We start from the raw sequence: 55,930 nt of genomic DNA on the forward strand, positions 1-55,930 counted from the left end.
TTCTCCTGCCCATCCTTTCTCTCAACCAACTCGTGGGGTAAACGCGTGAAATCGAGCCGTCTACAGAGGGGCTTCACCCTCATCGAAATCATGGTGGTGGTGGTCATCCTCGGCATCCTCGCCGCGCTGGTGGTGCCCCAGGTGATGAACCGCCCGGACCAGGCCAAGATCACCGTCGCCAAGGGCGACATCAAGGCCGTCGGCGCTGCCCTGGACATGTACAAGCTGGACAACTTCGCCTACCCCAGCACCCAGCAGGGCCTGGAGGCGCTGGTGAAGAAGCCCAGCGGCAACCCGCAGCCGAAGAACTGGAACAAGGACGGCTACCTCAAGCGCCTGCCGGTCGACCCGTGGGGCAACCCCTACCAGTACCTGGCGCCGGGCACCAAGGGCCCGTACGACCTGTATTCCTTCGGCGCCGACGGCAAGGAAGGCGGTACCGACGCCGATGCCGACATCGGTAACTGGGACAACTGATGGGCGCGCGCGGGGCCCGGGGCTTCACCCTGATCGAGCTGCTGGTGGTCCTGGTGATCATCGGCTGCCTGGTCGGACTGGCAGTCTTCAGCACCGGCATTGCCGGGCCCTCGCGTGAACTGAACAACGAAGCCGAGCGCCTGGCCGGCCTGATCGGCGTGCTGGTGGACGAGGCCGTGCTGGACAACCGCGAGTACGGCCTGCGCCTGGAAAACGACCGCTACCAGGTGCTGCGCTTCGACGAAGCCAAGGCCCGCTGGGAGCCGGTGGGCAAGCAGCCCCACGTGCTGCCCGCCTGGGCGGAGATGAAGCTCGAACTGGAAGGCGATGCCCTGGTGCTGCCGGGCAGCGTTAACGATGGGGATGAGAAGAAGGGCAGCCCGAACGCCCGGGCGCCGCAATTGCTGATTCTCTCCAGCGGCGAACTCAGCCCGTTCCGCCTGGAGATGGGCGAGCGCAGCAAGAACGGTATTCGCCTGCAACTGAGCAGCGACGGCTTCCGCCTGCCGCGAATCGAACCGGTCGTGCGGGGGCGCGCCGGATGAAAGCGCTGCGCGGCTTCACCCTGCTGGAAGTGTTGGTGGCCCTGGCGATCTTCGCCGTGGTCGCCGCCTCGGTGCTCACCGCCAGTGGCCGCAGCCTGCGCAACGCCGCCCGCCTGGAAGACAAGACCCTGGCCATGTGGGTGGCCGACAACCGCCTCACCGAGATGCAGTTGAGCCGCACGCCCCCTGCTGAAGGCCGCGACCAGGGCGAAGTGCAGATGGCCGGCCGGCGCTGGGAATGGCAGAGCCAGGTGGAGGCCACCTCCGACCCCGCCCTGCGCCGGGTCACCCTGTGGGTGGCGCAGCGGCCCGAGCGCAGCGAGCGCGGCAAGCTGGAAGAGCGCGCCGCGGCTCGCCTGGTCGGCTTCATCGAGACCGCACCATGACCCGCCAGCGTGGCTTCACCCTGCTGGAACTGCTGATCGCCATCGCCATCTTCGCGCTGCTGGCCCTGGGCACCTACCGCATGCTCGACAGCGTGCTGGCCACCGACCGTGCCACCCGCGTGCAGGAGCAGCAACTGCGCGAGCTGGTGCGCGCCATGGCCGCACTGGAGCGTGACCTGCAGCAGGTGGTGGTGCGCCCGGTGCGTGACCCCAACGGTGAATGGCGCAGCGCCCTGCTGGGCGAGCGCGCCGACAACGACAGCGTCGAATTCACCCGCAGCGGCTGGCGCAACCCCATGGGCGCGCTGCGCTCGGGCCTGCAGCGGGTGCGCTGGCAGCTCTCCGGGGAAAAGCTCGAACGCCGCTACTGGACGGTGCTCGACCAGGCCCAGGACAGCCAGCCCCGGGTCCAGGAGGCGCTGGATGGCGTCACACGGCTGCGCCTGCGCTACCTGGACAAGGACGACAACTGGCTGGAGACCTGGCCGCCGGACGGCGAAAGCGACAGCAAGCGCCTGGAGAAAGTACCGAAGGCCGTCGAAGTGACCCTGGAGCACCGCCGCTACGGTGAGCTGCGCCGTGTCCTGCGGCTGGTGGACGAGCCGCCGGAGCGCAAGCCGGTACCCAACAGCACCGATCCCGACTCGGACACACCGCTTCCCGAGGAGGGCGCCCAGTGAGAGCGCAACGGGGCGTGGCCCTGATCACCGTGCTGCTGGTGGTGGCCGTGGTGACGGTCGTCTGTGCCGGGCTCATCGCCCGCCAGGAACTGGCCATTCGCTCCAGTGCCAACCAGTTGCACACCCGCCAGGCGTTGCAGTACGCCCTCGGGGGCGAGGCGCTGGCCCGGGCGATCCTGGTGCGTGATCTGCGCGCCGGCGACCCGCGCACCCCGGTGGACCACCTGGGTGAAGCCTGGGCGCGGCCCCTGACCAGCTTCCCGCTGGACGATGGCGGTGAACTGGTGGTGCGCATCGAGGACGCCACCCCACGCTTCAACCTCAATGGCGTGGTGCGCCAGGGGCGGGTGAACGAGCAGGGGCTCAAGCAGTTCCGTCGCCTGCTGCTGCGCCTGGGCATCGAGGCGCCCTACGGCGAACGCCTGGTGGATTGGCTGGACAAGGACCAGGAGCCTACTGGTGCCAATGGCGCCGAGGACAACCAGTACCTGCTGAACCAGCCGCCTTATCGCGCGGCCAACCGCGTGATGGCGGACGTATCCGAGCTGCGCCTGCTGGCCGGCATGACGGAGGCCGACTACCGTCGCCTGCTGCCCTTCGTCACCGCCCTGCCCAGCGACGCCACCCTCAATGTCAACACCGCCGGCGCCCTGGTGCTCTCCAGCCTGGGCGACACCCTCAGCCCCTCGGTGGCCGAATCCCTGGTGGCGGCCCGCGGCCGTGAAGGGTTCAAGACGGTGGACGCCTTCCTCGGCCAGCCGGCTCTGGCGGGCCTCGGCCTCGAAGCCCAGGGCTTGGCGGTGGGCAGTGAATATTTCCGCGTGACCAGCGAAGTCCGTCTGGGCGACCGCCGGCAGGTGCTGGTGAGCACCCTGCAGCGCAGCAATGACGGTCGGGTACGGGTGCTGGCGCGCGACCTGGGACAGGGCGGATTGCCGCTCACCCTCAACAAGGAGCAGGACAAACAATGATTCAGACGAGCGTGTTCCTCCCGCCCCAGGCCCTGCAGTGGGTCATGGGTGACCTGGAGGTACGACTGGTCAGTGGGGGCGAGGTGCGGCGACTGCCGTTCGCCGACGCCGTGGCAGCCGCAGGCAACAACTGGCGGCTGGTGCTGCCCGTGGAGGCGGTGACCGCCTGTGCCGTGCGCCTGCCGACGCAAAAGACGCGCTGGTTGCGCCAGGCCCTGCCGTTCGCGGTGGAGGAACTGCTGGCCGAGGACGTGGACGGCCTGCACCTGGCCGTGGGGGAGCCCCTGGAGGACGGTCGCCATCGGGTCCTGGCCGTGCGCCGGGCCTGGTTGGCGTCGTGGATCGACCTGGCGACGGCGAGCGGCGCCTCGCCGGCCAGCCTGCAGGTGGACGCGGACCTGCTGCCGCTGGAAGGCACCCGGCTGTTCTGGCTGGACGGCCGCTGGCTGTTGGGCGGGGAGGGCGTCTCCCGCCTGAGCGTGCAGGACGAGGACTGGTCGATGCTGCGCGAGGCCTGTCCGCACCCGTGGATCGGCCAGGCGAGCGCCGACCGCCGCAGCCTGGAGGGCATTGAACGCTGGGAGGGCGTGCAGGACAGCCACGTCGACCTGGCCCGCTGGCGGGGCACCGAACTGGCCCAGGGCGACTTCGAGATCCGCCAGCCCAACCGGCAGTGGGCGCTGTGGCGCCCGGCACTGGGGCTCGTGGGGTTGTGGGCCGTCCTGCAGTGCGGCTTCTACCTGGCCCAGGGCTGGCACCTGCGGCACCAGGGGGATGCCTATGCCCAGGCCAACGAGGCGCTGTACCGCGAGCTGTTTCCCCAGGACACCCGGCTGGTGAACCTCCGGGCGCAGTTCGACCAGCACCTGGCCGACGGCAACCGGCCCGGGCAGGGCAAGCTGCTGGAAACCCTCGGGCAGGCCTCCGGGGCCTTGCTGGAGGACGGCGCCGTGGTGCGCATCCAGCAACTGGATTTCAGCGAAACCCGTGGTGACCTGGCCCTGCAGGTGCAGGCCCCCGGGTTCGACGCACTGGAGCGGCTGCGCGAGCGCCTGATCGGCGCCGGGCTGGCCGTGCAGATGGGCTCTGCCAGCCGGGAAGGTGACAGCGTGAGCGCGCGACTGGTGATCGGAGGATGAGCATGGTCACTCTCAGGGATCGTTTGCAGACCCACTGGCAGGCTTCCAGCGCCGCGACCCGCTGGCAAGCCCTGCCACCCCGCGACCGGCTGGCACTGGCGGCGCTGGGTGGTTTCCTGGCGCTGGCGCTGCTGTACCTGGCCCTCTGGCGTCCTGCCCACAACGGGATGCTTGAGGCGCGCCGGTATTTCGAGCAGCAGCGCGCGCTGAACCTCTACATGCAGGCCCAGGCGCCCCAGGCGCGGGCCGGCGTCGAGCGGCCCCAGGCCAGTGTCGAGCCCGAGCGCCTGCAGGGGCTGGTCACCGCCAGTGCCGCAGAGCAGGGCCTTTCGGTGGAGCGCATGGACAGCGATGCACCCGGCCAGGTGCAGGTCAGCCTGCAGCCCACCGCCTTCCCCCAGCTGCTGCGCTGGTTCGTGGCGCTGGAGGCCCAGGGCGTGCGCATCGAGGAAGCCGGACTCGATCGTGCGGAAGAAGGACGCGTTGCCGCCCGGCTGACCCTGCGGGTCGGCGGCTGAGTCATCGGTCGAGCGGGAAAAGGGACGCGGCGAAGACGTCCCTTCAGTCCCTCGAAAAATCCCCTCGATGAAAAAAACTTCAAGCAGGGTGTTGACTTAGGTGAGCCCTCTGCGTAAATTGCGCGCCTCGCAAGGCGATGGGTGATTAGCTCAGCCGGGAGAGCATCTGCCTTACAAGCAGAGGGTCGGCGGTTCGATCCCGTCATCACCCACCACTCCTTGTGATACTTCGGACGAAAGTCCGGCCGACGCGCAGCGGTAGTTCAGTCGGTTAGAATACCGGCCTGTCACGCCGGGGGTCGCGGGTTCGAGTCCCGTCCGCTGCGCCATTTATCTTCCATCAAGGGTCCTGCCCGGGATGAGGCGAAGGCCGAAAGGCAAGCGCCAGACGCTCCAAAGCAAAGCTCCACCGGACGCAAGTCCAAACCGACGCGCAGCGGTAGTTCAGTCGGTTAGAATACCGGCCTGTCACGCCGGGGGTCGCGGGTTCGAGTCCCGTCCGCTGCGCCATATACGAAAGCCCTCAGGTAGCGATACCTGGGGGCTTTTTCTTTGCCTGCCTTTGCATAGGCCTGCCGAGGTCCTGGCCGGTTGGCCTGGGCTCCCTTCCTTCCTTCCAGAGCCGCTGCACAGCCCTAGGGCCATGGTGCACGCTGCATGGGGGGGATTCCTGGATTTCGCTTCAGCCGATTCGTTACTTCCCAGAGGGGCCTGGACAAGGCCGCCCAGGGAGGGAACTGAGATGGATGATTACCAGGAAGAACTGCTCGACCTGCATGCCCGCGAGCGCGACATGCCCGAGCCCGCCGACGACGCCACCGAACTGTGATCAGCCGACCTGGCGCTGGGCGCGGCGGAATTCGCCGGGAGTGCTGCCGCTCCAGCGCTTGAACGCGCGCTGGAAGGCCTCGGCCGAGGCGAAGCCCAGCAGGTAGGCGATCTCACCGAAGGCCAGCTCGGTGTCGCGGATGTAGGCCATGGCCAGGTCGCGGCGGGTGTCGTTGAGGATGCTGCGGAACTGCGTGCCTTCCTCGGCGAGCTTGCGGCGCAGGGTCCAGGTCGGCAGTTGCAGGCGCGCCGCGACCTCTTCCAGGTCGGGCTCGCGGCCGTGGAGCAGGGGGCCGAGCAGCTGTGCGATGCGCTCGCGCAGGCTGCGGGTGCGGGTCATGTGCTCCAGCTCGCGCTCGCACAGTTCCAGCAACTGGCGCCAGGTGCTGGGGCAGTGGGCCGGGTTGCGCAGGGCCAGGGTGGCCCGTGACAGGCGCAGCTGGTTGGTGGCGGCGCCGAACTCCACCGGGCAGCCGAACAGCTCGCCGTAGCGCTCGGCGTACGTCGGGGCGGGGAACTCGATCTCGACCCGTTCCGGCTGCAGCGCCTGGTCGGCGAGATGGCCGAGCTGGCAGGCCCAGCTGGCCAGCACCGAGTCCACCACGAAGCGGTTGTAGACGTTGTACGGGCTGATGGAATAGAAGCGCAGCCAGGCCCCGCTGGCGTCCTCGTGGAAGCTCGACTGGCCCCGGTAGTTCTGGGCGTAGAGCGGCTCGAAGCGGGTCAGAGCGCGGGCCGCCTCGCGCACGTTCGGCGCCTGTTCGGCGGTGACGCCGGCCAGGCCCAACTGGCTGAAGCGCCCCAGGCGGCCCATGGCCAGGCCCAGGGCGGGTTCGTCCAGCAGCTGGCTGGCGGCGTGGCCCAGGCGCATGTAGCGGGGGATGGACAGCCGGCCCCGTGGTTCGGCCAGGCGCGCGGCGTCCAGGCCGTACTGGTCCAGCAGCGGCACCGGGTCATGGCCGTGGGCGCGCAGGGTTTCCGCCAGGTTCTGCACGAAGCCGACGGACAGGTCCCCCAGCTTGACCCGGGGCGCCTTCATAGCCAGATGTTCACCAGCTTGGCGCCGCGCCCGGCATCGGCCACCGCCGTGTCCGTGGCGCTGCCTGCCAGGCTGCGGCCATCGCTGCCCAGGTCCCACAGCTGGCCACGCAGGAACACCGCCAGCGCTGCGCGGGCTTGGGAGGCGTGCAGCTGTTCACGCCAGAGATCCAGGGCGTGCGCGCCGCCGGCCAGTGGACGCTCCCAGCTGCCGTTGCCGGGGGCGAAGGCCGGGTAGGCCAGCAGCTCCGCACCCTGTTCCGCGAGGGCCTGCCGGCCTTCGGGGCTGCGGCCATCCTCGCCGAGAAGGACGCCCAGGCGGCCGGCGGGAGTATCCAGAGCGCTCAGCCCGGTGATCGTGCCGGCCTGTGTGTAGGCGCGCTCGTGGTGGTCCGGATGCAGCTTGGGCTGCGGCTGGCCGATGGGCAGGCCGTGGGCGTCGAAGACCAGGCTGACGTTGTACAGCGGGCCGTCGCTGGCCAGCAGGGTGCCGCCTTCGACCCGGGGGGCGGGCAGCAGGATGGAGCCGGCCACCAGGGTCACGCCGAAATCCCTGGCCAGGCCGCCGAACAGCGCCTGGTAGTCGTCGGCCATGCGCCGGGCCTTCATGCGGAAGACCGCGTCGGTGAAGCGATCGTCGCCGTGGCCGCTGGCCAGGGCGCGGGCCAGGCGCAGGGGGTTGGCGGCGGCCAGCCAGAGCATCGCCTCGTCGAGGTGGTGGGCCTCGTAGACCTGGGGTTTCTCGCCGGCAGCCACCAGCCAGGTGCCGACGTGTTCGGGCAGCACGACGATGGTGCGCGCATTGAGCAGGCCCTGGTCACGGGCCTTGCCCAGGTAGGCGGCCAGCTTCAGGCGCAGGCGCTCCACGCTCTGGTAGTCGGCGGCGAAGAGTTCGGGCTGGATGCCCAGCAGGTTGCCGCGCTCGCCGGGCTGGCCCTGGTTGGCCGCCACTTCGCTGCGCAGGTCCGACAGGTAGTGGCCGACCGGGCGCTGGTCGGTCCACAGCGAGTAGGCCACCAGCAGGCCGGCCAGCAGGGCACAGGCGAAGGTGTAGAGCAGTTTGCGCATGTCGGCTCGGTCATCGTGAAGGTGCCGGCCAGGGTAGGGGAGCGGGCCCGGCTTGCCAAGGGCGGCTGTGCGTTTGGATCAGTAAGTTGTCACTTTCGATCATTGAGCGGCCTCGTATCGCTGACTATCGTCTGGCCCATAACCGACCATGGCCCGCGAGGCCGTGGCACCCGTGAGAGAAAAAGCCTGCTGGAGATACCACCCCATGGCCGCTTACCCGCACCTGCTCGCGCCCCTCGACCTGGGCTTCACCACCCTGCGCAACCGCACCCTGATGGGGTCGATGCACACCGGCCTGGAGGAGAAGCCCAACGGCTTCGAGCGCATGGCCGCCTATTTCGCCGAGCGCGCCCGTGGCGGCGTCGGCCTGATGGTGACCGGCGGCATCGGCCCGAACGAGGAGGGCGGTGTCTACTCCGGTGCGGCCAAGCTGACCACCGAAGAAGAGGCCGAGAAGCACCGCATCGTCACCCGCGCCGTGCACGAGGCGGGCGGCAAGATCTGCATGCAGATCCTCCACGCCGGCCGCTACGCCTACAGCCCCAAGTCGGTCGCGCCGTCCGCCATCCAGGCGCCGATCAACCCCTTCAAGCCCCACGAGCTGGATGAGGCGGGCATCGAGAAGCAGATCCAGGACTTCGTGAACTGTTCCGTGCTGGCGCAGAAGGCCGAGTACGACGGCGTCGAGGTCATGGGCTCCGAAGGCTATTTCATCAACCAGTTCCTCGCCGCCCACACCAACCAGCGCACCGACCGCTGGGGTGGCAGCTACGAGAACCGCATGCGCCTGCCGGTGGAGATCGTCCGCCGCGTGCGCGAGGCCGTGGGCCCGAACTTCATCATCATCTACCGCCTGTCCATGCTGGACCTGGTGGAAGGCGGCAGCACCTGGGACGAGATCGTCACCCTGGCCAAGGCCATCGAGGCCGCCGGTGCCACCCTCATCAACACCGGCATCGGCTGGCACGAGGCGCGCATCCCCACCATCGCCACCAAGGTGCCGCGCGCGGCCTTCACCAAGGTCACCGCCAAGCTCCGGGGCGAGGTGAAGATCCCGCTGATCACCACCAACCGCATCAACACCCCGGAAGTGGCCGAGCAGGTGCTGGCCGAAGGCGACGCCGACATGGTGTCCATGGCCCGTCCGTTCCTCGCCGACCCGGACTTCGTCAACAAGGCCGCCGAAGGCCGCAGCGACGAGATCAACACCTGCATCGGCTGCAACCAGGCCTGCCTGGACCACACCTTCGGCGGCAAGCTGACCAGCTGCCTGGTGAACCCGCGTGCCTGCCACGAAACCGAACTGAACTACATCCCCACCACCCAGGTGAAGAAGATCGCCGTGGTCGGCGCCGGCCCGGCGGGCCTGGCCAGTGCCACCGTCGCCGCCGAGCGCGGCCACAGCGTGACCCTGTTCGACGCGGCCGCCGAGATCGGTGGCCAGTTCAACGTGGCCAAGCGCGTGCCGGGCAAGGAGGAGTTCTACGAGACCCTGCGTTACTTCAAGCGCAAGCTGGAAACCACCGGCGTCGACCTGCGCCTGAACACCCGCGTCAGTGTCGAGGACCTGGTCAAGGGCGGCTTCGACGAGATCATCCTGGCCACCGGCATCGCCCCGCGCACCCCGGCTATTCCGGGCATCGACCATCCGAAGGTGATCGGCTACCTGGACGCCATCCTCGAGCGCAAGCCGGTGGGGCAGACCGTGGCGGTGATCGGCGCCGGCGGCATCGGCTTCGACGTCTCCGAGTTCATCACCCACCAGGGCACCTCCACCAGCCTGGACCGCGAGGCGTTCTGGAAGGAGTGGGGCATCGACGGCGCGCTGGAAGCCCGTGGCGGCATCGCCGGCGTCAAGCCGCAGCCCCACGCGGCGGCCCGCCAGGTGTTCCTGCTGCAGCGCAAGAAATCCAAGGTGGGCGACGGCCTCGGCAAGACCACCGGCTGGATCCACCGCACCGGCCTGAAGAACAAGCAGGTGCAGATGCTCAACTCGGTGGAGTACCTCAAGGTCGACGACGCCGGCCTGCACATCCGCGTGGCCGAGGGCGAACCCCAGGTGCTGCCGGTGGACACCGTCATCGTCTGCGCCGGCCAGGACCCGCTGCGCGAGCTGCACGAGGGCCTGGTGGCTGCCGGGCAGTCCGTGCACCTGGTGGGCGGTGCTGACGTGGCCGCCGAGCTGGATGCCAAGCGTGCGATCAACCAGGGTTCGCGCCTCGCCGCCGAACTCTGATCGACAGACGCCCCGCCTCGTGCGGGGCGCTCTCTTTATAGGCTGATAAAAACAAGGAGAAGCCGATGTCCCTCGACGCCCGACTCAACCCTGCTGCGGCCGCCAGCCTGCAGCGCTGGCACCAGTTCATCGCCAGCCAGGACCTCAGCCGCCTGCCCGAGCTGCTGCACCCCGAGGCGGTGTTCCGCTCGCCCATGGCCCACACGCCCTACCCGGGCGCGCAGGCGGTCAACCTCATCCTCAATACCGTGCTGCAGGTGTTCCAGGACTTCGCCTACCACCGCGAACTGGCCAGTGACGATGGCCTCAACGTGGTGCTGGAGTTCAGTGCGCGGGTGGGCGGGCGCGACCTCAAGGGCATCGACATGATCCGCTTCGACGAGCAGGGGCTGATCCGCGAATTCGAGGTGATGGTGCGCCCGATGAGCGGCCTCGCGGCCCTCGGCGAGGAGATGGGGCGGCGCCTGGCACCCTATCTCGCCGCCATGAAAGGCTGAAACTCTCCAACCCCATCACAAAACGGCCGTGCACTTCGTCCGCCTCCCGCCAGGGGCCGGGCGAGTGCCAACCCAGTCACATTGCCCGCCTCGGCTTTTACCCTAGACTCCGACAATCAGCCGGTGCGCCTGTCATAAAGGCCCCGTTTTACCGACAAGGAAGTCGCCCGTCCCCTCCGGGACTCACCGCGTTGGCCAGAGGTAAACCCGATGAGCATGCAGAACAAGCCGCAGATGGTTGAGGCCGTGCTGTTCTTCAATGAACGGGGCATCTGCAAGGAAATGCTCTTCCCCGAATTCGAAGCGATGCTCGACGGCGTGGTGAACATGCCCGAGTTCGCCGACCAGCAGATGCGCCTGGTCTACGTCCTGATCAACCCGCGCCTGATGGTCCGCTCGCTGGTCTTCTTCTACCTCGACTTCGACGAGAAGGGGCAGGCCGACACCGGCTGGAACATGCCCCTGCGCCACCTGGCCGAACGCGCCGGGCGCGGCCCCGACCTGGGCGCCGGCCCCATCCGCCTCGCCTGCCGCAGCCAGTGCCCGGTTTCCTGGCACCAGATGCACATGTGGGACCCGAACCTCGCCCCCGGCCAGAACGACCTGGCCCTGGTGCGCGACACCGTGCGCCGCAATGCCCTGGGCCTGATGGTGGAGGAGGACGCACCCCAGGTGGTCGAGCCCCAGCGCCTGCAGATGGCGCCGGAGGACAAGTGGTACGCACCGCCGGATGCCGCCGCCGAAATGGCCGAGAAGCTGGCGCAGCAGCTGGAGCAGGAGCACCGCCTGAAGACGGCCCAGCTGATCAAGCAGCAGCGCCTGCGCATCGCCAGCCTCGGCCAGCAGAACGAAGAGGCCCTGGCCAAGTACCGCCTGGCCGCCGAAGAGAAAGCGCGCGAGCTGCAGCAGACCATCGACTCCCTGCAGCTGGAACTGCGCCAGCAGCAGGACATGAACGCCGACCTCAAGCGCCAGCTGCAGGTCCAGGCCGAGGGCTTCCAGAAATCCCGCGAGGAGATGAGCCAGCAACTGCGCGCATTGGAGCGCCATGGGCGCACCGAAGTGGACATCCTCCGTTCCCAGTTCGAGGGCGAGCTGCAGGCCAAGGTGGCCGCCGCCGTCATGGACTACAAGGAGCAGCTGGCCATCCGTGACGTCGAGCTGGCCTACCGCAACGAGCTGGACACCCAGCTGCAGCAGGAGATCGACCGCCTCAAGCAGGAGCGCGAGCAGCTGGTGAACCAGGGCGGTGACCAGATCCTCGAGCGCCTGGCCCGCCTGGGCGTGGTGTTCGTGGTCTATCACCCGGGCGCCGGCCACCTGACCATCCCGCTGCAGGACATCGCCCGCTACCAGGACAACCCTTACGCCTACGCGGCGGCCAAGTGCTTCGTCTCCGAGGCGCAGTACCGCCAGTGGCTGGCCCACTACCAGCAGCCCACCTGCGAGGCGACCCTGCCGGGCGGCGAGCGCTGCGGCATGCCCATCGACCGGGTGGACACGCCCAGCCGCTTCGTGGCCGGGGACTCCAACTGCTGCGCCCGCCACAAGGCCACCGCCCGCCTGCGCACGGTGGGCTGATCGCCATGGCGCGGCGCTTGCCGTAAGCTCCGCGCCTTTTCCGAGCGAGCCCATCCGTGCCGTTGCCGCCTCCCGACTGGAACCCGCAAGCCCTTCTCGAACCCTTGCGCCTGGGGTGGCTGAGGCGTGCAGGCGTCGAGGTGGCGATGCTGCGCCTCGACCGCATCGACCCGCTGGTGAGCGGCAACAAATGGTTCAAGCTGGCGCCCCATCTTCAACGGGCGGTTGCCAACGGTTTTGGCGGGGTGATGACCCTGGGCGGGGCCCATTCCAACCACCTGCATGCGGTGGCCGCCGCCGGCCAGCGCTTCGGCTTCGACACCATGGGCCTGCTGCGTGGCGACCCCCAGGACACCCCGACCGTCGCGGACCTGCGTCGCTTCGGCATGACCCTGCACTGGCTGGGCTATGGCGGCTATCGGGCTCGCCACGCGCCGGGCTTCTGGGATGACTGGCAGGCCCGCTACCCCGCGTTGATGCCGGTGCCCGAGGGCGGCGGCGGATTGCCGGGCGCCCTCGGCTGCGCGCCGTTGGTGGCGATGATCCAACGGCAACTACCGGTGCTGGGCTGGGCCGACTACGACGCGCTGTGGGCCGCTGCCGGCACCGGTACCACCCTGGCGGGGCTGGTGCTCGGCGAGGCTGGCCGCCACCCGGTGGTGGGTGCCCTGGCGGTACCGGCGGACCACGGGGTGGCGGAGCAGGTCCGCGCGCTGCTGGTTGAAACCGGCGCGGTCGATGCCGGCTATCGCCTGTTGGACGCCAGCCGAGGCGGTTTCGGTCGGGTCGATGCCGAGCTGGCCTGCGCCATGCTCGCCTGGGAAACGGAGGGCGGCATCGAGCTGGACCCGCTCTACACCGTCAAGGCATTGCTGGCGTTGCGCCAGCAGATCGAGGCCGGTTACCTTGCTGCCGGCAGTCGGATCGTCCTGCTGCACACCGGTGGGCTGCAGGGGCGCCGCGCCCTTTCAACGCGCCTGCACCACCTGGCTGGCTACACTTCCACCTCAGCCGATGCCCTGGAAATCAACCGATGACCGAACCGCTCAATCCGGATCAGCTGCGCAGCCTGACCCCGCTCAATGCGCTTTCCGAGCAGCAGTGGCGGGAGCTGCGTGGGCAACTGGTGCCCCAGCCCCTGCTGGCGGGCCAGGTGCTGTTCCGGCGCGGCGACCAGGCCCGGCTGACCTATTACCTGCTGGCCGGCGAGCTGCTGCTGCGGGACGCCGCGGGGGCGGAAATCCGCCTGGTGGCTGGCAGCGAAGCCAGCTGCCACCCGCTCTCGCCCAGCCTGCCGCGCCTGCAGGAGGCGGTGGCGCTCACCGAGGTCAGCGTACTGGCCATCGACAGCGCCACCCTCGCGCGCCTCATCACCTGGCGCTCCGCCTACCAGGACCTGTTGCTGCAGATGGACAGCGACGACGTCGAATGGCTGGAGCGCCTGCTGGAGAACCCGCTGTTCAGCAAGGTGCCGCCGGCCAACGTCCAGCAGATGGTCGGGCGGCTGCAGCGCATCGAACTGCCGGCGGGCAGCGAGGTGCTGCGTGAAGGCGAAGCGGGGGATTGCTGCTACTTCCTCCGTGAGGGCCGCGCTGAGGTCATCCGTGGGGCCGGCAGTGATCACCAGGTGCTGGCGGAGCTGGAGGTAGGGGCCTGCTTCGGTGAGGAGGCGCTGCTGTCCGACCGGCCGCGCAACGCCAGCGTCACCCTGCTGGAGGACGGCGTGGTGATGCGCCTGGACCGCCAGGATTTCTTTGCCCTCCTGCGTGCCCCCGTGGTGGACGAGGTATCCCTCGGTGAGGCGTCGCGGCTGCTGGCGGCAGGCGGGCAGTGGCTGGATGTGCGCCTGCAGGACGAATACGAGCGGGCCCATGCCCCCGAAGCGCTGAACATGCCGCTGCACCTGTTGCGGCTGAAGACGCGCCTGCTCGATCCGGCGCGGGACTACCTCTGCTATTGCGACAGCGGCAAGCGCAGCGCCAGTGCGGTGTTCCTGCTGTCCCAGCTGGGGTTCCGCGCCTATGCGCTGCGCGATGGCCTGGACGCGCTGCCGGCGGTGCAACGCGATGCGCTGTTGTGCGAAAGCGGTGCCGGTTACCTGGCCCGTTCCGGTGGGCGCACCGAGCGCAGCCGCTGACCGGTCGCTGCGGCGGGCTCAGCCCGTCGCGGGCCAGGCGTCGTTCACCACCAACCCCCGTTCCACTTCCCGCCAGTGGGTGCCTTCCGGCGCCAGCCTTGCCAGCATCCAGGCCGGCCCGCCGGGTGGCTGCGCGGCCAGCCACTCCATCACCTGCGTCCGTGGCCAGGCCTGCTCGGCCGGCACCTGCGCGTGGCCCAGCCAGTCCGGGCGGGGCAGGGGGTACCAGCGGGCGTCGGGATGCTGGTCGATGAGGGCCTGGCAGTGGCGGCGATGCAGCCACAGGCCCCGGTTGTGGCCGGGGTTGGCAATGGTCGGGGCTTCGCACCCTCCCGGCCAGGGATAGAACAGGTAGCCGCCCAGCCAGGCCGATGCCTGTGCCGGCCAGGCGCCGACGCTCTCCAGGGCGGAGCGGCTGACGGCGAGGCTGGAAAGGGGCAGCTGACGCTCGCGCAGGTGGGCGAGCTTGAGGTCGAGGCGGTCGCTGACATCGGTGCCGCACCAGTGCTCCGCGTCATGCCCGCCACCCGCCTGGGGGCCGAGGTAGAGCTTGATGGCCAGCTCCACGTGGTGGATGCCATGGTCGTCCTGCAGCAACAGGTCCATTTCCCCCAGCGTCTTGCCTTGCTGGCGCACCGGCAGGTTGCTGGCCAGCAGGCGCACGCCCGGTGCCTGCGCCAGGGCGTACTGCCAAAGCCGCTCGAAGCGAAGCCCCAGGCGGCTGGAGGTCAGGCCGGCGAGCCATGCTTCCAGCGGTTGCGGCGCCTGCTCCTGGCTCTGCAGCCAGGCTTCCAGCCGGTGGGGCGCGGCGGCCCACTCGGAGGCACTCAGCGGGTGCCGCTGGGCCAGCCCCGGACGCGCCAGCAACGGTGGGGCGAGCAGTGCCCAGGCGAGGTCGCGCACGGCAGGGTGATGCAGGTTACGGGGCAGGTCGGCGAGGGTGGGGAAGGGCGTCATGCACGCAGCATAGCCGAGCAGCGGTTTGCCGCTGCTACGGGCTTTCGCCCATAATCGCCGGCATTTCCTCCCGTCGTAGAGCCTTGCTGGAGCCCCATGGAGCAATTCCGCAATATCGGCATCATCGGACGCCTGGGGAGCCCCCACGTGCTCGATACCATCCGCCGCCTGAAGCGATTCCTGCTGGATCGCCACCTCCACGTGATCCTCGAGGACACCATTGCCGAAGTGCTGCCCGGGCACGGCCTGCAGACGTCGTCGCGGAAGATCCTCGGCGAGGTCTGCGACCTGGTGATCGTGGTCGGCGGTGACGGCAGCATGCTCGGCGCCGCCCGTGCGCTGGCCCGCCACAACATCCCGGTGCTGGGCATCAACCGTGGCAGCCTGGGCTTCCTCACCGACATCAAGCCCGATGAGCTGGAGGTGAAGGTGGCCGAGGTGCTGGACGGCCACTACAGCGTCGAGACGCGCTTCCTGCTGGAGGCCGAGGTGCGCCGCCAGCACGGCGAGGCCATCGGCCAGGGCGACGCGCTGAACGACGTGGTGCTGCACCCGGGCAAGTCGACCCGGATGATCGAGTTCGAGCTGCACATCGACGGCCAGTTCGTCTGCACCCAGAAGGCCGACGGCCTGATCATCGCCACGCCCACTGGCTCCACGGCCTACGCGCTGTCCGCCGGGGGGCCGATCATGCACCCGAAGCTCGACGCCATCGTCGTCGTGCCCATGTACCCGCACACCCTGTCCAGCCGGCCCATCGTGGTGGACAGTACCAGCGAGCTGAAGATCGTGGTCTCGCCCAACCTGCAGATCTACCCGCTGGTGTCCTGCGATGGCCAGAACCACTTCACCTGCGCCCCCGGCGACACCATCACGGTGCGCAAGAAGCCGCAGAAGCTGCGCCTGATCCACCCGCTGGACCACAACTACTACGAGGTGTGCCGCACCAAGCTCGGCTGGGGAAGCCGCCTGGGTGGTGGCGACTGATGGAACTGGACGCCGGGCGTGGCTACGACCTGATCGGCGACATCCACGGGTGTGCGCATACCCTGGAGCGCCTGCTGGATCGGCTGGGCTATCGCAAGCAGGGCGATGTCTGGCGCCACCCGTGGCGCATGGCCCTGTTCCTCGGTGACCTCATCGACCGTGGGCCGCGCATCCGCGAGGCGCTGCACCTGGTCCACGCCATGGTCGAGGCGGGCCAGGCCCGCTGCATCATGGGCAACCATGAGTACAACGCCCTCGGCTGGGTGACGCCGGCACCGGCCGGCAGTGGCCGGACCTTCGTCCACGACCACACGCCGCGCCACACCCGCCTGTTGAAGGAGACCCTGGAACAGTTCGAGGGCCACCCTGGCGACTGGCACGACTTCCTCCGCTGGTTCCAGGACCTGCCGCTGTTCATCGACGGCGGTCGCTTCCGCCTGGTGCATGCCTGCTGGGACCACGACCTGATCGAGGCGGTGCGCCGCGACTACCCGGACGGGCGGATCGACGCCGCCTTCATCCAGGCCTCGGCTGAACGCGGCGGCTTCGCCGAGCGGGTGTTCAAGCGCCTGCTGCGGGGGACCGACCTGCCGCTGCCCGGCGGCATGACCCTGACCGGCAGCGACGGCTTCACCCGCTCGGTGTTCCGCACCAAGTTCTGGGAGGACAACCCGCGTACCTACGGCGACGTGGTCTTCCAGCCCGATGCGCTGCCGGAAGACGTGGCGCGGCAGCCACTCTCCGACGCCCACCGCTCGGCGCTGCTCAGCTACGGCGTCAACGAGCCGCTGCTGTTCGTCGGGCACTACTGGCGCCGCGGACGCCCGGCGCCGCTGCGCCCCAACCTGGCCTGCCTGGACTACAGCGCCGTAATGTACGGCAAGCTGGTGGCCTACCGGCTGGACGATGAATTGCGCCTGGACCCCGCGAAATTCGTGTGGGTCGAGGTGGAACGCCCGGAGGAGCCCCGATGACGGTGGTGGCCGCGATGCGTCTGCCGGCCTCGGTGGACTTGAGTGGATTCGTCAGCCTGCTGCAACGCCTGGAGGTGCCGCACCGGGTCAGCGAGGAACGCGAGGAGCAGGTGCTATGGGTGCCCGGCGAAGACTGGGCGGAGCAGGTGCGTGGCCTGTATGCGCGCTTCCCCCAGGGTGATCCGCAGTTCGTGCTGGAACACGCGCCGACCGAGCCGGTACGCGAGTCCTGGGGCGCGCGGCTCAAGGCTACGCCCTTCACCGTGGCCCTACTGTTGGTGACCCTGGTCTGTGCCGGTGTGACGGCACTGGGTGACAACCTCCAGGCCGTCAGCTGGCTGACCTTCCTCGACTTCCGTGTGGAGGGCGACTACGTGCTCTTCACTCCGCTGACCGACAGCCTGCAAGCCGGCCAGTGGTGGCGCCTGGTGACGCCCATGCTGGTGCACTTCGGCATCCTGCACCTGGCCATGAACGGCATGTGGGTGTGGGAGCTGGGGCGGCGCATCGAATACCGCCAGGGCGGCTGGATGCTGCTGGGGCTCACCTTGCTGCTGAGCCTGGTGTCCAACCTGGTGCAGTACGAGGTGAGCGGGCCGAGCCTGTTCGGTGGCCTGTCGGGTGTGCTGTATGGCCTGCTCGGCCACTGCTGGCTGTTCCAGCGCCTGGCGCCGTGCCCGGCCTACCGGCTGCCGCCGGGGGTGATGGTGATGATGCTGGTGTGGCTGGTGGTGTGCCTGTCTGGCGTGGTCAGCCTGCTGGGCTTCGGCGCCATCGCCAACGGTGCCCATGTGGGCGGCCTGCTGGCGGGCTGCGCCACCGGCCTGATCGGTGGCCTGCTGGCCCGTCTGCGTCGCTAGGTCGGGGCGCGGGCGGCCTCGCCTGGCGCCCGCTGCGACCTGCTAGAATGCCGCTCCTTGTTCCCCCGAACGAATGCAGCGAGTCATGCCATGTCCTCTTTCGCCCAACTGATCAGCAACATCACCGAGGATGTCTACCAGAGCCTCAAGCTCGCCGTGGAAATCGGCAAGTGGGCCGATGGTCGCAAACTCACCGAGGAACAGAAGGAGCTGAGCCTGCAGGCCATCATCGCCTGGGAGGCCAAGAACCTGCCGGAAGACCAGCGCACCGGGTACATGGGCCCGCAGGTCTGCAGCTCCAAGTCCGAGCCCGTGCCGAACATCCTCTTCAAATCCGACTCCATCCACTGATGGGGGCTGAAACCATGCTGGAGCTGGGGCGCGGTGCGCTGAGCAAGATGTCGGCGCAACTGGGTGACCCGGTGGTGCAGTACGCCTTCCGCCTGGGCGATGAGCAGGTGTCGGTGAATCCCCTGCTGGGCAAGCGCATCCGCCTGGAGTACCTCGGCGGCATCCATTGCAGCCATTGCGGGCGAAAGACCAGCAAGAGCTTCAGCCAGGGCTACTGCTACCCCTGCTTCACCTCGCTGGCCCAGTGCGACACCTGCATCATGAGCCCGGAACGCTGCCACTACGACGCCGGTACCTGCCGCGAGCCGAGCTGGGGCGAGTCGTTCTGCATGACCGACCACATCGTCTACCTGGCCAACTCCTCGGGCATCAAGGTCGGCATCACCCGCGCCAGCCAGGTGCCCACCCGCTGGATCGACCAGGGCGCCCGCCAGGCGCTGCCCATCCTGCGGGTCGCCACGCGCCAGCAGTCTGGCCTGGTTGAGGACCTGCTGCGCACCCAGGTGGCGGACCGCACCAACTGGCGCGCACTGCTCAAGGGCGAGGCCGAGGCACTCGACCTGCTCGCGGTGCGCGAGGCGCTGTTCGATGCCTGTGGCGAGGGCATCCAGGCCCTGCAGTCGCGTTTCGGCCTCCAGGCCATCCAGCCGCTCGATGACGTCGAGCCGCTGGAAATCCGTTATCCCGTCGAGGCCTACCCGACCAAGGTGGTGAGCCTCGACCTGGACAAGACGCCGGTGGTGGAAGGGACCCTGCGTGGCATCAAGGGGCAGTACCTGATCCTCGACACCGGCGTCATCAACATCCGCAAGTTCACGTCCTATCAGGTCGCGGCCAGCTGCGAAGGCTGAGCCACTGGCAGGCAGCAATCCAACCATGCGTAGGCGGGCCACGAGCCCGCGCTGAACCGGAGAGGCAAGCATGCGAACCGAGCAACCGAACGTCATCCACCTCAAGGACTACCAGGCACCGGACTACCTGATCGACGAGACCGCCCTGACCTTCGAGCTGCACGAGGACCACACCCTGGTCCATGCCCAACTGGTGATGCGCCGCAACCCCGAGCGTGCCGATGGCACCCTGCCGGCTCTGGTGCTGGACGGCCAGCAACTGGAGCTGCTGTCGCTGTCCATGGATGATCGCGAGCTGGGCGCCGCCGACTACCAGCTGACCGACAGCCACCTGACCCTGCAGCCTGTTGCCGAGCAGTTCACCCTGGACAGCACCGTGCGCATCCACCCGGAGAGCAACACCGCGCTGGAAGGCCTGTACAAGTCCGGGAAGATGTTCTGCACCCAGTGCGAGGCCGAAGGTTTCCGCAAGATCACCTACTACCTCGACCGCCCCGATGTGATGAGCCGCTTCACCACCACCGTGAGTGCCGAGCAGCATCGCTACCCGGTGCTGCTGTCCAACGGCAACCCGGTGGCCAGCGGGGCCGGGGAGGGCGGGCGCCACTGGGCGACCTGGGAGGACCCGTTCAAGAAGCCGGCCTACCTGTTCGCCCTGGTGGCGGGCGACCTGTGGTGCGTGGAAGACGTGTTCACCACCATGAGCCAGCGCAACGTGACCCTGCGCATCTATGTCGAGCCGGAAAACATCGACAAGGTGCAGCACGCCATGGACAGCCTGAAGAAGTCCATGCGCTGGGACGAGGAGGTCTACGGCCGTGAATACGACCTGGACATCTTCATGATCGTCGCGGTCAACGACTTCAACATGGGCGCCATGGAGAACAAGGGGCTCAACATCTTCAACTCCAGCTGCGTGCTGGCCCGTGCCGAAACCGCCACCGACGCCGCCCACCAGCGCGTCGAGGCCGTGGTGGCCCACGAGTACTTCCACAACTGGTCGGGCAACCGCGTGACCTGCCGCGACTGGTTCCAGCTGTCGCTGAAGGAAGGCTTCACCGTGTTCCGCGATGCGGAATTCTCCGCCGACATGAATTCGCGCACGGTCAAGCGCATCGAGGACGTGGCCTTCCTGCGTACCAACCAGTTCGCCGAGGATGCCGGCCCGATGGCTCATCCGGTGCGCCCGGACTCCTTCATCGAGATCTCCAACTTCTACACCCTGACCGTCTACGAGAAGGGCTCGGAAGTGGTGCGCATGATCCACACCCTGCTGGGCGCCGAGGGCTTCCGCAAGGGCACCGACCTCTACTTCGAGCGCCACGACGGCCAGGCCGTGACCTGTGACGATTTCGTCAAGGCCATGGAGGACGCCAATGGCGTCGACCTGACCCAGTTCAAGCGCTGGTACAGCCAGGCCGGCACCCCGCGCCTGGTGGTCGAGGACGCCTACGATGCCGCTGCCAGGACCTACAGCCTGACCTTCCGCCAGAGCTGCCCGGCCACCCCCGGCCAGACCGAAAAGCTGCCCTTCGTCATCCCCGTCGAGCTGGGGCTGCTGGACGCCGCCGGCAACGACCTGCCGTTGCGCCTGGCAGGCGAGGCGAAGGCCGAGGGGGGCAACCGGGTGATCGCGGTCACCGAGGCCGAGCAGACCTTCACTTTCGTCGATGTGGCGGAAAAGCCGTTGCCGTCCCTGCTCCGCGGTTTTTCCGCGCCGGTGAAGCTGAGCTTCCCGTACAGCCGCGATCAGTTGATGTTCCTCATGCAACACGACAGCGACGGCTTCAACCGCTGGGATGCCGGCCAGCAGCTTTCCGTGCAGGTGCTGCAGGAGCTGATCGGGCAGCACCAGCGTGGCGAGCAACTGGTGCTGGACAGCCGCCTGCTGGATGCCTTCCGCACCTTGCTGGAGGACCAGTCCCTGGACCAGGCGATGGTGGCGGAGATGCTGTCGCTGCCCAGCGAGGCCTACCTGACCGAGATCAGCGAGGTGGCGGATGTGGACGCGATCCACGCTGCCCGCGAGTTCGCCCGTCGCTCGATCAGTGATGCCCTGTTCCCGCAGCTGCTGGCGCGTTACCAGGCCAATCGCGCCCTCTCGCGCGAGACGCCCTATGTCGCCTCCGCCGGGCACTTTGCCCGTCGCACCCTGCAGAACATCGCGCTGTCCTACCTGATGCTCAGTGGCAAGGCCGAGGTTCTCCAGGCCTGCCTGGAGCAGTTCGAGGCGTGCGACAACATGACCGAACGCCTGACGGCGCTCTCGGTGCTGGTCAACTCCAGCTTCGAGGACGAGAAGGCCAAGGCGCTGGCGAGCTTCGCCGATTACTTCAAGGACAATCCGCTGGTGATGGACCAGTGGTTCAGCGTCCAGGCCGGCTGCACCCTGCCGGGCGGGCTGGAGCGGGTCCAGGCGCTGATGGCCCACCCGGCCTTCACCCTGAAGAACCCCAACAAGGTGCGTGCGTTGATCGGGGCGTTCGCCAACCAGAACCTGGTGAACTTCCACCAGGCCGACGGTGCGGGTTATCGCTTCCTTGCCGACCACGTCATCACGCTCAACGCGCTCAACCCGCAGATCGCCTCGCGCCAGCTGGCGCCGCTGACCCGCTGGCGCAAGTACGACGCAGCCCGGCAGGCCCTGATGCGTGCCGAGCTGGAGCGCATCCTCGCCTCTGGCGAGCTGTCCAGCGACGTCTTCGAGGTGGTCAGCAAGAGCCTCGCCTGATCCGAGGAGGGCTTGCCCCTCCGTGTCGGATTCCTCCCTCTGGAAAGTGTTACTGGCAAACTGCCGGTAACACTTTTTTGTTACCTATGGGAATAATCCGTCCCCTGCTTAGGCGTAAAAAGCGTGAAGGGCGTCGTCTTTTCCTTGACCGTACGGGGAAGGTGTGAATCGGCAATCGCTCAAGGTGTGGTTTTGAGTGACAAATCGAGCCAGCTTGTAGGACAAAATCGGCCGAATTTTCCGATTTGATCAGTGGATGATCAGTCACACGTTTGAATGATAGTTGCCTGGGTGATCAAGTCGGGTTTTCGACTTCAGTCGTACGGATTTGGCACCTTGGTTGCACGTGCGCAATCCGATCCAGGTTCGTCCGACCGGCAGTTGATCGCTGGAACGTGCGGGCCAGACGCGTTGGGGCCTCGAAGTGCCAACGCCGGAGCCGCCCCAGGTGGCCGAAACAGCTCCCATGACGGGAGCCATAACAAATGATCTGTCCACGGAGTAGACACCTCGATGGAACTCAAGTCCCGCAAGCCCCAATTGCGTTTCGCACCGGCCAAGGCCGGTTTCGCCCTCGCCGGCCTCCTGCCCCTGATGTGCGCCGTCCAGGCCCAGGCGGTTGAATTCAGCTTCGCCGACGACGAGATCAGCGGCTCCATCGACACCACCGTCTCCTACGGCCAACTGTGGCGCGTCCAAGGCCAGGACAAGACCAACAACGACATCAACACCAACGACGGCAACCGCAACTTCGACACCGGCCTGGTTTCCGAGGTGTACAAGATCACTTCCGACCTGGAGGCGACCTACAAGAACTACGGCGTGTTCGTCCGTGGTACCGCTTTCTATGACACCCAGATCATGGACAAGCGCAACGACTACCTGGACAACAACAGCCCGCGCCAGCCGAGCCAGAACTACCCGAACGACAGCAGCTTCACCCGCGAGACCCGCCACAAGGCCGGTCGCGATGCGCAGATCCTTGACGCCTACGTCTACGGCAACTGGGACGTGGCCGACATGCCGCTGACCGCGCGTTTCGGCAAGCAGGTGTTCAACTGGGGTGAGGGCATCTTCTATCGCGGTGGCATCAACACCACCAACCCGCTCAACGCCGCCCAGTTCCGCCTGCCGGGTTCCGAGCTGAAGGAGGTGCTGGTGCCGGTTGAAGCCCTGAGCTTCAACATCGGTCTGACCGACAACCTGTCGATGGAGACGTTCTACCAGTTCAACTGGAAGGAAAGTGCTATTGACCCGGCAGGTACCTATTTCTCTGAGACCGATCTGTTTGCGGATGGTGGTAGTACCGCATACAACCAGAGCGGCTCTCTGGCTGGCCTCATGGCCCCCAATGCGTTGCTGGGCGGTAGTTCTCTCTATGGACTGTTGTCATCAAACCCGGCAAGTGGCCTGCGTGGCAGTCAGTTCGCTACAACCGATGCATTCAAGGTCGCCTCGATTGGTCCGGATATTAACGCCAAGAATGACGGCCAGTTCGGTGTCAACTTCAAGTACATCGCTGAGGAGTTGAACTCGACGGAGTTTGGTGCGTATTTCATCAACTACCACTCCAAAGAACCCTATATCTATGCAGACGTGAACAGCGCCTACGGCGGGATTACGGGCGCACAATATGCTGCCCTGCTAGGCAATCCGGCCGTAGGTGGTGCTGCCGCTGCTGCAGGTACATCTGCTCAGCAAATTGTTGGTGGTCTGCTGGCTGTGGATCTGGGCAACCAAATCCAGGCGCGTCGTGAATATGTCGAAGACATCCGCGTATACGGCTTCAGCTTCAACACCACCATTCATGAAACTTCGGTGTTTGGTGAGATTGCCTACCGTCCGAACATGCCAATCGGCATCGCCGCCACCAACGACGCGCTCCAGCAGTTCCTTGGTCAAGCCACTCAGTTCTCGCTGGGGCAGGGCATCAACGTAGCTGGACAGAATGTGCGCATGGGCGGTCAGTTGCATAACTACGAGCGCGTTGAGTCCTTCAACACCTCGTGGGGTGCGATTCAGAACTTCGGCCCGTCGCTTGGCTTCGATTCGCTGGTCGGTATTGCGGAGTTGGCGTCTGAGCACCTTCGTGGCAGCGACCTGAAGTACACCGATTACCAGGGTAATGTTCGTTACTATGCCGGCCGTGCTAACGGTGCCTATGCCAGCGGCTATGACCGTGACGACCAGATCAACAAGAACGCCTACGGCTACACCCTTGTTCTATCCGGTACCTGGAACGACGTGTACGCCGGTGTGAACGTCTCCCCGTTCGTCGTCTACAAGGATGACTTCGAGGGCAACTCTCATCAGACCGGTAACTTCATCGAAGGCCGCAAGGCGTATACCGTTGGTGTCAAGGCGACCTACCTGAACAGCCTGGAAGGCGAGATTCAATACACCGAGTTCTACGGCGCCGGTCAGAACAACGCAGCTCGCGACCGCGACAACATCGGCGTCAACGTCAAGTACTCCTTCTAACTAGAAAGAAGGCGGGGGCCTTCATGGGCTCCCGCCGCTGAACCCTCACGGAGATTCAACATGCTGAAAAAGCTTTCGCTGATTGGCGCGGCAGTTGCGTTTGCGCTGTCCGCCGGTAGCGCGCTGGCGGCAGTTTCCGCCCAGGAAGCCGCCAAGCTGGGCGCCAGCCTGACCCCCTTCGGTGCCGAGAAGGCCGGCAATGCGGCCGGCACCATCCCCGAGTGGACCGGTGGCATCACCCAGGCCCCGGCCGGCTACAAGCCGGGACAGCACCATGTCGATCCGTTCCCGGGCGACAAGCCGCTGTTCACCATCACCAAGGCCAATCTGGACCAGTACAAGGCCAACCTGACCCCCGGTCAGATCGCCCTGTTCAATGCCTACCCGGATACCTTCCAGATGCCGGTCTACCCGACCCGTCGCTCCGGCTCCGCGCCGCAGTGGGTCTATGACAACACCGTGAAGAACGCCACCACTGCCAAGCTGCTGGATGGCGGCAACGGCTTTGCCGATGCCTACGGTGGCATTCCGTTCCCGATCCCGCAGAACGGCGTCGAGGCGCTGTGGAACCACATCGTTCGCTACCGCGGTTCCTACATCGTGCGTCGCGCTTCCGAAGTGGCCGTGCAGCGCAATGGCGACTACTCCCTGGTGACCTCGCAGCAGGAAGCCCTGTTCAAGTACTACAACCCGAAGGGTTCGTACGCTGACCTGAACAACATCCTGTTCTACTACCTGTCCTTCACCAAGAGCCCGGCTCGCCTGGCGGGTGGCGCCGTGCTGGTGCACGAGACCCTGGACCAGGTTAAGGAGCCGCGTCAGGCCTGGGGCTACAACGCCGGCCAGCGCCGCGTTCGCCGCGCGCCGAACCTGGCCTACGACACCCCCATCGCTGCCGCCGACGGCCTGCGTACCGCCGACGACACCGACATGTTCAACGGTGCGCCGGATCGCTACGACTGGAAGCTGGTGGGCAAGAAGGAAATCTACATCCCGTACAACAACTACAAGGTCTCCAGCCCTGAGGTTAAGTACAAGGACCTGCTGAAGCCCGGTCACCTGAATCCGGCCGTCACCCGTAACGAACTGCACCGCGTGTGGGTCGTGGAAGGCACCCTGAAGCCGGGCGCCCGCCACATCTACTCCAAGCGCACCCTGTTCCTCGACGAGGACAGCTGGCAAGCCGCCGTGGTCGACCAGTACGACGGTCGCGGTGAGCTGTGGCGTGTCTCGGTGGCCTACCTGAAGAACTACTACGACCTGCCGACCACCTGGTCCGCGCTGGACGTGTTCCATGATCTGCAGGCCCGCCGCTACCACGTGCAGAACCTCGACAACGAGGAGCCGAGCACCATCGACTTCACCCAGCCGATCCCGGATGACGGCTACTTCAAGCCGTCTGCCCTGCGTCGTCGCGGTACTCGCTGATCGATTCGCAGGACAGAAAAAGGCCGCTACTCTGGTAGCGGCCTTTTTCATTCATCAGAGGCCCTGATAAGGGCTCAATCACGCGGGTTTGGCTTAACAAAACATAACGTCCCGCCGATTGTCAGCGCTTTCCAAAGCTGGATAGCATAAGCCGCCTGCCCGTGGGGCAGGACCACCTATAACAATAAGGGGGAAAGGTGTATGAGTGAGCCCGTCATGCGGCGCACCCAGTCCGGTCGTGGCGCGCGTCATTCCGCCCAGCCGGCGTTCCGCTTCCACTCGCCGCTGGCCAAAGCGCTCTCGCTGTTCAGTGTGCTGTCCATCCTGACTTCCGCCATGGTGCTGCCCACCGTGCATGCCGCCGAGGCAGCACCGGTCTACTCCATCGAATCGCCCAAGGCCATCACCAGCCTGCTGCTGGACGTTGCCCACGCCGGCAAGCGCCTGGTTGCCGTGGGGGATCGTGGCCACATCCTCTATTCCGACGACGACGGCACGAGCTGGACCCAGGCCAAGGTGCCGACCCGGCAGATGCTGACCGCCGTCTACTTCGTCGACGACAAGAAAGGTTGGGCCGTCGGCCACGACGCGCAGATTCTCGCTAGTGAGGATGGCGGGGCGACCTGGACACTCCAGTTCGAAGACCTGCAGCGTGAAGCCCCGCTCCTGGACGTCTGGTTCAAGGACGCCAGCACCGGCTTCGCCGTTGGCTCCTACGGCGCCCTGCTGGCCACCGAGGACGGTGGCAAGAACTGGGAAGACGTCAGCGACCGCCTCGACAACGAAGACCAGTACCACATCAATGCCATCGCGGCGGTGAAGGACTCCGGCCTGTTCATCGTCGGCGAGATGGGCAGCATGTTCCGCTCCCCCGACTGGGGCCAGACCTGGGAACGCCTCGAAGGACCCTACGAGGGCTCGCTGTTCGGCGTGTCCGGTACCGCAGAGCCCGGCGTCGTGATCGCCTACGGCCTGCGTGGCCACCTGTTCCGCTCCGCCGATTTCGGCACGACCTGGGAAACCATCCCGCTCAAGAACGCCCGCGGCGGCACCCTGGAGTTCGGTCTTTCCGGCGGCACCCTGCTCGAGGACGGCACCCTGCTGGTGGTTGGTCATGGCGGCAGCGTGCTGAAGAGCACCGATGCCGGCCGCACCTTCAGCGTGGTCAACCGCGCCGATCGTCTGTCGCTGGCCAGTGCCACGGTCGACAGCAAGGGCAACCTGATCCTGGTGGGACAGGGTGGGGCGCGTGTCGCCTCGCCGACTGGCGCCGAGCTGGGCCAACAATAACAAGGTGGGGGAGTTTCGATGAGTAACCATCACCAGGACAAGGCGACCTTCCTGGAGCGCCTGATCTTCAACAACCGGCCGGCGGTGATCGTCATCTGCCTGCTGGTCAGCATCTTCCTCTTCTGGCAGGCCACCCAGGTGCGCCCGTCCACCAGCTTCGAGAAGATGATTCCGCTGCACCACCCCTTCATCCAGAAGATGATGGAGCACCGCAACGACCTGGCGAACCTGGGCAACACCGTGCGCATCTCGGTGGAAGCCAAGGACGGGGACATCTTCAGCAAGGACTACATGGAGACCCTGCGCCAGATCCATGACGAGGTCTTCTACATTCCCGGCGTCGATCGTTCCGGTCTGAAGTCCCTGTGGAGCCCCAGCGTTCGCTGGACCGAAGTGACCGAGGAAGGCTTCGCCGGCGGCGAGGTCATCCCGCAGACCTACGACGGTTCCGCCGACAGCCTGGAAGAGCTGCGCAACAACGTGCTCAAGTCCGGTCAGATCGGCCGCCTGGTGGCCAACAACTTCAAGTCCAGCATCATCGACGTGCCGCTGCTCGAGTCCTACCCGGACCCGAACGACCAGGGCAAGCTGCTGAAGCTCGACTACCGCCAGTTCTCCCATGAGCTGGAAGAGAAGATCCGCGACAAGTACCAGGCCCAGAACCCGAACGTCCAGGTGCACATCGTCGGCTTCGCCAAGAAGGTCGGCGACCTGATCGACGGCCTGATCATGGTCGTGGCCTTCTTCGGCATCGCCTTCCTCACCACCCTGGTGCTGCTCTACTGGTTCACCTGGTGTATTCGCAGCACCATCGCCGTGCTATCCACCACCCTGGTGGCGGTGATCTGGCAGCTGGGCCTGATGCACTCGGTGGGCTTCGGGCTCGACCCGTACTCCATGCTGGTGCCGTTCCTGATCTTCGCCATCGGCATCTCCCACGGGGTGCAGAAGATCAACGGTATCGCCCTGCAATCCAGCGACGCCGACAACGCCCTGACCGCGGCACGGCGCACCTTTCGCCAGCTGTTCCTGCCGGGGATGATCGCCATCCTGGCTGACGCCGTGGGCTTCATCACCCTGCTGATCATCGACATCGGCGTGATCCGCGAGCTGGCCATCGGCGCTTCCATCGGCGTGGCGGTGATCGTCTTCACCAACCTGATCCTGCTGCCGGTCGCCATCTCCTATGTCGGCATCAGCAAGAAGGCCATCGACCGCAGCAAGAAGGACGCGACCCGCGAGCACCCGTTCTGGCGCCTGCTGTCCAACTTCGCGCACCCCACCGTGGCGCCCATCTCCGTGGTCATCGCCATCATGGCCTTCGGCGGCGGCCTCTGGTACGGCAAGCACCTGAAGATCGGCGACCTCGACCAGGGCGCGCCGGAGCTGCGTCCGGACTCGCGCTACAACAAGGACAACAACTTCATCATCAGCAACTACTCCACCAGCTCCGACGTGCTCGTGGTGATGGTCAAGACCAAGCCTGAAGGGTGCTCCACCCACGAGGCGCTGGCCCCCATCGACGAGCTGATGTGGACGATGGAGAACACCCAGGGCGTGCAGTCCGCCATCTCCATGGTCACCGTCTCCAAGCAGGTGATCAAAGGGATGAACGAAGGCAACCTGAAGTGGGAAACCCTCTCCCGCAACCAGGACGTGCTGAACAACTCCATCAGCCGCGCCGACGGCCTGTACAACACCGACTGCTCCCTCGCACCGGTGCTGGTGTTCCTCAACGACCACAAGGCCGAGACCCTGCAGCGCGCGGTCAAGGCGGTCCAGGGCTTCGCCCAGGAGCACAACAAGGACGGGCTGGAGTTCCTGCTCGCCGCCGGTAACGCCGGTATCGAAGCGGCCACCAACGAGGTGATCGCCCAGACCGAGCTGACCATCCTGATCCTGGTGTACATCTGCGTCGCGGCCATGTGCCTGATCACCTTCCGCTCGATCCCGGCGACCATCTGCATCGTCATCCCGCTGATCCTCACCTCGGTGCTGGGCAACGCCCTGATGGCCTTCCTCGGCATCGGCGTGAAAGTGGCGACGCTGCCGGTGGTGGCACTGGGCGTGGGTATCGGTGTCGACTACGGCATCTACATCTACAGCCGCCTGGAAAGCTTCCTGCGCGCCGGCCTGACCTTGCAGGAGGCCTACTACCAGACGCTGAAGTCCACCGGCAAAGCCGTGCTCTTCACCGGCCTGTGCCTGGCCATCGGCGTGGCAACCTGGATGTTCTCGGCGATCAAGTTCCAGGCCGACATGGGCCTGATGCTGACCTTCATGTTCATCGTCAACATGTTCGGCGCGCTCTGGCTGCTGCCGGCCTTGGCCCGCTTCCTGATCAAGCCCGAGAAGCTCGCCGGCAAGACCGGGGGCTCACTCCTCGCGCACTGATCGGTGCTCTTCGAAAACCGCGGCCTCGGCCGCGGTTTTTCGTTTCTGGGTGCTGGCCTTGACGCCGGAAAAAGTCTGACATCTAATGATATGCATTCTCATTTGTTGCTTCCCATTATCTGTCAGCCTTGAGCGGGCGGGAAGCACCTGCAGTCGGGGGTGTCGTGAAGTCAGGTCTGGCCGGTGGGAAAGCCCGCCGTGGATGAGCAGTTCCGTGGCACCGTCTCGGGCGCCTACCGGGCCTTCCATGCCGAACTGCTGAAGTTCCTCGGCAAGCGCCTGGGCAGCCAGGCCGATGCGGCCGATCTCGCCCAGGACGCCTTCGCCCAGTGGCTGGGCTCCCGCGATCGCGCCCGCGTGGCGCAGCCCCGCGCCTTCCTGTTCCAGATCGCTCGGAACCTCCTGCGCGACCACTGGCGACGCCAGCAGGTGAGGGGAGGGACGGAGCCGGCCCCTGTCGAGCACGATGAGGCGCTGTTCGAGCATGCCGCCCCAGGCCCCCAGGACAAGGCCGAGCAACACCAGCGCTTGCATCACCTGGCCCGGGCGCTGGATGATCTGCCGCCGCGCCGGCGGGAGGCCTTCGTCCTGCACAAGTTCGACGGGCTCTCCCAGGCCGAAGTTGCCGAGCGCATGGGGATTTCCCTCAGCATGGTGGAGAAGCACGTCGCCTGTGCCCTCCTGCATTGCAGGCAACGCCTGCTCGATGCGGGACAGGAGGACGTACCATGAACGAGAACAGGTGGATGGAAGCACGCCCCTCGATCGACGAGCAGGCCGCGACCTGGCAGGCGCGGCGCTCCGGTAGCCAGTTCAGCACGCGGGACGAAGCCGAGTTGCAGGCCTGGCTGGCCGCCAGCCCTGCGCATGCCCGCGCCTTTTCCGAGATGCAGCAGATCTGGGCAGAACTCGATCGCGTACCGCGCCCGAGCCTGTCAGCCCCGGTGGTGCCCCTGCGCCCACGGCGCTGGCGCCTGCCCCTGGCTGCCGCTGCGTCCTTGCTGGTGGCCTGCGCCCTGGTGCTGGTCTCCCGGGGTGGGCCCGAGGTCGACGAGACCTTCGCCAGCCCCAGTGCCGCCACGCAGCAGGTGACCCTGGCCGACGGCACCCGCATCGACCTCAACCGTGCCACGCGCCTGCGCGTTCGCCTGTATGACGACCACCGGCAGGTGGACCTGCTGGAGGGCGAAGCCTTCTTCGCCGTTGTCCGTGATGAGTCCCGTCCCTTCGATGTCACCGTCGGAGACGGGCGGGTGCGGGTACTGGGCACCCGCTTCAGCGTGAGGCGCGGCGAGCAGCGGTTCGATGTGGCGGTGGAGAGCGGTCACGTGGCCGTCGAGCCTCATCCAGGAACGGCGCAGCCGCTGGAGCTGCTGGCAGGGGACAGCCTTGACTACGACTACCGCACCGCCACCCTCGAACAAGGCCACCGCCGGCCCGAGGAGATCGCCAGCTGGCGTCGAGGGCAACTGGTCTTCCGGGATCGCCCCCTGGCGCAGCTGCTCGACGAAGTGTCGCGCTATCGCCCGGCCCCGGTGGGCCTGGCGGATCCGAGACTGGCCCAGCGGCGTGTCTCCGGCAGCCTCAACCTCGCCAACCCGGATGCCTTCCTCGCTGCCTTGCCGCAGTTGCTGCCGGTCCAGGTCGAGCACCTGGCGGATGGGCGGGCGTTGATCCATCCGCGCTGAAGGCCTGGTTGACTCGCTACAAATAAAAATATTTTTCATTCGCATATGTGGGTTTTTCTCGTCTGTGCGTCTTCCTCCCGGTAACCGCCAGCTGCCGTGGCGGTCCTGCAGCACAAGGGGAGACCTGCATGAACACCCGTACCACCCGCTTCGTCCTGCGCCGGCTCGTTGCCGGCAGCGCCCTGGCGACCTGGCTGGCCAGCGCCTCGGCACTGGCCCAGGACCACGACTTCGACCTGCCGGCCCAACCCATGGCCAGCGCCCTGACCAGCCTTGCCCAGCAGGGGCAACTGCAGGTGCTGTTCGATGAAGCCCAGCTGCGCGATGTACGTGCGCCGGCGTTGAAGGGGCGCTACAGCCCGCGTCTGGCCCTGGAGCGGTTGCTCTCGGGGACGGGGCTGGAGCTGGTGGAAGCGGGGGATGGGTTCGTGGTGCGGCGGCGAGTGCAGCAGGCGAGTGCCGACAACGCCCTCCAACTGGACGCTCAGACCGTGGTGGGTAACGGCACCAGCGTCGACTCCAGCAGCGTCGGGCGCTCCACCCTCACTCGCAAGGAAATCGAAAGGCAGCAGGCGGACAACGTGCCGAGCCTGCTGCAGACCCTACCCGGCGTGACCATGGGCGGCTCGGCCAAGCCCGGCGGCCAGACCGTGAACATCTGGGGCCTGGGCGATGCCGAAGACGTGCCCTTCACCCTCGACGGGGCCTCCAAGAGCGGCTTCGAGCGCTACCAGCAGGGCACCGTGTTCATCGAGCCGGAGCTGATCAAGCGCATCGAGGTGGAGAAGGGGCCTTATTCGGTCTTCACCGGCAACGGCGGCTTCGGCGGCACCGTCCATATGGAGACCAAGGACGCCCCCGACCTGCTGGAGGATGGCCGTGACGTCGGCACCATGCTCAAGTACGGCTACCATAGCAACGACCAGCAGAAGATCTACAGCGGCGCCGTCTACGGCCGCACTGAGGACGGTCGTGCAGACGGCCTGGCCTACCTCACCACCCGCGACGGCCGCGACATGAAACTGGCCGACCACATCCAGATCGAGCCGGGCTACGAGTACCCGGAGCGCTACCCGCACACCGACCAGAAGCTGGACGGCGTGCTGCTCAAGGGCAACTTCCGGCCCAACGAGGAGCACGGCTTCGGCCTGACCTACATGCGCTCGGTCACCGAGCAGTTCGGCCCCTTCAGCGCCGCGAGTTTCTACCTGCCCAGCAAGTACAGCGTCGACCTCTACGGCGGCCTGGAGAACGCCATGCGCCGCAACCTCGCCGATCGCGAGGTGGTGGATACCACCTGGGCCGGCAAGTACACCTACCAGCCGCTGGACAACCCCTGGATCGACCTGGAGCTGAAGGCCTCCTACTCGGAAACCGAGCAGACCGATGAACGCCGTGCTGGCGCGAACTACTCCCTCACCTCGGGTGGCAAGTGGATCCGCACCGACTACCAGGACAAGGTGGTGGAGCTGCGCAACATCAGCCGATTCTCCACGGCAGCCCTTGAGCACGAGCTCACCACCGGCCTCGCCTGGCACCACCACAACCGCGACGTGCTGATGTACCTGCCGGGCAGCACCTACAACGTCGCGCGCTACAACTACGGCTGGTTCCAGCCGTACTTCATGCCCCGTGGCGAGCAGACGACCCGCAGCGCCTACGTGCAGGACGCCATCACCCTCGGCGACGTGACCATCACCCCCTCCATGCGCTTTGATGCCGTGCGCAACCAGGGCAAGGAGAACCTCGCGTCGGTCTACAACAACGCCGCCCTCGGGCATGACTACAGCGCCCAGGAGTATTCCGGCTGGTCGCCTCGCCTGTCCGTGTTCTGGCGGGTGAACGACAACGTCGGGTTGTTCGCCGACTACGCCAAGACCTGGCGTGCCCCGGTGATCGACGAGCAGTACGAGCTGCAGAACAGCACCACCATCGGTGGCACCAGCCGTGGCCTGGACCCCGAGCGCATCCGTGGCGTGCGGGTCGGCAGTGTCCTCAGCTTCGGTGACCTGATCGCCGCCAATGACGCCCTTCAGGTCCGTACCACGCTGTTCCACCACAAGATCGAGGACGAAATCTTCAAGCTGCGCAGCATCGCCTGCGAGCGCCAGGCCATCGAAGGCGGGAGCATCTCGGCGAAATGCGCGGCGCTGCTGCCCTTGCCCAACTACCGCAACCTGGACGGCGTGACCCTAAAGGGTGCGGAGTTCGAGGCCTACTACGACAGTTCGCGGATGTTCGGCAGCCTGTCCTACTCCTGGGTCAGCGGTAAGCACCAGGGGGCCTATAGCAATCCCTGGGGGCCTGATGTCTGGGCCCGTGATGTGCCAGCCCCCAAGTGGGTGGCCATGGTTGGCGTGAAGATTCCCGAGATCGCCACCCAGGTCGGCTGGCAGGGCGAGTTCGTGCGCAAGACCGACCGTGTGCCCGGCGACCTCTACAACGTCTCCGGCGAAACCGTCTGGGACAACTTTGAAAACGACAGCTACGACGTCCATCGGCTGTTCGCCGAATGGGCACCCCAGAGTGGCGACCTGAAGGGCACCAAGGTGAATTTCACCGTGGACAACGTCTTCAACCGCTTCTACCGCGCCAACCTCAGCGGCGATGCGGCCTATAGCCAGGGGCGCAACGCCAAGATCAGCATCACCCGGTTCTTCTGACCCCTACGGCCCGTCCCTTCGCGCACTCCGTGGGAGTTGGCTCTGCTCGCGAAGCGCCTGGGGTCCTCCTGGACGAGGTGGGCTGAAGCCCACCCTACGGCCTGTCCCTTCGTGCATTCCGCAGGAGATCCCATGTCAATTTGCTGTGGCGACGCGAGGTCAGATAGGGCTTCTGATTTCTCATGACGGCAAAGGTGATCCTTGCCAGGACGTAGGGTGGACCGCGCTTCATCGGTCCACCATGTGGGCTCTCGGCGAACGTCATTGGTGGATGGAAAAAGCGCCATCCACCCGACGCCCCCGACCGAAGACACGCTGGTCTGTGGGAACGAGCTCTGCTCGCGAGGTGTTTGAGATCCGCCCGGACGAGGTGGCTGAAGCCAGCTCACCGGGCGTGACTTCACTCCCCGAGCCGCTGCAACAACGCGGCGGCAGTGGGCTCCGAGGAGGCCGGGTTCTGCCCGGTGATCAGGTGGCCGTCGGCGACCACATGGGGTTGCCAGTCGGCCACCTTGGAGTAGTGGGCGCCGAGGTCGCGGAGCATGTCCTCCACCAGGAAGGGCACCACCTCGGTGAGGCCCACCGCCGCTTCTTCGGAGTTGGAGAAGCCAGTCACCGCGCAGCCCTGCACCAGGGGGTTGCCATCGGCGGCGCGGGCATTCTTCAGCACGGCAGGGGCGTGGCACACCGCCGCCACCGGCTTGCCGGCGTTGTGCAGGTCTTCGATCAGGCGGATGGAGAAGGGATCGTCCACCAGGTCCCACAGCGGGCCATGACCTCCGGGGTAGAAGAGGGCGTCGTAGTCGGCCGAGACCAGTGCCGCCAGCGGCAGGGTGCTGGCCAGCGCCTGCTGGGCCTGCGGGTCGCTGCGGAAGCGGTGGGTGGCTTCGGTCTGCGCGGCCGGGTCGTCGCTCTTCGGATCCAGCGGCGGTTGGCCGCCCCGGGGAGAGGCCAGCACCACCTCGGCCCCGGCATCACGGAAGGCGAAATAGGGCGCGGCGAACTCTTCCAGCCAGAAGCCGGTCGGCTGGCCGGTATCGCCCAGGCGGTCATGCGAGGTCAGCACCATGAGGATTTTCATCGGCTACTCCTTGAGGTCATCGAGGGGTGTGACTGGCGCCGTTACGGCAAGGTTCCGGTGGCCGGCCGATGAATTCTAGACGCGCCGATGAAGGTTCTCAGCCCTGTGTAGGCCGCCGTCGGGCGGTGAGGCCGCGGAGGAAGTTGCGCAGCACCTGGTCGCCGCAGGGGCGGTAGTTCTTGTGGTCCTTCTTGCGGAACAGCGCCCCCACCTCGGCACGGGTCATGGGCAGGTCGGCTTCGCGGAGGATGTCGAGGATGTCGTCCTCGCGCAGCTCCAGGGCCACGCGCAGCTTCTTCAGCACCTGGTTGTTGCTCATCGGCAGTTCGAGAGGGAAGGGCGGGCGGCTCTCGTCCCTGCCGCGCATGGCGTAGACCAGCCCGTCGAGAAAGCCGGCCAGGCGCCGATCACTGCAGGCGTGGTAGCCCTCCTCATCTTCGCGGGCCAGCCAGGCCGCCACTTCCTGCAGGCTCACTTCCTGGTCGGCCAGGCCGATGATCTCCACCACCCGGGCGTCGCTGATGTCCAGCAGGTAGCGCAGGCTGCGCAGTATGTCGTTGTTGGTCATGGGGCATTCCGTCGGAGTGGTCGGGCAGCCGTGAGCTGGCCGTTAGACTGGGGGCGTCGATGCCGAAAGGCAGGAGGTCCAGATGAAGCGCGCCATTGTGCTCGCATTTTCCGCGCTGGTCGCGATCAGTTGCGCCGCCCAGGCCCAGCAGCCGCCCTTGTTGCGCTCGCCCGGCACGCCGGCACCCGGTTCGCCCGGTACCGCCACGCCGCAGCCCTATTCCCAGCCCAGTCCGCCGAGCTTTCCGTCTGCCGCCCCGCCGGGCAGTCCGCCGTTGCTGGTGAACCCGCCGACCACGCGCCAGGCAGACCCGCGTGACGAACGCATAGGAACAGCTCGACCGCAACAGCAAGGGGCTGGGCAACGGCGAGAAGAAGCCGGCGCCCTAGCGCAGCAGCGGCGGTACCCGGGCCTGGAGCAGCGCCACCAGGGCCGGGTCCATGTAGTCGTATTCGTCGGGGATATCCAGGCTGACCACGCGCTTGCCCTTGAGCGCGGCGGGGAAGCGTGCGGCCAGCTTGCGCCGATGGCTGCTCTCCATCACCAGGATCAGGTCCGCCCAGGCCAGGGCCTCGGGCGTTACCGGAGTCTCCGCTTCGGCCTTGAGGCCGGCCGAGTCGGTTTCCACGCCGGGCCAGCTGGCGAACAGCTGCTCGGCGGTGGGGCTGCGCAGCCGATTCTGGCCGCAGATGAACAGCAGGCGCTGGACCTTCACGCAGCAGCCAGCCCCAGCACCTTGAACAGGAAGGCGTATTCCAGGGCAACGTCGCGCAGCGCCTGGTAGCGCCCGCTCATGCCGCCGTGGCCGGCACCGAGGTCGGTCTTGAGCAGCAGCAGGTGGTTGTCGGTGCGGGTCGCCCGCAGCTTCGCCACCCATTTGGCAGCTTCCCAGTACTGCACCCGCGAGTCGTTGTAGCCGGCCACCACCAGCAGCGCCGGGTAGGCCTGGGGCTTCACGTTCTCGTAAGGCGCATAGCTGCGGATGCGCTCGAACACCTCGGGCTGGTTCGGGTCGCCCCACTCGTCGTACTCGGTGACGGTGAGCGGCAGGTCGGGGTTCTGCATGGTGTTGAGCACGTCGACGAAGGGCACTTCGGCGATGGCCGCTGCGAACAGCTCCGGACGTTGGTTGAGCACGGCGCCGATCAGCAGTCCGCCGGCGCTGCCACCGCTGATGACCAGCTGTTCGCGGGTTGTCAGGCCCTCCGCCAGCAGGTGCTCGGCGCAGGCGATGAAGTCGCCGAAGGTGTTGGCCTTGTGCTCCAGCTTGCCAGCGCGGTACCAGGCTTCGCCCAGCTCACCGCCGCCGCGTACGTGGGCGATGGCGAAGACGAAGCCACGGTCCAGCAAACTCAGACGGGCATGGGAGAACCAGGGGTCGAGGCTCGCGCCGTAGGCGCCGTAGCCATAGAGGTAGAGCGGCGCCGGGCGGCCCAGGGTTTCGCGGCGGGCGACCAGGCTGATGGGGATGCGCGTGCCATCCGCTGCCGTGGCCCAGAGGCGCTGGCTGACGTAGGCATCGGCGTCGAACGGGCCTTCCACCGGCGTCTGCTTGAGCACCCGCTGCTCGCCGTCGGCCAGGCGCAGTTCGCGGACCTGGGCGGGGCGGTTGAGGGCTTCGTAGCGCAGGCGGATCACCGGGCTGTCGAACTCCAGGCTGTCCTGCACGTAGAGGCTGTAGGCCGCATCCGGCAGTTGCACGCGGTAGGCGGTGCCGCCGGCAGGGTGCACTTCGATCACCGGCAGGCCGCCTTCGCGCAGGCTGAGGGTGAGGGCGCTGCTGTTGAGGCTGAGGTCTTCCAGCATGCGCTCCGGGTCGTGGGGGATACGCTCCTGCCAGTGTTCGCGGCTCGGGTCCGCCTCCTCGGCCAGATAGAGGGCGAAGTTGATGCCGGCCTGGTTGCTGCGGACCAGCCAGCACCAGCGTCCGTCGACCTGGCCGTGGTCGACGTAGTACTCGTGACCTTCCTCGCGGGGGGCGATGCAACGGAAGTCGGCATCGGGCGTCCCGGCGTCCAGCACCCAGGTTTCGCTGGTGGTCTTGCTGGACAGGTCCAGCAGCAACTGGCGCTCGGAGCTGGCGCGGTGGCAGCCGAGGAAGAAACGTCCGTCCGGTTCCTCGAAGACCTGTTCAGCATGGGCCTCGCCCAGGCGGTAACGGTGCAGGCGGAAGGGGCGGTGGGTCTCGTCCAGCTCGCCGAAGAACAGCGTGCGGCTGTCGTTGGCCCAGGTCATGCTGCCGTCGCAGTCTTCGAAGGGGAGGGCATGCAGGGTGCCGTCCACGAGGTCGCGGACGAACAACTGGTAGACCTCGTCGCCGCTGGTGTCGAGGCTGTAGGCCAGCAGGCGGTGGTCGGGGCTGACGCTGAAGGCGCCGACCGAGAGGAAGCCGCCGTCCGCCAGCGCGTTCGGGTCCAGCAGCAACTGCTCGGTGGCCGGGTCGATGTCCAACGAGCCGTCCTGCGGGCGCGCGCAGCGGTAGTGGCGCGGGTACTCATCGCCGGCGGTGGTGCGCTGGTAATAAAGGTAGGGACCCCAGGGCGTGGCGAGGGACAGGTCGGTCTCGCGGATGCGGCTGCGGATTTCCTGGAACAGGCGCTCGCGCAGGTCGGCCTGGTCGGCCAGTTGCTCGTCCAGCCAGGCGTTCTCGGCCTTCAGGTAATCCAGCACCTCGGGGGCGTCGCGTTCTTCCAGCCAGCGGTAGGGATCGGCGCCATCCTGGGCTCGGGCGATGGGGGCGTGTGACATGAGGTCCTCTCGGGTGCGGCGGGCGACGGCGGGGGGACGCCGGAGCGGGGAAAAGTCGCTATCATAAGCGCCCCTTTGCCCGCCATGCCACGGAAGCCAATGAACGAACACGACTACCTACTTGCCTGGGGTGCCTATGCCGTGGCGGCCCTTGGCTGCCTGCTGGTGTGCTTCCGTGCGACCGGCTGGATGTGGCGCTGGCTGCGCGAGCCGGTGCGCCTGGTAGTGGCGGTGCTGCTGCTGACCCCGACGCCGGTGGACCCGGGTCGCGACCTGTACGCCCCCGCCGTGGCGGTGACGGCGCTGGACATGGTGTTCAAGGTGGGCAACAACGCCTGGAAGGCGGTCTCCGACCTGGCCATGTACGGCATGATCGGCTTCGTGCTGTACCTGGTCTTCGTGGCCATCCGCTGGCCCATCGAGCGGGCGATCAAGGCTCGCCGTGCGGCCCGCGAGCGGCCGGCCGAGGAGCCCGTGGACGACGAGGAGCCCACCCTGCGCCAGTTGATGGAGCGCGAGGGGGATGCCCGCTTCGACACCCGCACCGATGCCCGTGGCGACCGCCGCCTGCGGATCGAACCGCGCCTCTAGCCACGCAGCAGTACCCTTTCATTCGCCAGGGAGTGCCCGATGGATTGCGTGTTCTGCGCCATCGCCGGTGGCCATGCGCCGGCTCATGTGCTGCACGAGGAAGCGGATTTCCTGGTGCTGCTGGACATCTTCCCCCTGCGCCCGGCCCACGTCCTGGTGGTCGCCCGGCAGCATGCGCCGTATCTCCATGACCTGCCCGAGAGCGCCCGCACGCGCCTGCTGCCCCTGGCCGATGAGCTGATGGCGGCGATGCGCCGGGCTGGCCTTGGCGAACAGGGCATCAACATGCTGGTGAACGACGGGCCGGATGCGAACCAGCACGTGCCCCACCTGCACCTCCACCTGATTCCAAGACGCCGGGGTGACCTGGCGGGCCTGTTGTGGCGAGCGCTGACCCGTTTCCTGCCCCTGGGGCGCACTGCGCTCCAGGCGCGCCTGGAACGGGAAGCCGATCTGTTGCGGCGGGCCATGAAACGAGAGCCTTGATCCATGTGCGAACTGCTCGGCATGAGTGCCAACGTCCCCACCGACATCGTGTTCAGCTTCACCGGCCTGATGCAGCGTGGCGGCGGCACGGGGCCCCACCGTGACGGTTGGGGCATCGGCTTCTACGAGGGGCGGGGGCTGCGCCTGTTCCAGGACCCGTCGGCCAGCGTCGATTCCGAGGTGGCGCGCCTGGTGCAGCGCTACCCGATCAAGAGCGAGACCGTCATCGGCCATATCCGCCAGGCCAACGTCGGCAAGGTCTGCCTGGCCAACACCCACCCCTTCGTGCGGGAGCTCTGGGGGCGTAACTGGTGCTTCGCCCACAACGGCCAACTGGCCGACTTCCAGCCCGTTCCCAGCTTCTACCGCCCAGTGGGCGATACCGACAGCGAGGCGGCCTTCTGCGACCTGCTCAACCGGGTGCGCCAGGGCTTCCCGGAGCCGGTGCCGGTGGAGGTGCTGCTGCCGGTGCTGGTGCAGGCCTGTTCCGAGTACCGCACCCGGGGTGTGTTCAATGCCCTGGTCAGCGACGGTGACTGGCTGTTCTGCTTCTGCTCCACCAAGCTGGCCCACATCACCCGCCGTGCGCCCTTCGGCCCGGCGCGGTTGAAGGACGCCGACCTGACGGTGGACTTCCAGGCCGAGACCACCCCGGACGACGTGGTGACGGTGATCGCCACCGAGCCGCTCACCGACAACGAAACCTGGACGCGCTACCAGCCGGGGGCCTGGGCCCTATGGCGACGCGGCGAATGCCTGGCCTCGGGCCAGACCTGAGAGGAGAGGGGCGATGCTGAGGAGCTACCTGAGGCTGGTGCTGTTCACCCTGGGGCTGCTGGTCGGCGTGCAGGTTCCCGGATTCGTCGATGACTACGCCAAGCGTGTGGAGGCCCACCGACTGGAAGCCGAGCGTGCCCTGGCCGGATTCCGCGAGACGGCCAAGCGCTTCTTCGACGGCAACCTGGACGCCCTGGTGGCGCATTACCGCCAGAGCGACGACCCGGTGATGCGCAGCGACGCCGACAGCGTCGCCACCCTGGTCAACCGCGATGCCTTGCTGCAGCGGGAATGGCAGGCCATGCAGGGGGCCTGGTACGCACGCACCTGGCACGTGCTGAGCGGGGCCGACCGCGAGCTGCTGCTGGAGACCGCCAATGCCTACAGCTACCAGGTGCTGCTGGTGCCCGAGGCCATCGGCTGGGGCCTGGCCTGCGCCTTCCTCCTGGCCTGGCTGCTGGAGAGCCTGGCGCTGGGTCTGGGGCGCCTGGCCGGTGTCGGCCGCGCCCGCAAGGTTCAGCAGCGCCACTGGCGCTGATCAGGCTTCGAAACGTTCCGCCCCGTGGCGCAGGGTGCTGGCGAGGGCGAGGAAACCGTCGTACAGCAACTGGTCGCTGGTGGAGGCATTGCTGACGCTGGCGCGTACGTACTGGGGCACTGCCGCCCGGCCGACGGCAAAGGTCTCGGCGGCGGTGATCAGGTAGTTGCGCAGCTTCAGGTCGGCCTCCACGTCGGAGGCGCGCCAGGCCTCCGGCACCTCGATCCAGAAGTGCGGACTCTGCGGGTGGGTGCGGTACTGCAGCCCATCCAGCAAGCCTTCCACGAGCGCCTTGCGCCGGCCGATCTCGGCGATCTGCTGGTGCAGCAACTTGCTCGCCGTGCCGTTTTCGATCCACTGGGTGGACAGCTCCAGCGCCAGGGGCGTGGCCATCCAGCAGGTGGCACGCAACGCGGCGGTGATGCGGCTGACCAGCGTGGTCGGTGCATGCAGGTAGCCCACCCGCAGCCCGGCCGCCACCGCCTTGCTCAGGCTGCTGATGAGGATGCAGCGCTCCGGCGCGTAGTGGGTCATCGGCGGCGGGCGGTCCTCCACCAGCACGGCGTGGGCCTCGTCCTCGATGATCAGCAGGTTGTGCTCGCGGCACAGCCGCGCGATGGTCTCCCGCCGCTGCGGTGAGAGCACCGCCGTGGTGGGGTTCTGAATGGTCGGCGTGCAGTACAGTGCCGACACCCGGTTGCTGCGGCACAGCTCGTCGAGGGATTCCGGGACCAGCCCTTCCTCGTCCATGTCCACGCCCAGCAGCTTGATGCCGAGCATGCGCGCCACGGTGATCAGTCCGGGGTAGGTGAGCTGCTCGGTGACGATGGTGTCCCCGGCGCGCACCAGTGCCATCAGGGTGCAGAGCAGCCCGTGCTGGCCGCCGTTCACGCACAGCACCTGGTCCGCCTGGGGCCGGAAGTCGCCGTGGCCGAGCCAGTGCGCGCCCGCCTGGCGGTAGCGCGGCAAGCCGGCATCCGGCGTATAGAGCGCCAGTTCCCGCAGGGTCTGCGGGTCCCGCGCCAGGTCCATCAGGCTCTGGGCGAGGAAGGCGGTTTCAGGGCCGGGGATGTGCATGTTCCGGCTCATGTCGTACAGCTCCGGCGCCTCCTCGATGAAGTTGCGGAAGCCCTCGTCGCGCTTGCGCTCCAGGCCGCGACGCCGCACGAAGGTACCGTCGCCGACCCGCGCCACCACCAGCCCCATTCGCTCCAGCTCGGCATAGGCGCGGCTCACCGTGCCGATGGTGACCCCCAGCCGGTCCGCCAGGTTGCGGTGGGGCGGCAGCTTGGAGCCACCTTCGATCGTCCCTTCCAGGATCCTGATCTCCATCGCTCCGGCGAGGCGCTTGTATTTGGCGCCCTGCCCGGAATTCAGTGCGTCTTTCAGGATTGACACCGTGTCAATAATTGGTTTGACAGCCATTTTTCGTCCTAATAGCCTGATTGAGCCGTGTCAATCAGTGATTGATACCTGGATTTTAGGGGTCAATTTAGCAGCTACGAAGGATTGCCATCATGCCAATGTCCGCGGTAATTGAAAACACCAGCAAATCCAGGAAGCAATGGCTGGGGGCATTGGTCACCAGCCTGCTGTTCCTGACTGTGTGCCTCAGCTGGGGCACCACCTGGCTGGGCATCAAGATCGCCGTGGAAACCGTGCCACCGCTCACCGCCTCCGGCCTGCGCTTCCTCATCGCCTTCCCGCTGTTCCTCTGCTTCGCCCTGATCCGTGGCGACTCGATCTTCTTCCCCCGGGGCAGCTTCGGCTTCTTCGTGTTCGTCACCCTGTGCTACTTCAGCGTGCCGTATTACCTGCTCAACTACGGGGAGACCCACGTCTCCTCCGGGCTCACCGCGCTGCTGTTCAGCTGCATGCCGGTGTTCATCCTGATCTTCTCCTCGCTGTTCCTGCAGGAGCGCATCTACCTCTCCCAGGTGGTGGGCATCGCCATCGGTTTCGGCAGCCTGTTCATGATCCTGCGCGGGCAGGGGCTGAGCCTGGAGCACTCCGAGGCCGTCGGCGTGCTGGCCATCCTCGCGGCGGCCGTGATGCATGCGCTGTGCTACGTGGTGACCAAGAAGAAGGGCGCGGAGATCAGCGTCATCACCTACAACACCCTGCCCATCGGCCTGGCCGGCCTGATGCTGTTCCTCGTGGGGCTGGGCGTGGAGCAGCCGGATTTCGGCGCCATCAGCGGCCGTTCCTGGGGGGCGCTGGCCTACCTGGGGCTGTGCGCGTCGGTGGGGGGCTTCATCGTGTACTTCTTCCTGCTCAAGCGCCTCAACCCGGTGATCCTGTCCTTCGTCTTCATCATCTTCCCGGTGTTCGCGGTGATCATCGGGGCCTGGTACGAAGGCCACACCATCTCCCGTGACCTGGCGTTCTATTCCTCGCTGCTGTTGATCGGCTTCGCCATCACCAAGGTGCCCATGGAAAAGTTCCTGGCGAAGAAGGACTGACCCATGGCTGACCAGGACGTCTTCAGCGCCGAGGTCCTCGGCGCCATCTACCGCCATGCCGCCGAGACCTACCCCGAAGAGTGCTGTGGCTTCGTGTTCGCCGATGCCCGGGTGCACCGTGGCGAGAACATCCAGAACCAGCTCAACGAGCGCAGCCCCGAGGTGTACCGGCGCAGTGCCGCCAACGGCTACACCTTCGCCGTCGCCGACACGCTGCTGCTCAACCGCAGCCTGCGCGGGGACAACCCGGTGCGCGTCATCTACCACTCCCACCCGGACGTGGGGGCCTATTTCAGCCGTGAGGACGAGGACAAGGCGCTGTTCATGGGACAGCCCATCCACCCCGTGACCTACCTCGTGGTGGACGTCCGCGCCGGCGAGGCGATGGGCGCCAAGTTATTCGAATGGAACGGCGAAGGATTCGTCTGCAGCCGGGAATTCCCCGGCAACCCATAACGACCTGCAAGAAAAGGAGTTTGGCTATGAATGTGGTGATCTTCCCCGACGTACTGGCGCGGGTCGCCAAGTTGCCCGCCGCGCGGGTGGAAGGCGAAGGCCGGACTGTGCGCGAACTGGTGGAGGGCATCTGCGAGCAGCATGCCGCCCTGCGCGAGCACCTGTTCTACGGCAACGCCCAGATCAAGGAGCACTTCCTGCTCACCGCCAACGGCGAGCTGGTGGACGTGGACAGCGAACTGGCCCCGGGCGTCGAGCTGGACATCATGCTCGCCACCTCCGGCGGGCTGGATGTCGACGAGCTGAGCAACGACGAAGTGCGGCGCTACGTGCGCCACATCACCCTGCCGGACGTCGGGCGCCAGGGCCAGCTGCGACTGAAGAAATCCCGCGTGCTGGTGGTCGGCACCGGTGGCCTGGGCTCTCCGGTGAGCCTCTACCTCGCGGCAGCCGGCGTCGGCACCCTGGGGCTGGTTGATTTCGACCGGGTGGAAAGCAGCAACCTGCAGCGCCAGGTGGTGCATGGCACCTCCACCCTCGGGTTGCCGAAGGTGGAATCCGCCCGGCGCCGCCTGGAGGACCTCAACCCCGGCATCCAGATCCACGCCCACGATTGCGCCATCACCCCCGACAACGCCATGCGCCTCGTCGGGGACTACGACCTGGTGGTGGATGGCACCGACAACTTCGGCACCCGCTACCTGCTCAACGATGCCTGCGTGCTGCTGCGCCGGCCGCTGGTGTACGGCGCCCTGCATCGCTTCGACGGGCAGATGAGCGTGTTCAACCACCAGGACGGCCCCTGCTACCGCTGCCTGTTTCCCAAGAGCCCGCCTGCCGAACTCGCCCCCAACTGCAATGCCGGCGGCGTCATCGGCGTACTGCCGGGCGTGGTCGGGCTGATCCAGGCCACCGAGGCCATCAAGCTCATCCTCGGCATCGGCGAACCCCTGGTGGGCCGCCTGATGCGCTTCGACGCGCTGTCGATGAAGTTCTCCGAAATCCGCTTCAAGCGCCGCGCGGACTGCCCCACCTGCTCGCCAAGCCGCACCGACCGCGAGCTGCAGGTGGAGGAGCCGGTGGTCTGTGCCTCCAGCCAGATGAGCGAGTCGACCCTGCCCGCCGACTTCTTCGTCAGCCCGCGCGAACTGCAGCTGAGCCTGGCCCGGGGCGAGAAGCTGCAACTGCTCGATGTGCGCGAGCCGAACGAGCTGGAGGTGTGCCGCCTGCCCGGCAGCCTCAACCTGCCCCTGGGCGAGCTGGAGGCTCGCCTCGCTGAACTCGATCGCGAACGCCCGCTGTGCATCGTCTGCTACGGCGGTACGCGTGCCGAGCGCGCCGCCCAGCTGCTGCTCAGTGCCGGCTTCACCGGCTTGCGGGTGCTGCAAGGCGGCATCAAGGCCTGGGCCCGGGATGTCGACCACGACATGCCGCTGTACTGAGGGGCCGAGATGATCCACGAATCGCTGCTTCAGGCTATCGGCGAGACACCCGTCGTCCGCCTCGCTGCCTTCAGTGCTGAAACCGGTCTGGAGGTCTACGCCAAGCTGGAGTCCCTCAATCCGGGTGGCAGCCACAAGGCCCGCATCGCCCTGGCCATGGTCCGTGACGCCGAGGCGCGCGGCATCCTGGTGCCCGGCAGCGGGCAGACCATCATCGAACCCAGCGGCGGCAACACCGGCATCGGCCTGGCCATGGCCGGCAACCTGCTCGGCTACCGCGTGGTGCTGGTCATCCCCGACAACTACAGCCCCGAGAAGCAGAAGCTGCTGCGGTTGTACGGCGCCGAGGTGGTGCTCTCCGACAGTCGCCGTGGCAACAACTCCCACGGCGAGAAGGCCATGGAACTGCAGCTGGAGAACCCCGGCTACGTGATGCTCAACCAGCAGCGCAACCCGGCCAACCCGGAGATCCACCGGCGCACCACTGCGCAGGAAATCCTCCGGGACTTCGACGACCGGCCGCTGGATTGCCTGGTGGCTGGCATCGGCACCGGCGGGCATATCACCGGCCTGGGGGAGACTCTCAAGGCACGCTGGCCGCACCTGCGGGTGTTCGGCGTCGAACCGGAGCAATGCGACCTGCTCAACGACCGCCACGCCCCCCATGAGATCCAGGGCCTGTCCATCGGGCTGGTGCCGCGCATCCTCAACCTCGGCGTGCTGGACGGCATGCTCAAGGTCTCCAAGGCCGCCTGCCTGGAGCGGGTGCGCCACACCATGCGCACCGACGCCATCAGCCTGGGGTTGTCCTCGGCGGCGAACCTCGTGGCCATCGCCGAGCTGGCCCATGAGCTGCCCACCGGCACCCGGGTCCTGACCCTGGTGTACGACGGCGTCGACAGCTACCTGCCACATTTCGAATGACCAGCCAGGGGAGGGCTAACAGCATGTGGGGATATCTCGATCGGTTGAAACTCTATGACGGCTTGCTGGACCACCTGGTCCGCATCCTGTCTTCCGATGAGCTGGGTGTGCTCATGCCGCACCTCGACGGCATCATGGAAGTGGCCGTGCAGCAGGTGGCCGAGGACCTCCAGGCCTATGCCGCGCGCGATCCCGCGTCCTGCGGGCGCACCGGGCTGATCCTCGAGACCTATGCGTCGTTCAAGGCCATCCTCTTCCATCGCCTGGCCCATCAGGTGTGGCTGCATGGCGGGTTGGCCGAGCGCGAGATCATCGCCCACAAGCTCGCCAGCGTAGGCAAGCTGCAATCCGGCGCGGAGATCCACCCGGCCGCGCGCATCGGGCGGCGCTTCGTGCTGGATCATGGTTTCGGCACCGTCATCGGCGAAACCTGCGAGATCGGCGACGACTGCTACCTGCTGGCGGGCGTCACCCTCGGCGCCAGCGGCATCGCCGACAACCCCGGCGGCAAGCGCCACCCTCGGCTCGGCAATGGGGTGGAGGTTGGCGCCGGCGCGCGCATCCTCGGCGCGGTGAGCATCGGCGACAACGTGTTCATCAGCCCCGCCTGCGTCATCACCCGGGACGTGCCCGCCAACACCCGGGTGAGCATCGTCAACCAGTTGCAGATGCAGCGGGCCAGCATGTCGTCCAGCTGCGGCTTCCTCGGTGCGTTCGTCCTCGGCGAGCGCCTGCACCTGGTGGGCGAGCTGCCCGAGTCGGGCGAGGTGATGGTGCTGGACGCCGACCACCGCCGCCTCGGCTGCCTGTCCCTGGAATGCACCCTCAGCGAGCAACACCACCGCCAGTACCGCCTGCGCAACCACGGCGCCGTGGTGCCGGCCCCGCGCTACCCCCTGAACCTGCGCATCGTCGGGCCGGTCCAGGACATCACCCTGCTGGACCCGCCGGGCCTCTGTGCCCTGGTCAGGTCCGTGCTGCAACCCCACCTCATCAGCATAGGAGGCTGACCTCATGTCGGTATTCACCCTGCATACCCATGCCCTGTTCGACGAGGCGCCTTACCAGCGCACCTTCACCGCCCGCGTCCTCGCCGTCAGCGAGCAGGGCGTGGCCCTCGACCAGACCCTGTTCTATCCCACCGGCGGCGGCCAGCCAGGTGACCAGGGGCACTTCCTGCTGCCCGATGGCTCGGTGGCGACGGTGATCGGCACCCAGCGCGACCCGCTGATCAAGTCGATCATCTGGCACCAGCTGGAGGAGGGCGCGCCGGTGGTCACCACCGGCATGGAGTTGCAGGGCTGCCTCGACTGGGAGCGCCGCTACCAGCACATGCGCATGCACACCTGCCTGCACCTGCTCTGCTCGATCATCGATGCACCGGTCACCGGCTGCAGCATCGGCGCGGAGAAGGGCCGCCTGGACTTCGACCTGCCCGAGTCCACCCTCGACAAGGAGGTGATCACCCAGAGCCTCAACGAGCTGGTCAATGGCGCCCTGGACGTACGCGTCCACATGCTGCCGTCCAGCGAGTACCAGACCGTGCTGGAGATGACCCGCACCCAGGCCGTGGCGCCGCCGGTCATGCAGGGCATGGTGCGGGTGGTGGACATTCCCGGTGTCGACATCCAGCCCTGCGGCGGCACCCATGTGAAGAACACCGCCGAGGTCGGCCAGGTGGTCTGCGACAAGATCGAGAAGAAGAGCCGGCACAACCGGCGCGTCACTCTGCGCTTCGCGTGAAGCGCGAGCGGCCCGGATGGACTCGGGCCAACACCCGCCTCAGATCCACTGGTCGTTGCGCTTGCGCCTGACCCGCAGCAGCGTCGGCAGCACCAGCCCGGCCAGGAGGCCGGCGCCGGCAATGCTGCCGCCGTACACCATGTAGCGCATCAGCACCTGCTTGTTCTCATCCCCCAGCTGCGCTTGGGCCTCGCGCAGGTCCGAACGGGCCTGGCTCAGCTCGCTGTCCAGCGAGGCGCGGGCCGCCTGGAGCTCGTCGATCAGCGCCTTGCGTGAATCCAGCGTCTCCTGCATGCCTTGCACCCGCTGCTTCCAGGTGTCGTCGATGCCGGCCAGCTGCGTGCTCAGCTCGGCCACCTTCTGCTCCAGCTGTGGCAGCCGCTCGGCCTGGCCGGGCACTTCCTGCAGGTCGCGGCTGGGAATCCACACGGCGCTGCCGTTCTCCCCCCGTACCTGGCTGTAGTCGCCCTGGGACGAGAGCAGCTCCACCTTCTGCCCCGAGGTCAGCGTACCGACGATGCGGTAACCATCGGTGGGGCCGCTGCGGACGTAGGTGGTCAGGCTGTCGCTGATCCAGCGGACGTTGCCGGCTTTCTCCTCCTCGGCCAGGGCGGCACTGCCGGCCAGCAGCAGGCAGGTGGCCAGGCTGGCGCCGAGCAGGCGCGGGGAGAGCAGGGAGCGGAAGGCGAACGGAGGACGGGGTCGGGACATGGCGCAATCTTCATAGGGTGATGGACGGGCCCGCCGGGCGGGCATGACGGAAGCCGGCTCCCTGTCGCGGGAGAGCCGCGTCCGGATGGCCCATGGCCATGCCGTCCACCCGGCGAGCCGACAGCGAACTGACAGCTCGCGACCCACCGGAGTTCACTCAGGGCCGGAAAGCGAGACGGGTGGCCCCGTCGTTCCAGCCCCGTCCGTGACTCAATGAGTGGCCTGCACCACCCGGTAGTTCAGCAGCAGTGGCTCGTCCGCCAGCTCGATCTGTTGAACGGCGCGGGGCAGGTCCTGCAGCACGGCCTGCCAGAAGGCGAGGGCGGTTGCATCGTCCTGGTAGAAGCGCACCAGCCAATCGCGCTCCCCGCTGGTCAGCACCTGGGTGACCAGTGCGCGCCCCAGGCCCTGGCGCCGGTATTTCTTGAGGATGAACAGGTCCGCCAGCTCCAGCGCGTCCATCCCCGGCAGCTCGCTGGCCTCCACCAGCAGGAACCCGGCGATGAAGCCGTCCACCAGCAGCAGGTTGGCGCTCCAGTCGGGCTCCTGCCAGTAGCGCACCAGGTGCTCCTCGTGGAGGTAGAAGCGGCCGTCGGCCTCCACGTCCTCCTGCTCCCAGTCCGAGGACTCATAGGCATAGAACTGGTAGAGGTTGCGGATCAGGTCGGCCTGGTCCGGGCCGGTCTGGACCAGCTCGACGACAGGGGCGGAGAAGGGCGGCAGGTCGCGCATCGGGCACTCGTGGCAGTGAAGGCGGGGTGCGTATTTTCGTCGCGGTCGAGCCGGCGGTAAACGCCCGAATCGCCGCAGGGCGCGGCGTCGGCCCGGCCGGGGTATCGCGGCCCGCGCGCCAGGCTGCCGGCAAGTACTTGTAGGCCGCCCGCGCCAGTCGCATTCTTGCCAGCGGGCCCGCAGGGAAGGATGGGCCCCGCGCAGACATTGTCTCGTCCCCATCCTGCGGATGAAGCTGGCGACACGCCGGTATCGTTCTACGCTTGCGGTGCCTCGTTCACCCTTTCTACAGCCAGGAAATAACCACAATGAGACGTTCCTTCGCGCCCATGCTCCTGACCCTCGCCGTATCCGGTGTGGCCCAGGCAGCGGATACGGTGAAGATCTACAACTGGACCGACTACATCGCCCCCGACACTGTCGCCAACTTCACCAAGGAGACCGGCATCAAGGCCGTCTACGACGTGTACGACAGCAACGAGACGCTCGACGGCAAGTTGATGACCGGCAAATCCGGCTACGACATCGTGGTGCCCTCCAACCACTTCATGGCCAAGCAGATCCAGGCCGGCGCCCTGAAGAAGCTGGACAAGTCCCAGCTGCCCAACTGGAAGAACCTCAACCCGGTGCTGATGAAGGCGCTGGAAGTGAACGACCCGGGCAACGAGCACGGCTTCCCCTACATGTGGGGCAGCACCGGCATCGGCTACAACCCCGCCAAGGTCAAGGCCGTGCTGGGCGACAACGCCCCGCTGGACTCCTGGGACCTGATCTTCAAGCCCGAGTACATGGAGAAGCTCGCCAAGTGCGGCGTTGCCATCCTCGACAACGGCCCCGAGCTGCTGCCCATCACCCTCAACTACCTCGGCCTGCCGCACCACAGCCAGAAGGCCGATGACTACAAGACCGCCCAGGCCGCGCTGCTCAAAGTGCGCCCCTACGTGCGCTACTTCCACTCCTCCAAGTACGTGGGCGACCTGGCCAACGGCGAGATCTGCGTGGCCGTCGGCTTCTCCGGCGACATCCTCCAGGCCGCCACCCGCGCCAAGGAGGCCGGCAACGGCGTCGAGGTGAAGTACTCGATTCCCAAGGAAGGCTCGCCCATGTGGTTCGACATGGTGGCCATGCCCGCCGACGCCCCGAACGAGAAGGCCGGCTACGCCTTCATGAACTACCTGCTGCGCCCCGAAGTGATCGCCGGCGTGAGCAACTACGTGAAGTACGCCAACGGCAACAGCGCCTCCGATGCCCAGGTGAACCCGGACATCAAGGCCGACCCGACCATCTACCCGCCGGAAGAGGTCATGGCCAAGCTGTTCGCCCTCGAAGCCATGCCCATGAAGCTCGACCGCATCCGCACCCGCGTGTGGAGCACGGTGAAGACCGGCAAGTAAGCCGCACCCGAACCTGAACCCGAAACGCCCCGGCTTGGCCGGGGCGTTTTCGTTGGGCTGGGCCTTCTCGTCCCTAGAGGGCGGCCTCGAAGACTTTACGGCCGGCGAACCAGGTCTTCAGCACGCGGGTATCGCGCAGGGCTTCGGGCTCCACCTGGAAGACGTCGCGGTCCAGCAGGATCAGGTCCGCCTGCTTGCCGGGGGCCAGCGAGCCGATCTGCTTGTCCAGGCCGATGGTGCGCGCCGCGTTGAGGGTGTAGGCCTGGAACATGGTCTCCCGGTCGATTGCCTCGCCCGGGTTGAGCACGCCCTTGGGCCCCTTGCGGCTGACGGCCTGGTAGATCGCCTTCCAGGGTTGCGGCGTGCTCACCGGCCAGTCGCTGGCGCCGGCGAGGGTGGCGCCATTCTTCAGCAGCGAGCGGGCCGGGTACTGGTACTGGAAGGCCATGGCGCTGATGTAGGGCTGCACCAGGTCCAGGGTGGCGTCGTCGGCGCTGGCCCAGTAGAGCTGCATGGAGGCGATCACGTCGAGCGGCTTGAAGCGGGCGAACTCCTTGGGGTTGACCATCTGTAGGTGGGTGATGGAGTGGGGGATGCCGCTGTGCCGGTCGCGGCGTGCCTGTTCGATGCCGTTGAGGGATTCGCGCACCGCGCGGTCACCGATGGCGTGCACGTGCACCAGCCAGCCACGGGCATCGGCCGCGCTGACCAGCTCGCCGAAGTGCGCCGGGTCGATCAGCAGCTCGCCGTACTTTTTGGAGTTCTTGTAGGGCTCCAGCAGGGCCGCGGTCTGCGCCGGGTACTCGGGCACGCCGTCGGCGAAGATCTTGATCCCCGGCAGGCTCAGGTTGGGGATGCCCTGGAACTGCCGGCGCACCTGGTCGAGGGTGTCCAGGTCGGCCGGGCGGCTCTTCGGGTGGGCCACCAGCAGCGCGGCGACGTGGGCGGTCAGCTCACCTTTCTCGGCCATCGCCTTGTACACCGGCAGGATGCCGAGGGTCTGGGCGGTGGGCTTGAAGTCGAACAATGGCTCGCCGGGGGCGGCGTTGGCGGCCGGGTCCATCCAGGCGGTGATGCCCAGGCTGAGGTTGTAGCGCAGGGCCGCACGGCCGGCCTCCAGCAACTGCTCGGGGGTCGCCGTCGGGTATTGCGCCAGCACCGGGTCGAGGCCGGCGTCGGCGAGGAAGCCGTTAGGGCGCATGTCTTCGTGGTGGCCGACGGTGGCCAACTGTTCGCCCTTGAGGGCTTTCACCGTGTCAGCATCGATGCCGGCGCGTTTCAGCATGGCCTGGTTGACCCAGCCGGTGTGCTGGTCCCAGCCGATGAAAGCGATGGGCACGTCCTTCCATTCGCCCTGGTTGAAGCGTCGCTCGAACTCCGCCACCTGGCTCCAGTAGGCCGAGGGCAGGCCGCCGACGCTGAGGATGTCGCCCTGGCGTGCCTTGCCGTCGTCGCGCCACTGGCGCAGGCGCCGCTCCAGCTCGTCCATGGGCAGGAACTGGGTGTCGATGTTGGCCGCCGCCAGCTCCAGGCCACCCATGACCGCATGGGAGTGGGAGTCGACGAAGCCGGGCATCAGCACCTTGCCGCCCAGGTCGACGACACGGGTGCCGGCTTCCTTGAGGCGCAGCATGTCGGCGTCGCTGCCCACCGCGCGGATCTTGCCGTCCTCCACGGCCACGGCCTGCTGCAGGGGTTGGCCGGGCTCGGCGGTGTAGACCTTGGCGTTGTGCAGGATCAGGTCCACCGCCGCCATGCTTTCCATGGAGGCACAGATGAGGGCGGTGGCCAGGAGGGTAGGGGCGAGGCGTTTCATCGGCTGGGTTCCGGTTCTTGTTGGTCTGGCGCTGAGCCTAACCAAGCCGGCGCGGCGGCAGAATGCTATGTTCGCGCACAACTTCTATGCCGGATCGGAACAGGTCGATGGACAAGCTCAGTGCCCTCTCGATGTTTATCGCTACCGCCGATCACGGCAGCTTCAGCCGCGCAGCCGAGCACCTGGGCAAGACGCCCTCGGCGCTGACCAAGGCGGTGGGCCACCTGGAATCCGAGCTGGGAGTGCGCCTGTTCGAGCGCACCACCCGGCGCATGGCGCTGACCGAGGCCGGGCACATCTACCTGGAGGGCGCGCGCCAGGCACTGATGCAACTGCAACTGGCCGGCGAGGAAGTGGACCAGCTGCAGCACGCGTTGCGCGGCACCCTGCGCCTCACCGCACCGCCGTCCTTCGGCCCGGCCTTCCTCAACGAGGTCTGCTGCCGCTACATGGACGCCCACCCCCAGGTGCGCCTGGAAGTGGACCTCAACGACGCCTTCGTCGACCTGATCGACGGCGGCTACGACCTGGCCCTGCGCGACGGTCCCACCGACCTGCCGGGGCTGATCGCCAGGCCCCTGGCCGATAACCGCGTCTACCTGTGCTGCACCCCGGGCTACCTGGAACGCAAGGGCATGGGGGTGACCCTGGAGAACTTCCAGCAGCACGACTGGCTGATCTTCCAGCACCCCATGCTCAACCGGCATTTCTGGTGGCTGCGCCTGGGCGAGGAGCGTATCCGCCTGGCCCATCCGGTGGCGCACCTGGCCAGCGACAACTACGACTTCCTGCTCGCCTGCCTGCTGCGCGGCCACGGCCTGCAGCCGCTCCCACGCTGGAGCGCCAAGCCGTACCTGGCCAGCGGCCAGCTGGTGCGAGTGATGCCCGAGTACCTGCTGGAGCCCGATGTCTTCGGCCCCTGGGTGCATGTGCTCTACCTCTCCCACCGCCGCCGTACCCGCAAGGTCCGGGCGTTCATCGAGATGCTGGAGGCGTATATGCAGGAGCAGGGGATCGCTTGATGGTCGGTGTCGGGCCATCGCGAATGAGTTCGCAAACAGAGGAGCCAGGCCCAACGCAACGGCGCCGACCCATTTCGCGAATGAATTCGCTCCCACGAAGAGCCAGGCCGTGCGTAGGGCAGACGTCGCTCTTTACGTCCACCAGCGGAGTTGCGGGTGACCCCGATGGTTGACCGGTGAAGCGCGGCCCCCCCTACATCCAGCACTAGGTCCGTAGGATGCGTAGCGCGCAGCGAAACCCATGCTGTCGTCGGGCCCGCTGCGCGCACCTTGGGCGAATGAATTCGCCCCTACAGGGCTGTTAGAACGTCTTGCTGACGCTCGCCACCACCGTTGCGCTGCAGGTGTCGGTGAAGCCGTAGTTGCTGGCGCACTGGCTTTCCGAAAGGTCGGTGTCGACGTAGGCGAGGCCCCAGGTGACGCCGAGGAAGTCGCGGGTCAGCTTGGCTTCCCACTCGCGGTACGACTCGCTGCCGGTGCCGCTGCGGGACCACAGCAGCGTGTCCTTGAAGTCCATGCGCCCGTAGCGCAGCTCCAGGCCGACATCGAGAGGCAGCCGGGTTTCGTAGCCGACCCAGGTGTAGAGGGTGTTCTGGTCCTCGCCGATGGCGTTCGGGGCATCGGCCGAATAGTAGGCGGCGGCCTTGAAACCGTAGGCATCGAGCACGGCGTACACCTCGCTCTGGTTGAACTGACTTTCCTTCGGGTAGGCGTACTTGATCACGCCCAGGTCCAGGCTCACCGCGTCCGTGGCCTGCCAGTACCAGCCGGCGTAGTAGTCCACCTCCTGGCGGGTCTTGAGGCCGAAGCCGTAGTCGACGTTGGAGGTCCAGGCGCCGGCGTAGAGGCCGCTGGAGTGCAGCAGCGTGACGCCGGCCTGGGCGGCCGGGTCGCCCTGGGTCTGCGAGATGCCTCGGGTGCGGTAGTCGCTGGTCAGCTTGAGGTCGATCTCGACGGCCAGGTCCTCGTTGATCGGCAAGGCGGCCTGGCTGCACAGCGGGGCCAGCGCGAGGCCGGCGAGGAGGAGGGTGGTGGAACGCTTCATGGTGGATTCCCGATCTTGTGGTTGTTATGGGCAGATGAAGGGCAAGGCTTCGCCCGACCCCCGTGCAGCGGGAGCCAGGCATCAGCGGTGGAGCGGTGTTGTTATCGGGCGGCGGTGTAGACCTCGCGGCCGCCGAACCAGGTCTTCAGCACCCGGGTTTCGGCCAGGGCCTTGGCGTCCACGGTGAACACGTCGCGGTCGAGGAGGATGAAGTCGGCCTGTTTGCCGACTGCCAGCGAGCCGATGCGCTGCTCCTGGCCGATGGCTCGGGCGGCGTTAAGGGTGTAGGCGTAGAACATCGTCTCCCGGTCCAGGCGCTCATCGGCATTGAGCACGCCTTTCTCGCCCTCGCGGGTCACGGCCTGGGCCATGGCGGCCCAGGGATTGGGCGAGGACACGGGCCAGTCGCTGGCACCGGCGAGGGTCGCCCCCTTCTGCAGCAGCGAGTGCGCCGGGTACTGGTAGCGGAAGGCGAAGGCGCTGACGTAGGGCTTGACCATGTCCAGCGTGTAGTCGTCCCCGGCGGCCCAGAGCAACTGCATGGAGGCGATCACATCGAGCGGCTTGAAGCGCGCGAACTCCCTGGGGTTCACCAGTTGCAGGTGGGTGATCGAGTGGGTGATGCCGCTCTGCCGGTCTCGGCGTGCCTGCTCGATGCCGTTGAGCGCCTCGCGCACCGCACGGTCGCCGATGGCGTGGATGTGTACGAGCCAGCCGCGTGCATCCGCCGCGCTGACCAGTTCGCCGAAATGCGCCGGGTCGATCAGCAGTTCGCCCTGCTTGTGGCTGTTGCTGTACGGGTCGATCAGCGCCGCGCTCTGCGCCGGGTACTCCAGCACGCCGTCGGCGAAGACCTTGATCCCCGGCAGGCTCAGGTTGTCGATGCCCTGGAACTGTTGGCGCACCTTGTCCAGGGTGTCCAGGTCGGCGGGGCGGCTCTTCGGGTGGGCCACCAGCAGCGCGGCGACGTGGGCGGTCAGCTCGCCCTTGTCCGCCAGGGCCTTGTACACCGGCAGCACGCCGATGGATTTCTCCGTGGGCTTCAGGGCGAACAGCGGCTCGCCCGGGGCACCGTTGGCGGCCGGGTCCATCCAGGCTGTCACGCCCAGGCTGTTGAAGGTGTTCACGGCATTCTCGCCCGCCCGCAGCAGGGTCGCGGCCTCCAGCGGTGGCAGTACGGCGGCCACGCGGTCCCAGCCGGCATCCACCAGGAAGCCGTTGGGCGCGCCGTCCTTGCCCAGGCCGATGGTGCCGCGCTCGGCCTCGGGCAGGCTGGCCAGCAGCTTGGCGTCGATGCCGGCGCGCTGGCGCATGGCGGCGTTGGCCCAGGCGGTGTGGTGGTCGCTGCCGACGAAGACGATGGGCACCCCGGCCCACTCACCCCGGTCGAAGCGCTGGCCCAACGCTTCGGCCTGGGCCCAGTAGGCCGAGGTCATCCCGCCCACGTAGAGCGCATCGCCCCGGCGCGCAGTGCCATCGTCACGCCAGGCCCGCAGGCGTTTCTCCAGCTCGTCCAGGCTCACCTGCTCATCGCCCATGTTGGCGGTGGACATCTCCAGGCCGCCGAAGATGGCGTGGGCGTGGGTGTCGATCAGCCCCGGCATCAGTGCCTTGCCGCCCAGGTCGATGCGCTGGGTG

51 protein-coding genes and 3 tRNA genes (2 of these 54 running past the window's edge) are annotated in these 55,930 nt (G+C 67.1%); 41 read left to right on the forward strand and 13 right to left on the reverse strand.

The features are described from left to right. The 11 genes from xcpS to RTK35_RS17140 all read left to right on the forward strand — a co-directional run. On the forward strand, positions 1-41 hold the end of the coding sequence (gene xcpS / locus RTK35_RS17090; RefSeq protein ID WP_142007877.1) for a GspF family T2SS innner membrane protein variant XcpS. Its footprint begins 1,177 nt before the window's first position; the window shows 41 of its 1,218 coding nt (coding positions 1,178-1,218); its start codon lies beyond the left edge, outside the window; the stop codon is at positions 39-41. A gap of 49 nt (positions 42-90) precedes the next feature. Next, a complete protein-coding gene (gene gspG, locus RTK35_RS17095; protein WP_044408614.1) occupies positions 91-477 on the forward strand; it encodes a type II secretion system major pseudopilin GspG in 387 nt (128 codons plus the stop codon). Further along, positions 477-1,022, forward strand: a complete 546-nt coding sequence (gspH, locus tag RTK35_RS17100; RefSeq protein WP_316908568.1) for a type II secretion system minor pseudopilin GspH — start codon at positions 477-479, stop codon at positions 1,020-1,022. The genes gspG and gspH overlap by 1 nt, the downstream gene beginning before the upstream one ends. After that, positions 1,019-1,408, forward strand: coding sequence for a type II secretion system minor pseudopilin GspI (gspI, locus tag RTK35_RS17105; RefSeq protein ID WP_044408608.1), 390 nt, complete (start codon positions 1,019-1,021; stop codon positions 1,406-1,408). Before gspH ends, gspI begins: the two co-directional genes overlap by 4 nt. Continuing rightward, positions 1,405-2,088: a type II secretion system minor pseudopilin GspJ gene (gspJ, locus tag RTK35_RS17110; protein WP_044408605.1), complete on the forward strand. Its 684-nt coding sequence runs from the start codon at positions 1,405-1,407 to the stop codon at positions 2,086-2,088. Before gspI ends, gspJ begins: the two co-directional genes overlap by 4 nt. Next, positions 2,085-3,059, forward strand: coding sequence for a type II secretion system minor pseudopilin GspK (gspK, locus tag RTK35_RS17115; RefSeq protein ID WP_316908569.1), 975 nt, complete (start codon positions 2,085-2,087; stop codon positions 3,057-3,059). The genes gspJ and gspK overlap by 4 nt, the downstream gene beginning before the upstream one ends. Beyond that, entirely contained in the window at positions 3,056-4,198 is a 1,143-nt protein-coding gene (gene gspL, locus RTK35_RS17120; RefSeq protein WP_316908570.1) for a type II secretion system protein GspL, read from the forward strand. The genes gspK and gspL overlap by 4 nt, the downstream gene beginning before the upstream one ends. Then, the gene (locus tag RTK35_RS17125; RefSeq protein WP_316908571.1) at positions 4,195-4,716 is read left to right on the forward strand and encodes a type II secretion system protein M; all 522 of its coding nucleotides are present in this window, start codon (positions 4,195-4,197) and stop codon (positions 4,714-4,716) included. Before gspL ends, RTK35_RS17125 begins: the two co-directional genes overlap by 4 nt. Before the next feature lie 139 nt (positions 4,717-4,855). Further along, a tRNA-Val gene (locus RTK35_RS17130) sits at positions 4,856-4,931 on the forward strand. Positions 4,932-4,968: 37 nt separating this feature from the next. Further along, a tRNA-Asp gene (locus RTK35_RS17135) sits at positions 4,969-5,045 on the forward strand. Positions 5,046-5,149: 104 nt separating this feature from the next. Next, positions 5,150-5,226: transfer RNA gene (locus RTK35_RS17140), tRNA-Asp, on the forward strand. 319 nt (positions 5,227-5,545) lie between these two features. On the opposite strand, the gene RTK35_RS17145 is transcribed toward RTK35_RS17140, so the two are convergent. Then, on the reverse strand, positions 5,546-6,583 hold the full coding sequence (locus RTK35_RS17145; RefSeq protein WP_316908572.1) for an AraC family transcriptional regulator: 1,038 nt from the start codon (positions 6,581-6,583) through the stop codon (positions 5,546-5,548). After that, on the reverse strand, positions 6,580-7,650 hold the full coding sequence (locus RTK35_RS17150; RefSeq protein ID WP_316908573.1) for a carbon-nitrogen hydrolase family protein: 1,071 nt from the start codon (positions 7,648-7,650) through the stop codon (positions 6,580-6,582). Before RTK35_RS17150 ends, RTK35_RS17145 begins: the two co-directional genes overlap by 4 nt. A gap of 205 nt (positions 7,651-7,855) precedes the next feature. Between RTK35_RS17150 and RTK35_RS17155 the strand changes: the two genes are divergently transcribed. The 5 genes from RTK35_RS17155 (at position 7,856) to RTK35_RS17175 (ending at position 14,101) form a co-directional block, all read left to right on the forward strand. Then, positions 7,856-9,886, forward strand: a complete 2,031-nt coding sequence (locus RTK35_RS17155; RefSeq protein WP_044408593.1) for an NADPH-dependent 2,4-dienoyl-CoA reductase — start codon at positions 7,856-7,858, stop codon at positions 9,884-9,886. Positions 9,887-9,951: 65 nt separating this feature from the next. Next, positions 9,952-10,383, forward strand: a complete 432-nt coding sequence (locus RTK35_RS17160; protein ID WP_044408590.1) for a nuclear transport factor 2 family protein — start codon at positions 9,952-9,954, stop codon at positions 10,381-10,383. A 210-nt stretch (positions 10,384-10,593) separates the two neighbouring features. After that, positions 10,594-11,964, forward strand: coding sequence for a chromosome partitioning protein ParA (locus RTK35_RS17165; protein ID WP_074968440.1), 1,371 nt, complete (start codon positions 10,594-10,596; stop codon positions 11,962-11,964). Positions 11,965-12,026: 62 nt separating this feature from the next. Continuing rightward, the gene (locus tag RTK35_RS17170; protein ID WP_410478692.1) at positions 12,027-13,001 is read left to right on the forward strand and encodes a 1-aminocyclopropane-1-carboxylate deaminase/D-cysteine desulfhydrase; all 975 of its coding nucleotides are present in this window, start codon (positions 12,027-12,029) and stop codon (positions 12,999-13,001) included. Next, positions 12,998-14,101, forward strand: coding sequence for a cyclic nucleotide-binding domain-containing protein (locus RTK35_RS17175; protein ID WP_074968436.1), 1,104 nt, complete (start codon positions 12,998-13,000; stop codon positions 14,099-14,101). The genes RTK35_RS17170 and RTK35_RS17175 overlap by 4 nt, the downstream gene beginning before the upstream one ends. An 18-nt stretch (positions 14,102-14,119) precedes the next feature. On the opposite strand, the gene RTK35_RS17180 is transcribed toward RTK35_RS17175, so the two are convergent. After that, positions 14,120-15,058 carry a DUF1853 family protein gene (locus RTK35_RS17180; protein WP_316908575.1) on the reverse strand — a complete coding sequence of 313 codons (939 nt, stop codon included), beginning with the start codon at positions 15,056-15,058 and terminating at the stop codon, positions 14,120-14,122. A 96-nt stretch (positions 15,059-15,154) separates the two neighbouring features. On the opposite strand from RTK35_RS17180, the gene RTK35_RS17185 reads away from it, so the two are divergent. From RTK35_RS17185 to RTK35_RS17245, 13 genes are all read left to right on the forward strand, one after another. Next, complete coding sequence (locus RTK35_RS17185) at positions 15,155-16,045, forward strand: NAD(+) kinase (RefSeq protein ID WP_044408577.1); 891 nt, start codon at positions 15,155-15,157, stop codon at positions 16,043-16,045. Further along, complete coding sequence (locus tag RTK35_RS17190; RefSeq protein ID WP_044408574.1) at positions 16,045-17,019, forward strand: metallophosphoesterase; 975 nt, start codon at positions 16,045-16,047, stop codon at positions 17,017-17,019. Before RTK35_RS17185 ends, RTK35_RS17190 begins: the two co-directional genes overlap by 1 nt. Then, a complete protein-coding gene (locus tag RTK35_RS17195) occupies positions 17,016-17,879 on the forward strand; it encodes a rhomboid family intramembrane serine protease (RefSeq protein ID WP_316908576.1) in 864 nt (287 codons plus the stop codon). The genes RTK35_RS17190 and RTK35_RS17195 overlap by 4 nt, the downstream gene beginning before the upstream one ends. A gap of 90 nt (positions 17,880-17,969) precedes the next feature. Continuing rightward, on the forward strand, positions 17,970-18,230 hold the full coding sequence (locus RTK35_RS17200) for a YeaC family protein (protein ID WP_044408569.1): 261 nt from the start codon (positions 17,970-17,972) through the stop codon (positions 18,228-18,230). Positions 18,231-18,244: 14 nt separating this feature from the next. Then, a complete protein-coding gene (locus tag RTK35_RS17205) occupies positions 18,245-19,081 on the forward strand; it encodes a DUF2797 domain-containing protein (protein WP_142016177.1) in 837 nt (278 codons plus the stop codon). A 70-nt stretch (positions 19,082-19,151) separates the two neighbouring features. Then, the gene (gene pepN, locus RTK35_RS17210) at positions 19,152-21,812 is read left to right on the forward strand and encodes an aminopeptidase N (protein ID WP_316908577.1); all 2,661 of its coding nucleotides are present in this window, start codon (positions 19,152-19,154) and stop codon (positions 21,810-21,812) included. Positions 21,813-22,325: 513 nt separating this feature from the next. Then, positions 22,326-24,293: a DUF1302 domain-containing protein gene (locus tag RTK35_RS17215; RefSeq protein WP_316908578.1), complete on the forward strand. Its 1,968-nt coding sequence runs from the start codon at positions 22,326-22,328 to the stop codon at positions 24,291-24,293. 60 nt (positions 24,294-24,353) lie between these two features. Beyond that, entirely contained in the window at positions 24,354-25,721 is a 1,368-nt protein-coding gene (locus RTK35_RS17220; RefSeq protein WP_316908579.1) for a DUF1329 domain-containing protein, read from the forward strand. 201 nt (positions 25,722-25,922) lie between these two features. Beyond that, a complete protein-coding gene (locus RTK35_RS17225) occupies positions 25,923-27,011 on the forward strand; it encodes a WD40/YVTN/BNR-like repeat-containing protein (protein WP_316908580.1) in 1,089 nt (362 codons plus the stop codon). A gap of 18 nt (positions 27,012-27,029) precedes the next feature. Then, complete coding sequence (locus tag RTK35_RS17230) at positions 27,030-29,405, forward strand: efflux RND transporter permease subunit (protein WP_044408553.1); 2,376 nt, start codon at positions 27,030-27,032, stop codon at positions 29,403-29,405. Positions 29,406-29,603: 198 nt separating this feature from the next. Then, complete coding sequence (locus tag RTK35_RS17235; protein ID WP_107329686.1) at positions 29,604-30,137, forward strand: sigma-70 family RNA polymerase sigma factor; 534 nt, start codon at positions 29,604-29,606, stop codon at positions 30,135-30,137. Further along, the gene (locus tag RTK35_RS17240; protein WP_316908581.1) at positions 30,134-31,093 is read left to right on the forward strand and encodes a FecR family protein; all 960 of its coding nucleotides are present in this window, start codon (positions 30,134-30,136) and stop codon (positions 31,091-31,093) included. Before RTK35_RS17235 ends, RTK35_RS17240 begins: the two co-directional genes overlap by 4 nt. Before the next feature lie 128 nt (positions 31,094-31,221). After that, positions 31,222-33,756: a TonB-dependent hemoglobin/transferrin/lactoferrin family receptor gene (locus tag RTK35_RS17245; protein ID WP_410478681.1), complete on the forward strand. Its 2,535-nt coding sequence runs from the start codon at positions 31,222-31,224 to the stop codon at positions 33,754-33,756. Positions 33,757-34,156: 400 nt separating this feature from the next. Here RTK35_RS17245 and RTK35_RS17250 read toward each other — a convergent pair whose 3' ends face one another. From RTK35_RS17250 to RTK35_RS17265, 4 genes are all read right to left on the reverse strand, one after another. Then, on the reverse strand, positions 34,157-34,837 hold the full coding sequence (locus tag RTK35_RS17250) for a type 1 glutamine amidotransferase domain-containing protein (RefSeq protein WP_316908582.1): 681 nt from the start codon (positions 34,835-34,837) through the stop codon (positions 34,157-34,159). A 97-nt stretch (positions 34,838-34,934) separates the two neighbouring features. Next, positions 34,935-35,405, reverse strand: coding sequence for a DUF1456 family protein (locus tag RTK35_RS17255; RefSeq protein ID WP_316908583.1), 471 nt, complete (start codon positions 35,403-35,405; stop codon positions 34,935-34,937). A 385-nt stretch (positions 35,406-35,790) separates the two neighbouring features. Beyond that, entirely contained in the window at positions 35,791-36,120 is a 330-nt protein-coding gene (locus tag RTK35_RS17260) for a low molecular weight protein tyrosine phosphatase family protein (RefSeq protein ID WP_074968410.1), read from the reverse strand. Next, positions 36,117-38,153 (reverse strand): S9 family peptidase, encoded by a 2,037-nt coding sequence (locus tag RTK35_RS17265; RefSeq protein WP_316908584.1) that lies wholly within the window; start codon positions 38,151-38,153, stop codon positions 36,117-36,119. Before RTK35_RS17265 ends, RTK35_RS17260 begins: the two co-directional genes overlap by 4 nt. 99 nt (positions 38,154-38,252) lie before the next feature. Between RTK35_RS17265 and RTK35_RS17270 the strand changes: the two genes are divergently transcribed. From RTK35_RS17270 to RTK35_RS17285, 4 genes are read left to right on the forward strand one after another with little or no spacing between them, the layout of a single operon-like run. Then, positions 38,253-38,744: a hypothetical protein gene (locus tag RTK35_RS17270; RefSeq protein WP_044408532.1), complete on the forward strand. Its 492-nt coding sequence runs from the start codon at positions 38,253-38,255 to the stop codon at positions 38,742-38,744. Positions 38,745-38,783: 39 nt separating this feature from the next. Continuing rightward, positions 38,784-39,230 (forward strand): HIT family protein, encoded by a 447-nt coding sequence (locus RTK35_RS17275; RefSeq protein WP_182852217.1) that lies wholly within the window; start codon positions 38,784-38,786, stop codon positions 39,228-39,230. 3 nt (positions 39,231-39,233) lie between these two features. Next, positions 39,234-40,007, forward strand: coding sequence for a class II glutamine amidotransferase (locus RTK35_RS17280; RefSeq protein WP_074968406.1), 774 nt, complete (start codon positions 39,234-39,236; stop codon positions 40,005-40,007). 13 nt (positions 40,008-40,020) lie between these two features. After that, positions 40,021-40,545: a DUF2937 family protein gene (locus RTK35_RS17285; RefSeq protein WP_044408523.1), complete on the forward strand. Its 525-nt coding sequence runs from the start codon at positions 40,021-40,023 to the stop codon at positions 40,543-40,545. On the opposite strand, the gene RTK35_RS17290 is transcribed toward RTK35_RS17285, so the two are convergent. Further along, positions 40,546-41,970, reverse strand: coding sequence for a PLP-dependent aminotransferase family protein (locus RTK35_RS17290; RefSeq protein ID WP_316908585.1), 1,425 nt, complete (start codon positions 41,968-41,970; stop codon positions 40,546-40,548). Between the two features lie 98 nt (positions 41,971-42,068). Here RTK35_RS17290 and RTK35_RS17295 point away from each other — a divergent pair, with 98 nt between their 5' ends. The 6 genes from RTK35_RS17295 to RTK35_RS17315 are packed head-to-tail and all read left to right on the forward strand — an operon-like array spanning position 42,069 to position 47,572. Then, entirely contained in the window at positions 42,069-43,007 is a 939-nt protein-coding gene (locus RTK35_RS17295; RefSeq protein WP_044408517.1) for a DMT family transporter, read from the forward strand. A 3-nt stretch (positions 43,008-43,010) separates the two neighbouring features. Then, on the forward strand, positions 43,011-43,463 hold the full coding sequence (locus tag RTK35_RS30605; RefSeq protein WP_044408514.1) for a Mov34/MPN/PAD-1 family protein: 453 nt from the start codon (positions 43,011-43,013) through the stop codon (positions 43,461-43,463). Positions 43,464-43,489: 26 nt separating this feature from the next. Beyond that, positions 43,490-44,905: a molybdopterin-synthase adenylyltransferase MoeB gene (gene moeB / locus RTK35_RS17300; RefSeq protein WP_373323461.1), complete on the forward strand. Its 1,416-nt coding sequence runs from the start codon at positions 43,490-43,492 to the stop codon at positions 44,903-44,905. Positions 44,906-44,914: 9 nt separating this feature from the next. Next, positions 44,915-45,829: a PLP-dependent cysteine synthase family protein gene (locus RTK35_RS17305; RefSeq protein WP_107329677.1), complete on the forward strand. Its 915-nt coding sequence runs from the start codon at positions 44,915-44,917 to the stop codon at positions 45,827-45,829. A 23-nt stretch (positions 45,830-45,852) separates the two neighbouring features. Then, positions 45,853-46,839, forward strand: a complete 987-nt coding sequence (locus RTK35_RS17310) for a serine O-acetyltransferase (RefSeq protein WP_316908586.1) — start codon at positions 45,853-45,855, stop codon at positions 46,837-46,839. A gap of 4 nt (positions 46,840-46,843) precedes the next feature. Beyond that, positions 46,844-47,572 carry an alanyl-tRNA editing protein gene (locus RTK35_RS17315; protein WP_208272653.1) on the forward strand — a complete coding sequence of 243 codons (729 nt, stop codon included), beginning with the start codon at positions 46,844-46,846 and terminating at the stop codon, positions 47,570-47,572. A 39-nt stretch (positions 47,573-47,611) separates the two neighbouring features. Here the strand turns inward: RTK35_RS17315 and RTK35_RS17320 are convergent, their stop codons facing one another. Together RTK35_RS17320 and RTK35_RS17325 are read right to left on the reverse strand one after the other, a co-directional pair. Next, the gene (locus RTK35_RS17320) at positions 47,612-48,283 is read right to left on the reverse strand and encodes a TIGR04211 family SH3 domain-containing protein (RefSeq protein ID WP_316908587.1); all 672 of its coding nucleotides are present in this window, start codon (positions 48,281-48,283) and stop codon (positions 47,612-47,614) included. Between the two features lie 210 nt (positions 48,284-48,493). After that, entirely contained in the window at positions 48,494-49,015 is a 522-nt protein-coding gene (locus RTK35_RS17325; protein ID WP_044408498.1) for a GNAT family N-acetyltransferase, read from the reverse strand. A gap of 308 nt (positions 49,016-49,323) precedes the next feature. Between RTK35_RS17325 and RTK35_RS17330 the strand changes: the two genes are divergently transcribed. Further along, complete coding sequence (locus RTK35_RS17330) at positions 49,324-50,409, forward strand: polyamine ABC transporter substrate-binding protein (protein ID WP_044408495.1); 1,086 nt, start codon at positions 49,324-49,326, stop codon at positions 50,407-50,409. 73 nt (positions 50,410-50,482) lie between these two features. On the opposite strand, the gene RTK35_RS17335 is transcribed toward RTK35_RS17330, so the two are convergent. Beyond that, entirely contained in the window at positions 50,483-52,225 is a 1,743-nt protein-coding gene (locus RTK35_RS17335; protein ID WP_316908588.1) for an amidohydrolase, read from the reverse strand. A 107-nt stretch (positions 52,226-52,332) separates the two neighbouring features. Between RTK35_RS17335 and RTK35_RS17340 the strand changes: the two genes are divergently transcribed. Next, positions 52,333-53,247, forward strand: a complete 915-nt coding sequence (locus tag RTK35_RS17340) for a LysR family transcriptional regulator (RefSeq protein ID WP_074968388.1) — start codon at positions 52,333-52,335, stop codon at positions 53,245-53,247. 301 nt (positions 53,248-53,548) lie between these two features. Here the strand turns inward: RTK35_RS17340 and RTK35_RS17345 are convergent, their stop codons facing one another. Continuing rightward, positions 53,549-54,292 carry a TorF family putative porin gene (locus tag RTK35_RS17345; RefSeq protein WP_316908589.1) on the reverse strand — a complete coding sequence of 248 codons (744 nt, stop codon included), beginning with the start codon at positions 54,290-54,292 and terminating at the stop codon, positions 53,549-53,551. A 101-nt stretch (positions 54,293-54,393) separates the two neighbouring features. Beyond that, positions 54,394-55,930, reverse strand: the 3' portion of a protein-coding gene (locus RTK35_RS17350) for an amidohydrolase (RefSeq protein ID WP_316908590.1). Its footprint extends 206 nt past the window's final position; 1,537 of the gene's 1,743 nt are visible here — the last part of the coding sequence; its start codon lies off the right edge, out of view — the gene reads right to left on this strand; its stop codon occupies positions 54,394-54,396.

The sequence above is a fragment of the Pseudomonas sp. zfem003 genome (assembly GCF_032621675.1).
GTDB classification, from domain to species: domain Bacteria; phylum Pseudomonadota; class Gammaproteobacteria; order Pseudomonadales; family Pseudomonadaceae; genus Metapseudomonas; species Metapseudomonas otitidis.

Bases quoted from the DNA above. Each gene is read 5' to 3' on its own strand.
- RTK35_RS17310 (WP_316908586.1), top strand. From the start codon at position 45,853: ATGTGGGGATATCTCGATCGGTTGAAACTCTATGACGGCTTGCTGGAC.
- RTK35_RS17205 (WP_142016177.1), top strand. From the start codon at position 18,245: ATGCTGGAGCTGGGGCGCGGTGCGCTGAGCAAGATGTCGGCGCAACTG.
- RTK35_RS17155 (WP_044408593.1), top strand. From the start codon at position 7,856: ATGGCCGCTTACCCGCACCTGCTCGCGCCCCTCGACCTGGGCTTCACC.
- RTK35_RS17200 (WP_044408569.1), top strand. From the start codon at position 17,970: ATGTCCTCTTTCGCCCAACTGATCAGCAACATCACCGAGGATGTCTAC.
- RTK35_RS17220 (WP_316908579.1), top strand. From the start codon at position 24,354: ATGCTGAAAAAGCTTTCGCTGATTGGCGCGGCAGTTGCGTTTGCGCTG.
- RTK35_RS17215 (WP_316908578.1), top strand. From the start codon at position 22,326: ATGGAACTCAAGTCCCGCAAGCCCCAATTGCGTTTCGCACCGGCCAAG.
- RTK35_RS30605 (WP_044408514.1), top strand. From the start codon at position 43,011: ATGGCTGACCAGGACGTCTTCAGCGCCGAGGTCCTCGGCGCCATCTAC.
- RTK35_RS17275 (WP_182852217.1), top strand. From the start codon at position 38,784: ATGGATTGCGTGTTCTGCGCCATCGCCGGTGGCCATGCGCCGGCTCAT.
- RTK35_RS17255 (WP_316908583.1), bottom strand. From the start codon at position 35,405: ATGACCAACAACGACATACTGCGCAGCCTGCGCTACCTGCTGGACATC.
- RTK35_RS17335 (WP_316908588.1), bottom strand. From the start codon at position 52,225: ATGAAACGCCTCGCCCCTACCCTCCTGGCCACCGCCCTCATCTGTGCC.
- RTK35_RS17270 (WP_044408532.1), top strand. From the start codon at position 38,253: ATGAACGAACACGACTACCTACTTGCCTGGGGTGCCTATGCCGTGGCG.
- RTK35_RS17180 (WP_316908575.1), bottom strand. From the start codon at position 15,058: ATGACGCCCTTCCCCACCCTCGCCGACCTGCCCCGTAACCTGCATCAC.
- RTK35_RS17280 (WP_074968406.1), top strand. From the start codon at position 39,234: ATGTGCGAACTGCTCGGCATGAGTGCCAACGTCCCCACCGACATCGTG.
- pepN (WP_316908577.1), top strand. From the start codon at position 19,152: ATGCGAACCGAGCAACCGAACGTCATCCACCTCAAGGACTACCAGGCA.
- RTK35_RS17320 (WP_316908587.1), bottom strand. From the start codon at position 48,283: ATGTCCCGACCCCGTCCTCCGTTCGCCTTCCGCTCCCTGCTCTCCCCG.
- RTK35_RS17285 (WP_044408523.1), top strand. From the start codon at position 40,021: ATGCTGAGGAGCTACCTGAGGCTGGTGCTGTTCACCCTGGGGCTGCTG.
- gspL (WP_316908570.1), top strand. From the start codon at position 3,056: ATGATTCAGACGAGCGTGTTCCTCCCGCCCCAGGCCCTGCAGTGGGTC.
- gspG (WP_044408614.1), top strand. From the start codon at position 91: ATGGTGGTGGTGGTCATCCTCGGCATCCTCGCCGCGCTGGTGGTGCCC.
- RTK35_RS17230 (WP_044408553.1), top strand. From the start codon at position 27,030: ATGAGTAACCATCACCAGGACAAGGCGACCTTCCTGGAGCGCCTGATC.
- RTK35_RS17295 (WP_044408517.1), top strand. From the start codon at position 42,069: ATGTCCGCGGTAATTGAAAACACCAGCAAATCCAGGAAGCAATGGCTG.
- RTK35_RS17330 (WP_044408495.1), top strand. From the start codon at position 49,324: ATGAGACGTTCCTTCGCGCCCATGCTCCTGACCCTCGCCGTATCCGGT.
- RTK35_RS17150 (WP_316908573.1), bottom strand. From the start codon at position 7,650: ATGCGCAAACTGCTCTACACCTTCGCCTGTGCCCTGCTGGCCGGCCTG.
- RTK35_RS17175 (WP_074968436.1), top strand. From the start codon at position 12,998: ATGACCGAACCGCTCAATCCGGATCAGCTGCGCAGCCTGACCCCGCTC.
- gspJ (WP_044408605.1), top strand. From the start codon at position 1,405: ATGACCCGCCAGCGTGGCTTCACCCTGCTGGAACTGCTGATCGCCATC.
- RTK35_RS17290 (WP_316908585.1), bottom strand. From the start codon at position 41,970: ATGGCTGTCAAACCAATTATTGACACGGTGTCAATCCTGAAAGACGCA.
- RTK35_RS17240 (WP_316908581.1), top strand. From the start codon at position 30,134: ATGAACGAGAACAGGTGGATGGAAGCACGCCCCTCGATCGACGAGCAG.
- RTK35_RS17190 (WP_044408574.1), top strand. From the start codon at position 16,045: ATGGAACTGGACGCCGGGCGTGGCTACGACCTGATCGGCGACATCCAC.
- RTK35_RS17125 (WP_316908571.1), top strand. From the start codon at position 4,195: ATGAGCATGGTCACTCTCAGGGATCGTTTGCAGACCCACTGGCAGGCT.
- RTK35_RS17265 (WP_316908584.1), bottom strand. From the start codon at position 38,153: ATGTCACACGCCCCCATCGCCCGAGCCCAGGATGGCGCCGATCCCTAC.
- gspH (WP_316908568.1), top strand. From the start codon at position 477: ATGGGCGCGCGCGGGGCCCGGGGCTTCACCCTGATCGAGCTGCTGGTG.
- RTK35_RS17165 (WP_074968440.1), top strand. From the start codon at position 10,594: ATGAGCATGCAGAACAAGCCGCAGATGGTTGAGGCCGTGCTGTTCTTC.
- gspI (WP_044408608.1), top strand. From the start codon at position 1,019: ATGAAAGCGCTGCGCGGCTTCACCCTGCTGGAAGTGTTGGTGGCCCTG.
- RTK35_RS17145 (WP_316908572.1), bottom strand. From the start codon at position 6,583: ATGAAGGCGCCCCGGGTCAAGCTGGGGGACCTGTCCGTCGGCTTCGTG.
- RTK35_RS17195 (WP_316908576.1), top strand. From the start codon at position 17,016: ATGACGGTGGTGGCCGCGATGCGTCTGCCGGCCTCGGTGGACTTGAGT.
- RTK35_RS17325 (WP_044408498.1), bottom strand. From the start codon at position 49,015: ATGCGCGACCTGCCGCCCTTCTCCGCCCCTGTCGTCGAGCTGGTCCAG.
- RTK35_RS17245 (WP_410478681.1), top strand. From the start codon at position 31,222: ATGAACACCCGTACCACCCGCTTCGTCCTGCGCCGGCTCGTTGCCGGC.
- moeB (WP_373323461.1), top strand. From the start codon at position 43,490: ATGAATGTGGTGATCTTCCCCGACGTACTGGCGCGGGTCGCCAAGTTG.
- RTK35_RS17225 (WP_316908580.1), top strand. From the start codon at position 25,923: ATGAGTGAGCCCGTCATGCGGCGCACCCAGTCCGGTCGTGGCGCGCGT.
- RTK35_RS17305 (WP_107329677.1), top strand. From the start codon at position 44,915: ATGATCCACGAATCGCTGCTTCAGGCTATCGGCGAGACACCCGTCGTC.
- RTK35_RS17315 (WP_208272653.1), top strand. From the start codon at position 46,844: ATGTCGGTATTCACCCTGCATACCCATGCCCTGTTCGACGAGGCGCCT.
- RTK35_RS17160 (WP_044408590.1), top strand. From the start codon at position 9,952: ATGTCCCTCGACGCCCGACTCAACCCTGCTGCGGCCGCCAGCCTGCAG.
- RTK35_RS17250 (WP_316908582.1), bottom strand. From the start codon at position 34,837: ATGAAAATCCTCATGGTGCTGACCTCGCATGACCGCCTGGGCGATACC.
- RTK35_RS17185 (WP_044408577.1), top strand. From the start codon at position 15,155: ATGGAGCAATTCCGCAATATCGGCATCATCGGACGCCTGGGGAGCCCC.
- RTK35_RS17345 (WP_316908589.1), bottom strand. From the start codon at position 54,292: ATGAAGCGTTCCACCACCCTCCTCCTCGCCGGCCTCGCGCTGGCCCCG.
- RTK35_RS17340 (WP_074968388.1), top strand. From the start codon at position 52,333: ATGGACAAGCTCAGTGCCCTCTCGATGTTTATCGCTACCGCCGATCAC.